41 protein-coding genes and 1 tRNA gene (1 of these 42 cut by a window edge) are annotated in these 57,671 nt (G+C 64.9%); 21 read left to right on the forward strand and 21 right to left on the reverse strand.

Annotated elements, in window-relative coordinates:
- Nucleotides 1-29 precede the first annotated feature (29 nt).
- The 7 genes from HG421_RS21100 (at nt 30) to HG421_RS13630 (ending at nt 7,511) form a co-directional block, all read left to right on the forward strand.
- The gene (locus tag HG421_RS21100; RefSeq protein WP_211161852.1) at nt 30-4,619 is read left to right on the forward strand and encodes an RHS repeat-associated core domain-containing protein; all 4,590 of its coding nucleotides are present in this window, start codon (nt 30-32) and stop codon (nt 4,617-4,619) included.
- Entirely contained in the window at nt 4,619-5,104 is a 486-nt protein-coding gene (locus HG421_RS13605; RefSeq protein WP_169706825.1) for a DUF6714 family protein, read from the forward strand. The genes HG421_RS21100 and HG421_RS13605 overlap by 1 nt, the downstream gene beginning before the upstream one ends.
- Before the next feature lie 394 nt (nt 5,105-5,498).
- Nucleotides 5,499-5,945, forward strand: a complete 447-nt coding sequence (locus tag HG421_RS13610) for a SymE family type I addiction module toxin (protein WP_169706826.1) — start codon at nt 5,499-5,501, stop codon at nt 5,943-5,945.
- 29 nt (nt 5,946-5,974) lie between these two features.
- Nucleotides 5,975-6,265, forward strand: a complete 291-nt coding sequence (locus tag HG421_RS13615) for a DUF1778 domain-containing protein (protein WP_169706827.1) — start codon at nt 5,975-5,977, stop codon at nt 6,263-6,265.
- Nucleotides 6,266-6,288: 23 nt separating this feature from the next.
- On the forward strand, nt 6,289-6,753 hold the full coding sequence (locus HG421_RS13620; protein ID WP_248279380.1) for a GNAT family N-acetyltransferase: 465 nt from the start codon (nt 6,289-6,291) through the stop codon (nt 6,751-6,753).
- 273 nt (nt 6,754-7,026) lie between these two features.
- Nucleotides 7,027-7,212, forward strand: coding sequence for a hypothetical protein (locus HG421_RS13625; protein WP_169706829.1), 186 nt, complete (start codon nt 7,027-7,029; stop codon nt 7,210-7,212).
- Nucleotides 7,209-7,511, forward strand: a complete 303-nt coding sequence (locus HG421_RS13630; RefSeq protein ID WP_169706830.1) for a type II toxin-antitoxin system RelE/ParE family toxin — start codon at nt 7,209-7,211, stop codon at nt 7,509-7,511. Before HG421_RS13625 ends, HG421_RS13630 begins: the two co-directional genes overlap by 4 nt.
- Nucleotides 7,512-7,648: 137 nt before the next feature.
- Here the strand turns inward: HG421_RS13630 and HG421_RS13635 are convergent, their stop codons facing one another.
- The 4 genes from HG421_RS13635 to rimK all read right to left on the reverse strand — a co-directional run bounded on the left by HG421_RS13635 (nt 7,649) and on the right by rimK (nt 11,252).
- Entirely contained in the window at nt 7,649-8,983 is a 1,335-nt protein-coding gene (locus HG421_RS13635) for a sensor histidine kinase (protein ID WP_169706831.1), read from the reverse strand.
- Nucleotides 8,976-9,653: a response regulator transcription factor gene (locus HG421_RS13640; RefSeq protein ID WP_003490678.1), complete on the reverse strand. Its 678-nt coding sequence runs from the start codon at nt 9,651-9,653 to the stop codon at nt 8,976-8,978. The genes HG421_RS13635 and HG421_RS13640 overlap by 8 nt, the downstream gene beginning before the upstream one ends.
- A gap of 26 nt (nt 9,654-9,679) precedes the next feature.
- Entirely contained in the window at nt 9,680-10,156 is a 477-nt protein-coding gene (locus HG421_RS13645) for a hypothetical protein (RefSeq protein WP_169708197.1), read from the reverse strand.
- 178 nt (nt 10,157-10,334) lie between these two features.
- Complete coding sequence (gene rimK, locus HG421_RS13650) at nt 10,335-11,252, reverse strand: 30S ribosomal protein S6--L-glutamate ligase (RefSeq protein WP_169706832.1); 918 nt, start codon at nt 11,250-11,252, stop codon at nt 10,335-10,337.
- 461 nt (nt 11,253-11,713) lie between these two features.
- Here rimK and glgX point away from each other — a divergent pair, with 461 nt between their 5' ends.
- Nucleotides 11,714-13,846 carry a glycogen debranching protein GlgX gene (gene glgX, locus HG421_RS13655; protein ID WP_169706833.1) on the forward strand — a complete coding sequence of 711 codons (2,133 nt, stop codon included), beginning with the start codon at nt 11,714-11,716 and terminating at the stop codon, nt 13,844-13,846.
- 495 nt (nt 13,847-14,341) lie between these two features.
- Here the strand turns inward: glgX and HG421_RS13660 are convergent, their stop codons facing one another.
- From HG421_RS13660 to HG421_RS13680, 5 genes are all read right to left on the reverse strand, one after another.
- Nucleotides 14,342-14,734, reverse strand: a complete 393-nt coding sequence (locus HG421_RS13660) for an H-NS family nucleoid-associated regulatory protein (RefSeq protein ID WP_169706834.1) — start codon at nt 14,732-14,734, stop codon at nt 14,342-14,344.
- An 88-nt stretch (nt 14,735-14,822) separates the two neighbouring features.
- Nucleotides 14,823-15,215, reverse strand: coding sequence for a hypothetical protein (locus HG421_RS13665; protein ID WP_169706835.1), 393 nt, complete (start codon nt 15,213-15,215; stop codon nt 14,823-14,825).
- A gap of 393 nt (nt 15,216-15,608) precedes the next feature.
- Nucleotides 15,609-16,151 carry a hypothetical protein gene (locus tag HG421_RS13670; protein ID WP_169706836.1) on the reverse strand — a complete coding sequence of 181 codons (543 nt, stop codon included), beginning with the start codon at nt 16,149-16,151 and terminating at the stop codon, nt 15,609-15,611.
- A gap of 270 nt (nt 16,152-16,421) precedes the next feature.
- Nucleotides 16,422-16,495, reverse strand: a tRNA-Gly gene (locus tag HG421_RS13675).
- 218 nt (nt 16,496-16,713) lie between these two features.
- Nucleotides 16,714-18,498: an autotransporter outer membrane beta-barrel domain-containing protein gene (locus HG421_RS13680; protein WP_169708198.1), complete on the reverse strand. Its 1,785-nt coding sequence runs from the start codon at nt 18,496-18,498 to the stop codon at nt 16,714-16,716.
- 187 nt (nt 18,499-18,685) lie between these two features.
- Between HG421_RS13680 and thiS the strand changes: the two genes are divergently transcribed.
- From thiS to HG421_RS13700, 4 genes are all read left to right on the forward strand, one after another.
- Nucleotides 18,686-18,886, forward strand: a complete 201-nt coding sequence (gene thiS, locus HG421_RS13685; RefSeq protein ID WP_169706837.1) for a sulfur carrier protein ThiS — start codon at nt 18,686-18,688, stop codon at nt 18,884-18,886.
- A gap of 48 nt (nt 18,887-18,934) precedes the next feature.
- Nucleotides 18,935-19,729 carry a thiazole synthase gene (locus tag HG421_RS13690; protein WP_169706838.1) on the forward strand — a complete coding sequence of 265 codons (795 nt, stop codon included), beginning with the start codon at nt 18,935-18,937 and terminating at the stop codon, nt 19,727-19,729.
- Between the two features lie 172 nt (nt 19,730-19,901).
- Complete coding sequence (gene trmB, locus HG421_RS13695) at nt 19,902-20,687, forward strand: tRNA (guanosine(46)-N7)-methyltransferase TrmB (protein WP_169706839.1); 786 nt, start codon at nt 19,902-19,904, stop codon at nt 20,685-20,687.
- Between the two features lie 65 nt (nt 20,688-20,752).
- Complete coding sequence (locus HG421_RS13700) at nt 20,753-22,615, forward strand: SLC13 family permease (RefSeq protein WP_029220706.1); 1,863 nt, start codon at nt 20,753-20,755, stop codon at nt 22,613-22,615.
- A gap of 119 nt (nt 22,616-22,734) precedes the next feature.
- Here HG421_RS13700 and HG421_RS13705 read toward each other — a convergent pair whose 3' ends face one another.
- Nucleotides 22,735-23,076, reverse strand: coding sequence for a Rieske (2Fe-2S) protein (locus HG421_RS13705; RefSeq protein WP_169706840.1), 342 nt, complete (start codon nt 23,074-23,076; stop codon nt 22,735-22,737).
- A 251-nt stretch (nt 23,077-23,327) separates the two neighbouring features.
- On the opposite strand from HG421_RS13705, the gene HG421_RS13710 reads away from it, so the two are divergent.
- From HG421_RS13710 to HG421_RS13730, 5 genes are all read left to right on the forward strand, one after another.
- Nucleotides 23,328-23,603 (forward strand): hypothetical protein, encoded by a 276-nt coding sequence (locus HG421_RS13710; protein ID WP_169706841.1) that lies wholly within the window; start codon nt 23,328-23,330, stop codon nt 23,601-23,603.
- 224 nt (nt 23,604-23,827) lie between these two features.
- Entirely contained in the window at nt 23,828-24,541 is a 714-nt protein-coding gene (locus HG421_RS13715) for a fumarylacetoacetate hydrolase family protein (RefSeq protein ID WP_169706842.1), read from the forward strand.
- 61 nt (nt 24,542-24,602) lie between these two features.
- A complete protein-coding gene (gene mscL / locus HG421_RS13720) occupies nt 24,603-25,034 on the forward strand; it encodes a large-conductance mechanosensitive channel protein MscL (RefSeq protein ID WP_169706843.1) in 432 nt (143 codons plus the stop codon).
- A 110-nt stretch (nt 25,035-25,144) separates the two neighbouring features.
- Nucleotides 25,145-26,563, forward strand: coding sequence for a M28 family peptidase (locus HG421_RS13725; RefSeq protein WP_169706844.1), 1,419 nt, complete (start codon nt 25,145-25,147; stop codon nt 26,561-26,563).
- Nucleotides 26,564-26,615: 52 nt separating this feature from the next.
- On the forward strand, nt 26,616-27,668 hold the full coding sequence (locus tag HG421_RS13730) for a LacI family DNA-binding transcriptional regulator (protein ID WP_169706845.1): 1,053 nt from the start codon (nt 26,616-26,618) through the stop codon (nt 27,666-27,668).
- A 122-nt stretch (nt 27,669-27,790) separates the two neighbouring features.
- On the opposite strand, the gene HG421_RS13735 is transcribed toward HG421_RS13730, so the two are convergent.
- From HG421_RS13735 to HG421_RS13745, 3 genes are all read right to left on the reverse strand, one after another.
- The gene (locus HG421_RS13735) at nt 27,791-29,425 is read right to left on the reverse strand and encodes a glycoside hydrolase family 6 protein (RefSeq protein WP_429001924.1); all 1,635 of its coding nucleotides are present in this window, start codon (nt 29,423-29,425) and stop codon (nt 27,791-27,793) included.
- A 745-nt stretch (nt 29,426-30,170) separates the two neighbouring features.
- Nucleotides 30,171-33,107 carry a TonB-dependent receptor gene (locus HG421_RS13740; RefSeq protein WP_169706846.1) on the reverse strand — a complete coding sequence of 979 codons (2,937 nt, stop codon included), beginning with the start codon at nt 33,105-33,107 and terminating at the stop codon, nt 30,171-30,173.
- A 142-nt stretch (nt 33,108-33,249) separates the two neighbouring features.
- Nucleotides 33,250-36,720, reverse strand: coding sequence for a glycosyl hydrolase 2 galactose-binding domain-containing protein (locus HG421_RS13745; protein WP_169706847.1), 3,471 nt, complete (start codon nt 36,718-36,720; stop codon nt 33,250-33,252).
- Nucleotides 36,721-36,937: 217 nt separating this feature from the next.
- Between HG421_RS13745 and HG421_RS13750 the strand changes: the two genes are divergently transcribed.
- Together HG421_RS13750 and HG421_RS13755 are read left to right on the forward strand one after the other, a co-directional pair.
- Nucleotides 36,938-38,902, forward strand: coding sequence for a glycoside hydrolase family 97 protein (locus HG421_RS13750; RefSeq protein WP_169706848.1), 1,965 nt, complete (start codon nt 36,938-36,940; stop codon nt 38,900-38,902).
- Nucleotides 38,903-39,408: 506 nt separating this feature from the next.
- Nucleotides 39,409-40,692 (forward strand): neprosin family prolyl endopeptidase, encoded by a 1,284-nt coding sequence (locus tag HG421_RS13755; protein WP_228331654.1) that lies wholly within the window; start codon nt 39,409-39,411, stop codon nt 40,690-40,692.
- Nucleotides 40,693-40,757: 65 nt separating this feature from the next.
- Here HG421_RS13755 and HG421_RS13760 read toward each other — a convergent pair whose 3' ends face one another.
- From HG421_RS13760 to cysD, 8 genes are all read right to left on the reverse strand, one after another.
- A complete protein-coding gene (locus tag HG421_RS13760; protein WP_425533326.1) occupies nt 40,758-42,248 on the reverse strand; it encodes a carboxylesterase/lipase family protein in 1,491 nt (496 codons plus the stop codon).
- Between the two features lie 20 nt (nt 42,249-42,268).
- A complete protein-coding gene (locus HG421_RS13765; protein ID WP_169706850.1) occupies nt 42,269-43,168 on the reverse strand; it encodes a TrmH family RNA methyltransferase in 900 nt (299 codons plus the stop codon).
- Nucleotides 43,165-44,658: an alanine/glycine:cation symporter family protein gene (locus HG421_RS13770; RefSeq protein WP_169706851.1), complete on the reverse strand. Its 1,494-nt coding sequence runs from the start codon at nt 44,656-44,658 to the stop codon at nt 43,165-43,167. The genes HG421_RS13765 and HG421_RS13770 overlap by 4 nt, the downstream gene beginning before the upstream one ends.
- A gap of 373 nt (nt 44,659-45,031) precedes the next feature.
- Entirely contained in the window at nt 45,032-47,707 is a 2,676-nt protein-coding gene (locus tag HG421_RS13775; RefSeq protein WP_169706852.1) for a M1 family metallopeptidase, read from the reverse strand.
- A gap of 243 nt (nt 47,708-47,950) precedes the next feature.
- Nucleotides 47,951-51,076, reverse strand: a complete 3,126-nt coding sequence (locus HG421_RS13780; RefSeq protein WP_169706853.1) for an efflux RND transporter permease subunit — start codon at nt 51,074-51,076, stop codon at nt 47,951-47,953.
- Nucleotides 51,073-52,140 (reverse strand): efflux RND transporter periplasmic adaptor subunit, encoded by a 1,068-nt coding sequence (locus HG421_RS13785; protein ID WP_169706854.1) that lies wholly within the window; start codon nt 52,138-52,140, stop codon nt 51,073-51,075. Before HG421_RS13785 ends, HG421_RS13780 begins: the two co-directional genes overlap by 4 nt.
- Nucleotides 52,141-52,397: 257 nt before the next feature.
- Nucleotides 52,398-54,404: a sulfate adenylyltransferase subunit CysN gene (cysN, locus tag HG421_RS13790; RefSeq protein WP_248279381.1), complete on the reverse strand. Its 2,007-nt coding sequence runs from the start codon at nt 54,402-54,404 to the stop codon at nt 52,398-52,400.
- The gene (gene cysD / locus HG421_RS13795) at nt 54,404-55,312 is read right to left on the reverse strand and encodes a sulfate adenylyltransferase subunit CysD (protein WP_169706856.1); all 909 of its coding nucleotides are present in this window, start codon (nt 55,310-55,312) and stop codon (nt 54,404-54,406) included. The genes cysN and cysD overlap by 1 nt, the downstream gene beginning before the upstream one ends.
- Nucleotides 55,313-55,490: 178 nt before the next feature.
- On the opposite strand from cysD, the gene HG421_RS13800 reads away from it, so the two are divergent.
- A complete protein-coding gene (locus tag HG421_RS13800; RefSeq protein ID WP_169706857.1) occupies nt 55,491-57,338 on the forward strand; it encodes an assimilatory sulfite reductase (NADPH) flavoprotein subunit in 1,848 nt (615 codons plus the stop codon).
- Nucleotides 57,339-57,452: 114 nt separating this feature from the next.
- Nucleotides 57,453-57,671, forward strand: partial view of an assimilatory sulfite reductase (NADPH) hemoprotein subunit gene (gene cysI / locus HG421_RS13805; protein WP_169706858.1) — the 5' end (the start) only. The gene runs 1,500 nt beyond the window's last position; 219 of the gene's 1,719 nt are visible here — the first part of the coding sequence; its start codon is at nt 57,453-57,455; its stop codon lies off the right edge, out of view.

Raw genomic sequence — 57,671 nt, forward strand, 5'->3', positions numbered from 1 at the left:
TGCAAACATTCTTCAAGGAGTTGGACACGATGCAGGATATGCAGATGCGCGTCCCGGGACACTGGCGCAAGTGGTTCGGTATGGTGTTGGCTACTGTGGTGACGTGTGTTTCTGTTGTCCCCACGATACCTAGCGCCTATGCGTACGACTCAGGCGTTTGCAATGCAGGCACCAACTTGTGCGATCAAGGACAGGCCTATCTCAATGCCATCAAGGAAGGAAACGAAGCAATTTGCATTGGCGAAGGAACCTTAGCCGCTGTAAACACACATGCCAGCTTGGTTCTCGACCTAACCTATGATCAGCGCTACCAAGCGGTCGTTCAGTGCTATAGAGCGTCTGATAACTACACCGGCGAATCTCGCTTAGCCGAGAGCTTTTACGCAGTAAAATGCAGCGCCAGACCAGTATTCATCCCTGCCGCCGGAAGTACCGGCAACGTCTGCCAAGAAGGCTGCGAATACACGGTCAGCAATGACGGCGTCCAACCGGTCGCCACGCCAAACGGAGCGGTCTGCTCGTCGCCACCACCGCTAGATCCTGCGAAGAATAATGGCTGCTGCGACGGGAGCACCGGGCCGACCACCGCCGGCAATCCGGCCAATGTGTTCACCGGAACCAAGCTCGAAACGGCGGTCGATTATCGTGCGCCCGCAGGACATCTGGAGTTTGTCCGTTATTACAGCAGCGCCGTCGGCCTGCGCCCTACCAGCGTATTGGGCAGCACTTGGCGCCATAGCTACACCCGGACCATCAGCTTCACCGATGCGACGACGCTGATCTTGACGCGCCCCAACGGTAACTTCTATACCTTCAAGAAGGCCGCCAATGGCGTCTGGACACCAGACTGGGATGTGCGGGAAAGACTGTCCGAAGTGCAAGACAATGGGGAGCTGACCGGATGGCAGGTGACTGCCGTCGACGATAGCAAAGAGCAGTTCGATCTGGACGGCAAGTTGACCAGCATCAGTTACGCCGATGGCGAGAAACTCACCTTGGCTTACTCGGGCGGCCAACTGCAATCCGTGACGGATAACCGTGGCCGCGGCCTGGCACTTGCCTACCAGGCGGGCAGGATCGCGCAAGTCGGACTTCCCGATGGAATGGTGCTGGCCTACGGCTACGACACCCAGGCGCGACTGAGGTTGGCAACCTTGCAGACAGCGGCCGGGGTGGTGGTGTCAACCTTAGCCGGGTATGACTATGACAATGCGCGCTTTCCGGACGTACTGACCACCCACCGCGACGAACAGGGCCAGGTGCATGCCTCTTGGACCTACGATGCGCAGCAACGCGTCGTCCGCAGCGTACATGGCGATCCGACCGGCAAGATCGACGAGGCCACCATTACCTATGCGGGGACCACTTCCACCGTCACCAATGCCCTGGGCAATACGGTGACGCGTACAGGCATCTCCAAACTCGGCCAGGCCAAGGTCACTGCCGTCCAGGGGCTATGCCCCGAGTGCACGGTCAGCGCATTCCGATCGCGCAGCTACGACGGCAACGGCTACCCCGACCAGGAAGTCGATTTTGCCGGCGTCACCACGGACTGGACGTACAACTACCGCGGCCTGTTGACCAGCAAGATCGAAGCGGCCAACACCAGCAACGGCCAGAAGCGCACGCTGCAGACGGACTGGCATCCTAGCTTACGTGTCCCCACCGATCGGCGCACCTACGATGCCAACGATGCCCTGGCGGCAAGGACGAGCTGGACCTACAACACCAGGGGCCAGGCACTGACCGTGTCGCGGGTCGATCCAAGCGGAGGTCCCACGCGCGTCACCACGCAGCGCTACTGCGAAGATGGCGATGTCGCCGCCGGCAGCTGCCCCTTGCCCGGCCTGCTGCTGGCCAGCGATGGCGCACGCACGGATATCGCCGACAGCATCAGCTACACCTACTACCCTGCCGACGACAACGCTTGCACGGCATCACTGAGCACTTGCCGCCACCGCAAGGGTGATCGTTGGAAAGTCACCAACGCCCTAGGCCGCATCACCGAATACCTCGCCTACGACGGCGCCGGCCGTCCGCTGTCCATCAAGGACGCCAATGGCATCGTCACCGACTACACCTACCACCCGCGCGGTTGGCTGACCGCCACCAAGGTGCGTGGGGCCGATGCGTCCAGCGAGGCCGATGACCGCATCACCCGCATCGACTACTGGCCCACCGGCCTGGTCAGGCAGGTCACCCAGCCCGATGGCGCGTTCACTGCCTTCACCTACGACGCCGCACATCGGCTGACCGACATTACCGATAACGCGGGCAACACCGTCCACTACACGCTGGACAACGCCGGCAATCGCGTCAAGGAAGACACCAAGGATGCCTACGGCACCTTGAAGCGCACGCTCTCGCGCGTCTACAACCAGCTCGGCCAACTCAAGACCCAGGCCACTGCGGCCAGCGACCCCACCGACTTCGCGTACGACGCCAACGGCAACACCACCACCGTGACCGATGCGCTGGCAACCGCAACGCAAAGCGAGTACGACCCGCTCAATCGCCTGTCCCGCACGTTGCAGGATGTGGCCGGCATCAAGGCCGACACCACATTCGACTACGACGCGCTGGACAACCTCACCAAGGTCACCGACCCCAAGGGCCTGGACACCCGCTACGAGTACAACGGCTTCGGCGATCTGGTGAAGCTCACCAGCCCGGACACTGGCGTCACCAGCTATACCTACGACAGCGCCGGCAACCGCGCCACCCAGACCGATGCGCGCGGCAACACCACCGCCTACAGCTACGACGCGCTCAATCGCCTGACCAAGGTCACCTACCCCACCACCAGCCTCAACGTCACCTATACCTACGACGCGACGCAGGCGGCGTGCACCAGCGGCGAGACGTTTTCCATCGGCCGCCTGACCAAGATGCAGGACGGCGGCGCCATCACTCAGTACTGCTACAACCGCTTCGGCGATCTGGTGCGCAAGGTGCAGACCACCAACGCGCAGGCGCTGGTGTTGCGCTACGAGTACACCGTCGGCGGCCAACTGCAGCGCATGACCTATCCGGACGGCGCAGTAGTCGATTACGTGCGCAATGCGCAAGGCCAGACCACGCAGGTTGGCGTGACGCCAGCCGGCGGTAGCCGCCAGGTGCTGCTGGGCAATGCCACCTACTACCCGTTCGGCCCCGCTGCCGGCTGGACCTACGGCAATGGCCGCACCCTCGCCCGCCAGTACGATCTGGACTACCGCCCGCAGGCAATCCAGGACACCCGCCCGGGCGGGCTGGAAGTGGGCTTCGGCTTCGGCTTCGACCCGGCCGGCAACCTCACCGCACTGACGCCTGCCGGCAATCCCACGCCGGAGATCGGCCTGGGCTACGACGCCCTGGGCCGCCTGACCGGCCTCAAGGACGGCAGCACCGGCACGCTGATCGACGGCTACAGCTACGATGCCACCGGCAACCGACTCAGCGCCAAGGTCGGCGCGGCAACGCAGAGTTACACCTACCCAACCGACAGCCACCGCCTGAGCGCAGTGGCCGGCGTGGCACGTACCTACGATGCCACCGGCAACACCACCGCCATCGGCGGCACCGCGCGCCAATACACCTACGACACCACTGGCCGCATGACCCAGGCCCGCCGCGCCGGCGCGGTGACCATGAACTACCGCTACAACGGCCGCGGCGAACAGGTCCGCCGCTTCCTCGGCACCACAAACACCTACACGCTATACGACGAAGCCGGCCACTGGCTGGGCGACTACGACACCAGCGGCGCACCCAAGCAGCAGGCGATCTGGCTGGACGATCTCCCGGTCGGCCTGCTGGCCAACACCAACAAACTGCACTACATCGAACCGGACCACCTGGGCAGCCCGCGCGTGGTGATCGACCCCATCCGCGATGTAGCGGTGTGGACATGGAGCTTGAAAGGCGAAGCCTTCGGCAACACCGCGCCGAATCAGGATCCTGATGGGGATGGCGCGGCGTTGGTTTTGGATATGCGCTTCCCAGGGCAGCGGTTCGATGCGGCGAGTGGGTTGAATCAGAACTACTTTCGCGACCATGAAACCGTAAGTGGAAGATACGTAGAGAGTGATTCGTTAGGACTTGCTGCAGGAATTAGCACATACTCTTATGTCCTTTCAAATCCATTAATGGATTCAGATTCGCTCGGACAGCAGTCGAGTGCTATGCGGGGTATTCGCGCCCCCATTGGCGGTTCCACAAACGCTGGACTTGCAGACGACGGCAGCTCTTCGTCAGCTGGAAACGCTCAAGCTGCTGCAACAGTTGCTATGGCTGCTATTGGCATAGCCAACGTCATGAGTTCGATGCCTGGCGGCGCAGTTTTGGGCTTACCGATAACCGCCGCAAAACTTTGCCAAGACCCTGATGACGAAGAGTGCCTGAAACTTCGGGCTGAGGTCCAAAAGAAGAAAGCCGTGGTTTCGACATTAGGAAAATGCAGGCCTGGCATGTCGCGAGGTGCACTGGGCATACGGCGTGAAGCCTGGTTAAATCTTGCCATCTCCAGAGCAAAGCGTGACGAGAAATGCTACTCAGGCGGCGACGAAGGCCACCAAGAAGCACACGCCGCGGCATGGCAAAATGCTGGCGTTTGCAGCAACTTGATGGGAGGATTCTGATGAGACGCGATGAAATAATTGATTTTATAAAAAAATCTTTTGCCAACCGCTCAAAACCTTCACAAGTAATATTTTTAAGTCATTCTTCCACGCATGAATACATTGAGGCAGCACAGTTTGAAAAATTGATTTGGGAGGAGGTCGACAGCGACTTAATGGAAAAGGCCTCTGACGCAATCTATGGCTTGAGTGCGGAGGCATTTGTTTACTTCCTACCTGGATTTCTTAGCACAGGACTCCGACATGATCGAGTGGACTACCTGATTTATGATGCGCTTATAAGCATGCTCGATAGAGGAATGGGCGAAACTGGGTGGAACGATTTTTTCAGACAAAGATGGCTTCTTCTAAATCAACAAGAGCTCCTAGCTTTTTCCGAATGGCTTTTATGGTTATCCGATAAAAGCTCAGACTACTTTTTTGAGGGAAACCTGGACAGGTCATTCGATACAGTAAATTTACTCCTGCGACGACTCGGCAATTGATGCACGTGCTAAACGAACCGTCGAAGCATCTAATTTTCGCCCCAATTGACCTGCATTTTATGCAGTTGACATTCTGATCAACCAGTAGCAACCTCTACCACCAAGGAGCGTAGAAACTCCTCTAGTAGCGGCACCCACCTCCGTCAAACTGGTGGGTTTTTTGTGCCTGCCTGCAGGCGCAAGCCGACGCGATGCCTGCGTCGGGAGGGCGGCTAATACAACACTCCTCCGGGAGGAATACGCCCGCCGACTACTAGCGGTTTCTAACCTCCCGACATCCCGTCGCCGGCCGGCGACGGTGCCTGTTCTTCGAAGGAGGCGTTGTCATGACAGATGCATCGATATTGCAGGTTGGTGGGCGTCGTCGCCCCGTGGTGCTGGCGGAGGTGAGGCGATGAGCCGGGCGCAGTCTCCAACCGCCAAGCGGCCCAAATCAAATACCAAGCGCACCGCTTCCGCCAAGCGAGCAGCCACGCCGGTAAAGGACACGCAGCCCATGCGGCTGGTGCCGTCACCCACCTTCGACGTGGAAAACCTGGATTTCGACCACCGGCCCGCCCGACGCCCAGACGACATTCCGCCAAGGCCGCCTCGTAAGTCCCGCACGCCCACCCGTTGCACGGTGGGCTATGCGTTCTACGATGCAGAACCCGGCCGGCCATACAGCCAGCGGATTCCCAGCGTGCGCCTGCGCGGGCTGTGGCTGGAGCAGCTGGGGTTTACGGTTGGCTGCAAGTTGCAGATCACCGCGCGCGCTGGCGAGTTGGTGGTGAAAGTAGTGCCAGTTCACTCGCCAGGAACTGGCACCATGGTAATGACATCGACATTACGGAAGCGCTAGACTACACCGAACCGCAGGAGGCCAACGCGATGTCCACGCCCAACACGACGCCCGGCAAGCGCGAAACCTTGAATATCCGCATCAAGCCAGAAGAACGCAGCCTGATTGACCGGGCCGCCAAGGCACGCGGGAAGAACCGTACCGATTTCATGCTGGACGCGGCACGCCTGGCTGCCGAGGAAGCCTTGCTGGACCAGACCCTCATCGCGGCCAGCCCGGATGCCTACGCGGCCTTTTTGGCGCGGCTGGACATGCCCCCACAGCCGAATGCGCGCCTACGCAAGACGATGCAGACGCCCGCGCCGTGGGAGAAGGGGTGACGGTATCGGCGCCGGAGCCGCTGATGGCCCATCACCGGCTCGAACCCTTCGCATCGGGCGTGGAAAGCCTGGACCACTGGCTCAAGCGCCGCGCCCTGAAAAACCAGGCAACCGGCGCGTCCCGGACCTTCGTTGCCTGCGCTTACGACCGGGTGGTGGCCTATTACGCGCTGGCGTCGAGTGCGGTCGCCGTTGATGCCACGCCTGGCCGCTTCCACCGCAATATGCCGGACCCGATTCCCGTCGTGGTGCTTGGCAGGCTTGCTGTCGACCGATCCCTGCACGGCAGAGGGTTTGGCCGCGCCCTGGTGCGGGATGCCGGCAAGCGCATCCTGCATGCGGCCGACACCATCGGCATTCGTGGGCTACTGGTGCATGCGCTCTCGGCAGACGCCAAAATGTTCTACGAGCGCGTCGGCTTTGAGCCGTCCCCGCTGGATCCCATGTTGCTGGTCGTCACGCTGGAAGACCTGAAAGCCAGTTTGTGAGGTTGTCGAAGCGACCATAGAGAATGAAAAAGGGGCGCGGAAGGTAGCGCGCTTTATGGCTGAAAAACTGCTATCGATCACGGGGAGAGATTGCCGGCAAAGCCCTCGTGCCCGGGGTGCTCCCACGCAAGCGCGGGTTGGTTCGCGATGGAACCGCCGGAACTCTTGGTATGAACTGCGGTAGGTCAGCGTACGGCGCTTTTCTTTGGCTGTTCTGGCTCTGCCGGATCCTCAGGACTAGAATCGAACCGACCCTTTCGTAAGGTAGAGGCCATGTCCGCCCTTTTTAAACAGCAGGCCCACCAGTTGGTTGATGCATTGCCGGAAGACGCGCGCTGGGAAGATCTGATCTACCAGGCTGCACTGCACCGAGCTGTCGAAAAGGGGATCGCAGAGGCTGACGATGCTCAGTTGATTGCTGCGGAGGATGTGCTCCGGCAGCTTGAATTGTCTGCGTGAAGGTCTACTGGACGCCAGGTGCCCAAGCCAGGTTGCTGGAAATCCAGGCTTACCTTAAGGGGCATGCGCCACTGGTAGCGAGGACGGTTCCAATTGGTCTGGCGCGACGTGCTTTGGAGCTGGGTCATTCGCCCGCGATGGGTAGGCTGCTGGCGCGCTACGCGCCGGCCGAGGTGCGGGAGTTATTGGAACGCCCTTACCGCCTGATTTACCGAGTAACGGCGACTCAGGTGGACATTTTGACGGTGTTGCACTATCGCCAGCTGATGCCATCGGATCTGACCGACCTGCAACGTTGAGTGCCTGTGGATTGGTCTGAAACTGCCGGACACTGCGTTGTGAGTCGCGTAGGGACAGGCATCATCTATCCGGAAGCGGACACTACCGGCAAAGCCCTCGCGCCCGGGGGCGCTCCCAGGCAAGCGTGGGTGGTTGGTCAGCGATGAAAAGCTAATGTTGCGATGACACCGCGCTCCTGGCCTGGGCGAACACTGACCCGCCAGCCATACAGATCGCATAGCCGGCTGACGATCGACAGGCCGATGCCACCGCCTTGCGAGTGGCCTGCGTGGGTGCCGCGGTAGCCGCGCTGGAACAGCTTGGCGGCGTCTTCCTCGCTCAGGCCTGGGCCGGAGTCGATGACTTCTACCGCGTCGCCAAGCACGCGAACGCGCACCTGGCCGTCCTGGGTGTACTTGACCGCGTTGCCGATCAGGTTGCCGAGTGCGACCGACAAGGCGGATTCGGGCGCGTCGATGACCAGGTCGCGGCCGCCCTCCAGCAGCAGCTCCAGCGGTTTGCCGCCGAGCTGGGCGCGGTGCGAGTCGATCAACTGTTCGGCCACCTTGGCCACGTTGCTGCTGCCCTGCCCGCGTTCGTTGCGCGAGAGCAACAGCAGCGAGCCGATCAGGTCGCTGCACTGCTGTTCTGCACGTTGAATGCGCTGCAACCGTTGCAGCACCTTCTCATCCAGATTGGGCTTGGTTAGCAACAGCTCGGTGGCGCCGCGGATCACCGCCAAGGGGGTGCGCAGTTCGTGGCTGACGTCGGCGTTGAACTCGCGGTCGCGCTGTACCACTTCGGTGAGCCGGGCGGAGTAATCGTCCAGCGCTTCGGCCAGCTGGCCAACCTCGTCATCCGGGAAATGCGCGGCCAAGGGCTTGGGCTCGCTGGTACCGCCGCGGTAGGCGCGCAGGCGCGCAGCCAGGTCCGACACCGGGCGCATCACCTTGGAGGCGGACCACCAGCCGATCAGCAGCGAGAAGCCGCTAAACACCAACACCGACAACATCAAGGTGCGCTTGAGCTGGATCTCGCCCTTGAGCGTCTGGGTCATGTCGTAGGCGAGGAAGAACCACTCGCTGGGCGTCTTGCGCACCGCCAGCTTGTACGAATACGCATTGCCGCTTTCGTCCACGCCGGAGATGGTGTGGATGCCGTCCGGGAACTGGTACCACTCCGGCTGTTCGAGGCGCAGTGCTTCAAACTTGTCGCGCTTGACCACACGCCCGCGCATCTGCTGCACCGGCAGATCGGGATTGCGCAGCGGATCGGAATAGAACCGCTGCGCGAATGCATCGATATTGCGATTCATCACATCTTCGACCAACTGGTTTTCCACGCGCGAGCGGGCCCAGTTGGTGGCGAAGGCGAACAATGTCGTCAGGCAGAAGCCCAGCAACACGAACGAGAGGATGATGCGGCTACGCAGGCGCCGCCGGTAGCGGCCACGCCTGCGGGCGGGGCGCGATCCGCCAGCACTCTCAGGCATCGGGCGAGGCGATGCGGTAGCCGATGCCGTGACGGGTCTGGATCATCGGCACATCGAAGGGCTTGTCCACCACCGCGCGCAGGCCGTGGATATGCACGCGCAGCGAGTCAGAATCCGGCAGTTCTTCGCCCCAGACGCGGGTTTCCAGCTCCTGGCGCGTCACCACGGCGGGCGAGGCCTCCATCAGCGCCTGCAGGATCTTCAGCGCGGTGGGGTTGAGCTGCAACAACTTGCCGCGGCGGCGCACTTCCAGCGTGTCCAGGTTGTATTCCAGGTCCCCGGTTTCCAGCACGCGGGTGTGCACGCCCTTGCCGCGACGCGACAGAGCGTTGAGGCGTACTTCCACTTCCTGCAAGGCGAACGGCTTGATCAAATAGTCGTCGGCGCCGGAGTCGAACCCGGCCAGCTTGTTGTCCAGCGAGTCGCGCGCGGTCAGCATCAGTACCGGGGTTTGCTTGCGCGCTTCGTTGCGCAACTTGCGGCAGACTTCGATGCCGTCCATCCCAGGCAGGTTGAGGTCGAGCACGATGGCGTCGAACTCGTGCACCACCGCCAGGTGCAGGCCGGTCACGCCATCGGCTGCGAAATCTACCGTGTGGCCGCGGTCTTCGAGGTAGTCGCCCAGATTGGCGGCGATGTCGCTGTTGTCTTCAATTACTAGAATTCGCACTGGAACCTCGTTCTTTAAGCTGTTTTTTAGCGCTGGCGCCGAGAAATTTCGTCTTGACTCACGGTGGTCTGACGGCGCCGCTGGGCGGCCGTCATGCACTGTTTCGTACTCATCTGCGACCCAGTTGCACGCTCGCGCCGACAAATCAGGCGGCTATCTTCGCTTGCCCTGGTCAAAATTCTGGTGACGAGCTCCTGGTCGTTGCGCACCGCCGCCAGCTGCTCTGGCTGCAGTGCCTGGGCGTTCGGCTGCGCTTCGAAGATTGCTTCGAGCCGATCGAGCGCCGCACTCACCTTAGCGCGCTCATCCTGACTGATCTCGGAGTACTTCTCCCCTGCAGCAAGATCGGTACGTACCTGCGCCGCCTGCGGCTTGAACGGCTTGTCCACATTGAGCACGACCGCCAACGCGTGCTCGCTGAAAAGACACGCCGCGAGCAGCAGTCCACCAACACTCCACAGCCTTGCCATGCGACGCCTCCTTGTGCCTGAGCGATTTAACATTTGGCGAATGTAGACGCGAACTTCGATAGCGGCAAGCCGTCCATAAAAAGGCCCAAGTGCGACAACGCACTTGGGCCAAAAGTTCATCCCGATCACCGTCACTGCCGAGAGCGGAGCTACGGTCGGCAGAGGCTAGCGAGCCAGAGATTATTTTTTCGTTAATTTTTTGCTAAAGCATTCAGCCATCCGATCGGCGGGCGGCCTGCTCCAGATGCTGGATGATGTGGGAGGCCACATCGACGCCACAGACCCCTTCAACGCCTTCCAGGCCCGGGGTGGAATTCACCTCCAGCACCAACGGCCCGCGCTTGGAGCGGATGAGGTCGACGCCGGCCACCGCCAGACCGAGCGCACGTGCCGAGCGCACCGCGACCTCCTGCTCCTGTTCGGTCGCCTGGGCCACCGCGGCGCTGCCCCCCAGATGCAGATTGGAACGGAAATCGCCCTCGGCGGCCTGCCGGCGCATGGCCGCCACGACCTGATCACCGACCACGAAGCAGCGCAGGTCGGCGCCCTCGGCTTCGCCGATGAACTCCTGCACGATGAAGTTGGCGTACAGCCCGCGCAGCGCTTCGACCACACCGCGCGAGGCGCTGGCCTTCTCGGTCAGGATCACTCCGGCCCCCTGCGCCCCTTCGTTCAATTTCACCACATGCGGCGGCGGGCCGAGCATGGAAAGCAGGTCCTGGGTGTCGTCGGGGTTGTCGCCGAACACGGTGACCGGCATGTCGATGCCCTGTGCGGCCAGCAACTGGTGCGCACGCAACTTGTCGCGCGAGCGCAGGATGGCGTCGGAGGGATTGGGCGTGTAGGTGCCCATGAATTCGAGTTGGCGCAGCACCGCGGTGGCATAGCGGGTCACCGATGCGCCGATGCGTGGAATCACCGCATCGAAACCGGTGATCGGCTTTCCCTTGTAGTGCAGGCTGAAACCGTCGGCGGCGATGCGCATGTAGCAGCGCAGCGGGTCGAGAATACGTACCGTGTGTCCGCGCTTGCGCCCGGCCTCGATCAGTCTGCGTGTCGAATACAGCTTGCTGTTGCGGGAAAGGATGGCGATTTTCATCGCGGCAGGGACACGGCGCGGCCTGGACATGGTCGGAGTCTGATGACGGAGTGAGCCAAGTCCGTAGGTCTGCCGGTCGTCAGGGCGTGAGGGCTGCCAGACCCTGTACGCAACGATCGAACCGGTGTGCGACGGCCCCGAGGACGAAGATGCGATGCCGCATCGACACGTGTTGCCACAGCCGCACACGCGACGCAGCCTCAACACCAGCGATGCTAGCAGGGCGCCCGCGCGGCGCTCAAGACACAGCGGATGCTTCGGGTATGGCAGCGGCGAGAGCAGATCCGCGTGCCTCGGCCGGGCAACGCAGCGTTGGCGCGCCCTGTGCCGGCATGGCGCCACCGCAAGCGAGCGCCACTGCCGGCGCGACCCGGCGCCGCGGCATTACTCCCTCACGCCGCACCGGGATTGCCGTAACGCGTTTTGCACAGATGAAACCGCGATGCTTGAGCTTCCTTCATGCCGGCATGCCGGCGCACCCGAGACTCTCCATGCGACGTCCAGCAAGCGCGGCCTATGCCAACCCCTCCCGCATCCGTCAGGGACGCCCGTTTCCCCGCGGTGCCGTCTTCGATGGCAAGGGCACCAATTTCGCCCTGTTTTCCGCGCATGCCACGCGCGTGGAGTTGTGCCTGTTCGACGAACAGGGCAACGAGACCCGCATCGATCTTCCCGAATACACCAACGAGATCTGGCATGGCTACCTGCCCGACGCCAAGCCGGGGCAGCGGTATGGCTATCGCGTGCATGGCCCCTACGCGCCGACCGAAGGCCACCGCTTCAATCACAACAAGTTGTTGCTGGACCCCTATGCACGCGAGCTGGAAGGCGATCTGATCTGGGCCGACGAGTTGTACGGCTATACCGTCGGCCATCCGGACGGCGACTTGAGCTTCGATGAGCGCGACAGCGCGCCCTTCATGCCCAAATGCGTGGTGGTCGAGGACACCTACGATTGGGGCGACGATGTGCGCCTGCTCAAGCCCTGGAACGAAACCGTCGTCTACGAAACCCATGTGCGTGGATACACCATGCGCAACCCGCAGGTCCCCGAGGCAGTGCGCGGCACCTTTGCCGGCCTCGCGCAGCCGCAGGTATTGCAATACATCAAGGACCTGGGAATCACCGCAGTCGAACTGCTGCCGGTGCACGCCTATCTGGACGACCAGCATCTGCTCGACAAGGGGCTGCGCAATTACTGGGGTTACAACACGATCGGCTTCTTTGCGCTGAAGTCGCGCTATCTCTCCAGCGGCCATCGCGACGAGTTCCGCGACATGGTCAAGGCCATGCACAAGCAAGGGCTGGAAGTGATCCTGGACGTGGTTTACAACCACACCGCCGAAGGCAGCGAATTGGGGCCGACCCTCTCGTTCAAGGGCATCGACAACGCCAGCTACTACCGTCTGGCCGAGGACAAGCGCTATTACATCAACGACACCGGCACCGGTAATACGCTCAACCTGAGCAACTCGCGGGTGATCCAGTTCGTCAACGACTCGCTGCGCTACTGGGCCGGCGAAATGCATGTAGATGGTTTCCGCTTCGACCTGGCGACCATCCTCGGACGCGAGCCCAGCGGTTTCGACCAGCGCGGTGGCTTTCTCGATGCCTGCAACCAGGATCCGTTGCTCTCGGAAGTCAAACTGATTGCCGAGCCGTGGGATTGTGGCCCGGGTGGCTACCAGGTCGGCCACTTCCCGCCGGGCTGGTCGGAGTGGAACGACAAGTTCCGCGACAACGCGCGCGAGTTCTGGAAGGGCGAGGACGGCAAACTGGCCGAATTCGCCACGCGCTTCACCGGCTCTGCGGATCTGTTCGACCGCCGCGGACGTCGTCCGTGGGCGTCGGTCAACTTCATCACCGCACATGATGGCTTCACCCTGCGCGATCTGGTGAGCTACAACGAGAAGCACAACATCGACAACGGCGAAGACAATCGCGACGGTTCGTCCAACGATGGGTCGTGCAACTACGGCGAAGAAGGCGAGACCGACAACGCCGACATCCTGCAGATCCGCGAGCGGCAGATGAAGAACCTGCTGGCCACGCTGCTGTTGTCGCAAGGCACGCCGATGCTGCTGAGCGGCGACGAGCGTGCGCAGACCCAGGGGGGCAACAACAACACGTATTGCCAGGACAACGAGATCACCTGGCTCGATTGGGAAAACGACCCCACCGACGGCCGCCTGACCGACTTCGTCAAGGCACTGACTGCGCTGCGCAGGCGTTACCCGATCCTGTCGCGCGGCCGCTTCCTCAATGGGCAATACAACGAGGAAGCGGGCGTGCGCGACCTCACCTGGCTCAACCCGGGTGGCAGCGAGATGGAGGATGCGCATTGGACCGATGCAGGCGCGCGCTCGGTGGGGCTGTTGCTGGAAGGCAAGGCGCAGACCTCGGGCGTGAAGGAGTTGGCCAACGATGACACCTTGCTGATCGTCATCAATGCCTACCACGAGGGTGTGAGCTTCACCCTGCCCTCCACCGACGAACCAGTGCACTGGAAGCTGGTGTTGTCCACTGACGAAGCCCTGGAAGTGGACATGATGCCGGCCGGCGCCAGTGAGTTCCTGGCACCGCCGCGCAGCGTGTCTGTCTTCGAGTGCAAGAGCGATCAATAGCGGTTTGGCTGCCCTGCCCCATCACCGCCCGCCTCGATGGCGGGCGGTGTCTTTTTAGAACCCGCGATCGCGCTATTGATGCAAAGGAGTGACGAGGAATGGCCATGCGGGATGCAGCGATCCGCATGCTGAAACACAGGCGATAGCATGCGTATGACGGCTTGGAGAGACAAGATTCGTGTGATCCCTGGGCGGGCGGCGAGCGAGGCCGGTTTGGTCTGAGCGAACTCCAATCGTTCGCGGCGGCCACGGTCAAACGCTGGTCAAACAAATGGGCCGTTCGGCGTGATGCCAATCCGCCAGCTAAAACTCACGCAAGGCAACTCGATCAGGGTAGAACTCTTCGATCGACTGCCTGGCGATGACGCAGGCTGTGGTCACCGTCGTACACTCTTTAAAGTAATCGCCCGACGCTCGCACCCGCTGCCCAAGCAATGCCTATCTCAACACCCTCAGTTATGACTGCACCTTCTGCGAAAACCTGAAGCTGCACCCTCACCCCGGATAAAGCGGGAAACGCTTGTCCGGATGCTTGGACTTCCATTCCTTGTAGGAGCTGGTGCCTTCCCAGGCCTTGAATGCGCGCGGCGTGCGGCCACGCCCGGACCAGGTCTCGCCGGAATGGGGAAGCCAGTACTTGGCCACCACCTCGCCGGTGGACGACAGCGGCCCCTTGGTCTTGCCGGTCATGGCAAGCGAGGCGATCTGGGACTTCTGCTTCGCGTTGAACCGGCTACCGAACTGGGTGAGAACCTCGACGATCTGGTCGAACGCTTCCAGGGTCTGGGCGTATTTGAGCTGCGCTTCTTCCTGCTCAAGCTTGCGCAGCTCTTCCAGCAGTTGGGCTTTGGCGGCGGCAGAGGGTGACGCTGGCGGAACCTGGCGCATTGACGAAACTGAGGTTGGGCGGGTCGACGAGTATTGCCGTTACGCCGCCCAGCGTAAAGCGCCCGGCCAGATCCGGGTCTGCTGGCGCTCAGCGATGGCGCAGCAGGGCGTGTTCGCGGGCCATGGTCAGCACCGGACCGATGCGCCCGGCCTGGATCAGTTCGCTGCAGTGCTTGCCCACGAACTCCACCCGGGGGGCGGTGAACCACTGCAGCACCCGGTCCAGCTGACCGGCGTTGATCGACCAGGCATGGCACACCGCCTCGCCCAGCTCCTCCACTCCGATCAACCCGATCTGGCGGATCTGCTCGGCATCCAGCTTGAACATTTCCAGCACCCTGCCGGCATCGTCCGGGGTGCCACAGACGCGGGCCTGCTCCGCCGGCACGGCGCGATGGGCGAACGAGGCGGCCTGCGCCGACTCGGCGCGACGCATCCCCTTGATCAGCGCACCAACCAGCTGTGAGTGACTCGTCTTCATGATGCCCGCCCGGTGATGCAGGAACTATGGCGCTCATCCAGGCCACGCTCAATCAGGAGGTTCCTGACTGTCGGGAAGGAAATGAGGAAGCTTCGTTACGTATTTTTCGCGACACACGCCGACTGCAATCGACGTCATTGGCAATCTGCAATCGTGCATGCGGGCCTACGCGCATTCCGGGTTCAGGAAACACTGCGCGGGCTCAGACGCGCGTGTCGAACGCAGCCTGTCGCGACGCGCAGCGGATTGCCGGATTACCGACCCTAAACTTGGCTGCAACTACGATCTCCGCAGCCCTGTCCTGCGCTCTTGCGCGAACTCCACCGATCGACAGACCCATGCCGCAGATCCGCACATCCGGAGCCGCAGCAGCGCGCGCAGCTAGAGCCTCCATCAGCGCGCCAACGACTGCTCCGCCTCTTTCAATGTGCGCTCATAGGACGCACGTTCGGCCGCACTGAGGAAGCCCTGCTGGCGCACGAGTCTGGGAACTTCAGTGCCCACCGTCGCAAGATGCGCAGTCAGCTTCTTCGCCTTCGCCGGTGCAATCGCGCCGCTCTTGCGGGCATCCGCAATGGCGCCCTGAAGGGTCTCCACGCGCTCGGCAAAATACAGTTGCTGCGCCCGATTGACGCGCCAATGATCGTCGGCAAGCCCGGCCTCCAGGCCGCTGCCGCGCACCGACGCAATGAACGCCTGATCGGTACTCAGGTCTCCAGCCAGGGCATGCGCGCGTTTGCCGTCCAGCAACGAGGGGTCCACCTCGACCGCGCACCCTGTCACGCGCGTCAGTTCCTGCAAGCGCTCGTCGAGCCGCTGCGCCGGCAGCGAGAACGCAAAGGGTCCGGGCTGGCACGCAGCAAGGACGGGGCCGGCGAACATGACCGCACCCAAGGCAACAACGATCGACGGCAGACGATTGCGAGCAACAGCCATGACAGTCTCCGGAACACACGGACATCCGTGCGCTGCAAACGCTAGAGCGGCAAGCCCGAACGGCAACGGAATCAGTGCTGCAGAGTCGCGTGTTTCGGCAACCAGGTCCTGCGAGGACACCCACGCGCCGATGAGACGTTGCGATCAGCACCTGCACATCAAGCATCGCTCAGGCACACAACTTCAGTGCATACGCGGCGCGCAAAGCAATACAGGACGGCGCAGAAAAGGATGTATCCAGCCGATCGATCACCAAAGCCATTGCGGCATTGGAGCGGGCGATGGGAATCGAACCCACGTCAGTAGCTTGGGAAGCTACAGCTCTACCATTGAGCTACGCCCGCGCGGCGTGGGGAGAGTTTAGGCGGGTGCGGGCATCGTGCGCAATGTGCGCGTGACAGCGCGTGCGCCTGCCGGGCCCACCTCGCCACCGTCGGCACCAGGCCAGGACAGCCCTTGCCGTGTGCAGCCAGGCGCAAACACTTCCGGAATCCACCTACGACGAGGGCCGGTTGCCCGGCCCTCGTGCGTGATGGGTGCTGCGTGCTCTGCAGCGCGTGGATCAGAAGCTGCCGCTGAAGTTCACGAACAAGGTGGCATCGCGGGCGCTGCGCTGGGCCGTTGTGGTGCTCAGGCCCATGTTGCTCTGCAGGCCCCACAGGCCGGTACGTGCGCCCAGCACCACGGTGGCGTAGTTGCGGTCGAAGTTCTGGCCGGGAACGGTGTACATGCCCACTTCCGGCATCGACTGCAGCCAGGCGCTGGCTTCGCCGCCGTCCTTGAACTCGTGGTCGTAGGTCGCCTGCAGGTACGGCTTGACCATGGCGCCGTCCAGACGCACCTGGAAGCCGACGCGGCCAACCAGCGAATCGATGTCCTGATTGGCGTAGCCCAGCGCAGTGGCGCTGTCGTTGCTTTCGGTGTAGCCGTCGAGCTTGATCTTCTGCCAGGTCAGGCCGGCCACCGGGCCGTACTTGACGTTGCCTTCGCCCAGCGAATACCCGGCGTTGAGCGCGGCGGTGAGGTTGCTGCCGTCGGGGGAGCCGCTGTGCACGCGGGTGGCCGGCCCGAGCTGCACTTCGCGGTCCACGTCGTAGCTCAGCCAGCTGTAGCTGACCTGGGCGTTGACCCACACCGGGCCGGTGTACCAGCCGAAGAAGCCGCCCAGGGTGGTGTCGTCCTGCTTGAAGCTGCCATTGCGGTTGCCGAAGTCGGCATCCATGCGACCGAAACCGGCAAAGCCACCGAACACCATGTCGCCTGCGGTCCAATCCACACCGAACAGGCCGGCCGGCGCCATGCCGTCGTACAGGTCGGCGTGGTCGTAGCGCTGCATGTCGCCGCGCACGCTGCCCCACCAGCGCAGGCCGTCGGCGTCCGGCTTGCCGTCCAGATGCCAGGCCACCTGGTCGGCGCGCGCGCGGCCGCCGGCCTGCGCGGAATGGGTCAGCACCTGCTGCAGACGCGGCGCCTCCAGCAACGAGATCGCGTACTGGCCCAGGATCTGGTGCACAGCGGTGGTCGGGTGGATGCCGTCGGCAAACACATAGGTGTTCTGCGCATTGGCGGCGACCAGGCTGGTCGGGTTGCAGGCCGGCAGCGGCACAGCCGGGTTGCAGGCGGTGCTGGTGACATTGCTGAAACCGTAGGTGCCGGGGTTGGCGACGATTTCCTGCAGCATGTGGAAGGTATCGACCGGGATAACCCGCAGGCCGGCCGACTGCAGGCCGTTGAACAAGGCGGTGTTGTAGGCGGTGGCCGCACCGGTGCCCTGCGCCATTCCCACAGCGCCACCAGCGCGGAAGCGCGGGGTGATGCCCACGTCCGGAATGGTCGGCACCATCACGTACCGTGCGCCGGCGTTCTGCAAGGTGGCCACGGCACCGACCTGGGCGGTGACTGCGCTGCCGATGATGGCCTGCGCCTGTGCCGGAGCGAGAGACGCGGCGAGCAGGTCGTTGGCGCCACCCCACACGGTGTAGAGCGCATTCGGGTCGGCGCGGCCGCCGTTGGCGGTGAGGTAGGTGGTGATCTGGCTGGTCACCGACGGTGCAGCGCCAAGTGCGCTGACCGAGCTGGCCTGGATGCGCGCGCCGCCGGCAGCGTAGTTGTCGCCGGTCTGGCCGTTGCCGTTGGGCGCGGCATTGGTGCCGAAATGATCGGCCACATACTCGGCCCACACCCAGCCCGGGTTGGTGGTGAACTTGCCGGTGACAGCGCGCGAGGCGGCCGGCAGCAGCGGGTTGTAGTAGCCACTGTCGGTGAGGCTGTCACCGAAGAACACGGTCCGGTCGAAGGCCGACTCGGCCATGGCCGGGGTGGCCGCAAGAGCGATGGCGACCGCCATCAGGGAGCGGATCGGGCGAAGTGTTGAAGCCATGGGAGTGCCTGCTTGAAGTGGATGGGACCGGACCGGCCTGCCTACGTACGCCGGCGAATGGCAATGGTTTCATCCCCGCCGTCCGTGCTCACGCTGCAGTGCCGCATAACGCAAAAACGCGCGCCCGGGCGGCACGCGATGCGACAATGATGACATGAACATTCAACTCAACGGCAGCCTGCGTACGCTGCCCGACAACCTGCCGCTGGCCGCATTGCTGGACCAGGAAGGCCTGGCACAACGCCGCGTGGCGGTGGAGGTCAACGGCGAAATCGTGTCGCGCGGACGGCACGCCGAGCATCTGTTGCGCGAGGGCGATGTGGTGGAGATCGTGCACGCCTTGGGCGGCGGCTGATGCGCCGCGCGGCCGGCGCACCCGCGCCTGATCGGTGATAATTGCCGGATGACGACTCCCGCCCCCACTGATGCGCTGGTCATCGCCGGCAAACGCTACCGTTCGCGCCTGCTGACCGGCACCGGCAAGTTCAAGGATCTGGACGAAACCCGCCTGGCCACCGAGGCCGCTGCCGCCGAGATCGTGACCGTGGCAATCCGCCGCGTGAACATCGGCCAGGACCCCAACGCGCCCAGCCTGCTCGATGTGCTGCCGCCGGATCGCTACACGCTGCTGCCCAACACTGCCGGCTGCTACACCGCCGAAGATGCGGTGCGCACCTGCCGGCTGGCGCGCGAGCTGCTGGATGGCCACACCCTCACCAAGCTGGAAGTGCTGGGTGACGAGCGCACGCTGTACCCGGACGTGGTGCAGACCCTCAAGGCTGCCGAGCAGCTGGTGGCCGATGGTTTCGAGGTGATGGTCTATACCTCCGACGACCCGATCCTGGCCAAGCGCCTGGAAGAGATCGGCTGCGTGGCGGTGATGCCGCTGGCCGCGCCGATCGGCTCGGGTCTGGGCATCCAGAACAAGTACAACCTGCTGGAAATCATCGAAAACGCCAAGGTGCCGATCATCGTCGATGCCGGCGTGGGCACCGCCTCCGATGCGGCGATTGCGATGGAGCTGGGCTGCGACGGCGTGCTGATGAACACCGCCATTGCCGGCGCGCGCGATCCGATCCTGATGGCCAGCGCGATGCGCAAGGCGATCGAAGCTGGCCGCGAGGCGTTCCTGGCCGGGCGGATTCCGCGCAAGCGCTATGCCTCGGCATCGAGCCCGGTGGATGGCGTGATTGGATGAGTGGGTGGTCTGCGTTGACACTGCAGCCGAGGCGCAATGATTGGCATTGCGGCGTGCTAGATATCACCGCTGCCAGATCGCGCGTTGCTGCGAGCGCCCCCTCACGCCGTACCCTCACCCCAACCCCTCTCCCGGCGGGAGAGGGGCTTTCGTTTCGCCGATGACTTAATTCATGACTGATCCTTTCACCAGCGACGGCGCCAAGATGCCGCCCAAACCCTTCACCATCGAAGAGGGGCGCCGCCAGGTGCGCAGCTTCGTGTTGCGCCAGGGCCGTTTCACGCCGGCGCAGCAGCGTGCGTTCGATGAGCTGTGGCCGCGGTTCGGGCTGGACTACACCGGCGCGCCGCGCGATCTGGATGCCGCATTCGGGCGCGACGCGCCCAAGGTGCTGGAGATCGGTTTCGGCAATGGCGCCGCCTTGCGCTTTGCCGCCCAGCACGATCCCAGCCGCGACTACATCGGCATCGAGGTGCATGCGCCCGGGGTGGGACGCCTGCTCAACGCGCTGGACGAAGACGGCAGCACGCATGTGCGCCTGTATCACCACGACGCAGTGGAAGTGCTGGAACATGAGATTGCCGATGGTGCGCTGGATGAAGTGCGCATCTACTTTCCCGATCCGTGGCACAAGAAGCGCCACAACAAGCGCCGCCTGATCCAGCCGGCGTTTGCGCAGGTGCTGGTGCGCAAGCTGCGCGATGGCGGCCGCCTGCATGCCGCCACCGACTGGGCCGACTACGCCGAACAGATGTGGGACGTGCTCGACGCCACTCCGGGCCTGGTCAACCGCGCCGGCCCGCGCGGCCACGTCGAACGCCCCGCCTGGCGCCCGCAGACCCACTTCGAAACCCGCGGCCAGAAGCTTGGGCACGGCGTGTGGGATCTGCTCTACGACCGGGAATCGGGAATCGGGAATCGGGAATCGCAAGGGCAACTGCCCGCGTCGCCCGGATAACCCACAGCGTCAGCAATTTTCGCTCTGCCAATTCCCCATTCCCGACTCCCCATTCCCGGCCCCCAATGGACACCGCGCTGACGCTGACCAACGACATGAAGCTCGTCCTCGGGCTGGTCGGTTTCACGATGGCGATGTTTTTGTTCGAGCGCATCCGTGCCGATGTGGTGGCGTTGATCGTGCTGGTGGTGCTGGGCGTGACCGGGCTGGTGGCGCCGGAGGAACTGTTCGGTGGGTTTTCCGGTAATGCGGTGATGAGCATTATCGCCACCACCATCCTCGGCGCAGGGCTGGAGCGCACCGGCGCGTTGAACCGGTTGGCCAGCTGGCTGTTGCGGCGGTCGCACGGCAGCGAGCAACGCCTGATGATGATGACGCTGGCGATCTCCGGCTTGAACTCCTCGTTCATGCAAAACCCGTCGGTGATGGCCTTGTACCTGCCGGTGGCCTCGCGGCTGGCCGCGCGCACCGGGCTCACCCTGCAGCGCATGTTGTTGCCGATCGCCGCGGCCATCGTGATGGGCGGTGCGCTCACCATGGTGGGCAATTCGCCGTTGATCCTGCTCAACGACCTGCTGGTGTCGGCCAACAACAACCTGCCCTCGGGCATGGCCAGCATCGAGCCGTTGACGATGTTCGCGCCGCTGCCGATCGGCGTGGCCTTGCTGATCGCCGCACTGCTGTATTTCCGCTTCTACGGCGACCGCAAGCTGATCGAAGAAGAGCGCCTGATCAACGAAGGGGTCACCCCCTCGCGCACCGAAAGCTATTTCGCCAAGACCTATGGCATCGATGGCGATGTGTTCGAGCTCACCGTGACCGCCGAAAGCCCGCTGGTCGGCATGACCCTGGGCGAAGCCGAAGCCATTCACGACGCCCCGCTGCTGTTGGCGCTGAAAACCGGCAACGACACCCGGCTTGCGCCGCCGGCGGACATGCGCATCTGGGTCGGCAGCGTGCTGGGTGCAATGGGCCAGCGGCAGGAGGTCGCCGACTTTGCGCAGAACCATTTCCTGCGCATGTCCTCGCGGCTGCGCAACCTGGGCGACCTGTTCAACCCCAGCCTTGCAGGCATTTCCGAAGCGGTGATCCCGCCCAACTCGCGGTTGATCGGCAAGAGCGCCGGCGAGCTGCGGTTGCGCAAGCAGGCCGGCATCAGCCTGCTGGCGATCAACCGCGACAAGCAGGTGATCCGCGAGGACGTGCGCAGCGTGCCCTTGCGCGCCGGCGACATGCTGGTGTTCCACAGCATCTGGCAGGATCTGGCCCAGGCAGCGGAAAGCCGCGATTTCGTGCCGGTCACCGACTTCCCGAAAGGCGAGCAGCGCCCGCACAAGTTCAAGATCGCCATGGCGATCTTCGCCTTCACCATCCTGATTGCGTTGACATCGCGCCTGCCGGTGGCGCTGACCCTGATGACCGGCGTGGCCTGCATGCTGGTCAGCGGCGTGCTGCGCATGGACGAGGCCTATGCCTCGATCAACTGGAAGACCATCTTCATGATGGCCGGGCTGATTCCGCTGGGCTGGGCAATGGACAGCAGCGGCACCGCGGCCTGGGTCGCCGGCCACACCATCGACCGCCTGCCCGAAGGCGTGCCGGTGTGGGCGCTGGAAATCAGCCTGGCATTGCTGACCACGGCATTTTCCCTGGTGATCAGCCACGTCGGCGCGACCATCGTGATGGTGCCGATTGCGGTCAACCTGGCATTGGCGGCCAACGGCAATCCCACGGCGTTTGCATTGATCGTGGCGTTGTCGGCTTCCAACAACCTGATGACCGCCTCCAACCCGGTGATCTCGATGGTGGCCGGCCCGGCCAACTATCAACCGCGCGAACTGTGGCGCGTGGGCGCGCCGCTGTCGCTGATCTACATCGTGGTGATGGTGTCGGTGATCAACCTGATGTTCTGGTGGGCCGCACGCTGAGCGCAGGCGCGGTGAGGCCTGCGGTTGCGCGGCGTCTCGATCGAGCCATCGGGGTCCACGCGAAATGGACGGCAGCGGCTGCGCGCTGCACTGCTGCACTGCCGCGCTGTCGACCGCCGTTACCCCAGCACCACCTGTTCGCCATCGATGCGCACCGGCACCGCCACCAGCGACTGGCCGCGACATGGGCCACTGATGCACGCGCCGGCGCTCAGTTCGAAGGCAGCGCCATGCGCGGCGCAGACCAGATGCCCCTCCTTGGTCTTGAGGAACTGCCCCGGCGCCCAGTCCAGCCGCCTGCCGGCATGCGGGCAGACATTCAACCAGGCGCGTACCTGCGCACCCTCGCGGTATAGCACCAGCGATTCGCAGGCCTCCTGCCAGGTCGTTTCCACCTCCAGGAATCCGGCATCGGGAATCTGCGCCAGGCTGGCAAGCGTGGTGGATGAGGACGAGGACATGGGCCACGGCGGAGTCGGGAACGGGCCGCCGATTGTGGCATGCGCGCCCTGCCATGCCTGCGCGATACGGCTGGCGTTTCTGTGCCACCGCAGGGTGTGGCCATGGAAATAGACGCCTACGGCAGCCTTGGGTTAACACACGCGGCGTGATGCGCTTAACAAAACGCGCCAAGAATTAACGAACTTTTCACTCAATGACATGAAACCGCAACGATACTGCGCGCTTGTTTCCTGCCCGGCAGCCCACCGCCATGCCTGCACGCATCTTCCAATTCGGCAATCTCCATCACCTGTTTGCGCCACGCAAGCCGCGCCATCCGTTGGTGCGCGTTGCAGCGGGCCTCGCAGGCCTGGCCATCCTGGCGGTGCTGATCTTCTTCAGCGTGTTCGTCGGCGCAGCGATGATCCTGGGCGGCATCGCCTGGAAGCTGTTGAGCAAGTCGAACCGCCGTGCGTCGCCGCAGACGCGGGTGGTCGAGGCCGAGTACCGCGTGGTGCGCAAGCCCGCGCTGCCGCTGTCGCACTGAGCACCGCACTGCCGCTGCACCCTGGCGGCGCGTTTGGCCGGGCTCCACACCTGCACAGCACCCATCGGCATTTGGTCGCACATGCCGATCTGCGTTTGGGCGCCTGCCTGACCGCGCGGCGGCGCCAAGCCGGCCGATGAGCCCTGCGGCGTTTGAGCAGTGAAGGTTCCGTCGTACACGGCGTAGCAGCTAGACTCACGCGTCCCCTGTTCGAGGATGCGTGCATGACCCACGATGTGATTCCCGCCACCGACGTTCCGCGCATTCCGGTGGTTGGCGGCGGTATGTTTCCGGTGCACCGCATCTATTGTGTCGGCCGCAACTTCGCCGACCATGCGCGCGAAATGGGCGCCAGCGCGCCGGCGTCCAAGGCCGACCGCGGGCAGCCGACCTTCTTCATGAAGCCTGCCGACGCCATCGTGGTCGGTCATGGCGACCGCATCCCCTACCCGCCCGGAACCAACGAGCTGCATCACGAAGTGGAGCTGGTGGTGGCGTTGGGCAGCGATGCGCCAGCCGGTGCGTTGCCGGTAGAGCAGGCCGAAGGCCTGATCTATGGCTACGGCGTCGGCCTGGACCTGACCCGTCGCGACCTGCAGGCCGCCGCCAAGGCCAAGGGGCTGCCGTGGGATATCGCAAAGGGGTTCGATCATTCCGCCCCGATCAGCGAGCTGGTGCACGCCGGCGAAGTGGGCGCGCTGGAGGCGTTGAACCTGTCGCTGGAAGTCAACGGACAGGTGCGTCAGCAATCGTTGCTGGATCAGATGATCTGGAACGTGCCGGAAATCCTGCACGAGCTGTCCAAGCTCTATGCCTTGCGTGCGGGCGATCTGATCTTCATGGGCACGCCGGCCGGCGTCGGGCCGTTGCTGCCGGGCGACCAGTTCAGCGCGCGCCTGGAAAACGTGGCCGAACGCCACGGCATCATCGCCGGCTGACATTGGCCGGGCTACGCTCGGCACAGCGGCAGTGGGTCCGCAACCGCATCTGGAGAGCACTATGGGAATGATCAGCGAGTTCAAGCAATTCGCCATGCGCGGCAACGTCATCGATCTTGCGGTCGGTGTGGTCATCGGCGCGGCATTCGGCAAGATCGTCACCGCGCTGGTCGAAAAGATCATCATGCCGCCCATCGGCTGGGCCATCGGCAACGTGGATTTTTCGCGGCTGGCGTGGGTGCTCAAGCCGGCTGGCGTCGATGCCACCGGCAAGGAAGTTCCGGCCGTGGCGATCGGCTATGGCGACTTCATCAACACCGTGGTGCAGTTTTTGATCATCGCCTTTGCGATCTTTCTGGTGGTCAAATTGATCAACCGCGTGACCCATCGCAAGCCGGATGCCCCCAAGGGCCCCAGCGAAGAAGTGCTGTTGCTGCGCGAGATCCGCGACTCGCTCAAGAACGACACGCTCAAGCCGCCGACCACGCCCTGACCGGGCCCATCCGTTGCGCGCTCGGCGCAGAAGGATGACCTTTCGCACGCAGACGGGGGACCTTGCGCTGATAAGCTCGGGGTCCCCCTTGTCGTTTGGAGCCGCCCTGCATGCGTCGCCTCGCTGTTGCCATTTCCGCCCTGCTCGCCTGCGCGTCCGCCTGTGCTGCACAGACCACCATCCCCGACAGCGCGCTGCGCACCGCCGCGCAGCTGCGCGAGCAGGCGCTGGCCGATGGCACCGGTTTTGCGGTGGTGGAATCGCTGACCACCGAAGTGGGCCCGCGCATTGCCGGCGGGGACGCCGATCCGCGTGCGGTGGCCTGGGCAAAGGCCAAGTTCCAGTCACTGGGCTTCGACAAGGTGTGGACCGAGCCGGTGACCTTTCCCAAGTGGGAACGCCGCAGCGAGCGCGCCGCCGTGCTCGGCGCACATGCGCAACCGCTGACGATCACCGCACTGGGCGGCAGCCCGGGCGGCAGCGTCGAAGGCGAGGTGGTGCGCTTCGAGAACCTGGCCGCATTGCAGGCCGCACCTGCCGGATCGCTGGCCGGCAAGATCGCCTTCGTCGACTACCAGATGGTCAAGGCGCGCGACGGCAAGGATTACGGCAACGGCGGCGCGGTGCGCAGCAAGGGGCCGTCCGAAGCGATCCGCAAGGGCGCGATCGGATTCGTGATGCGCTCGGCCGGCACCGATTCGCATCGTGTGCCGCATACCGGCATCACCCGGTTCGATGAAGGGCTTACCCCGGTGCCCGCAGCGGCCTTGTCGGTGCCCGATGCCAACCAGCTGGCCCGCCTTGCCGCCCTGGGTGCCACGCGCATCCGTCTGGCACTGGACTGCGGCTGGGACGGCACGGCCACCTCGTACAACGTGATCGGCGAGATCACCGGGCGCAGCAAGCCCAAGGAAGTGGTGGTGATCGGCGGGCACCTGGACTCGTGGGATCTGGGCACCGGCGCGATCGACGACGGCGCCGGTGTGGCGATCACCATGGCCGCCGGCCACCTGATCGGGCAACTCAAGCAGGCACCCAAGCGCAGCATCCGCGTGGTGGCCTTCGCCAACGAAGAACAGGGCTTGTACGGCGGCAAGGCGTATGCCGCCGCGCACGGCGCCGATGCCAAGGACATGGCGCTGCATCAGATCGGCGCGGAGAGCGACTTCGGCGCCGGGCGCATCTACGCGTTCAACACCGGCGCGGCTGCGCCAGAGGACTCGCGGGCAGCGACCAGGCAGATCGCCGACGTGCTTGCGCCGCTGGGCATCGCGTATGAGCCGAGCAAGGGCGGCCCCGGCCCGGATGTCGGGCCGATGTCCGCCAAGGGTGGCGCCTGGGGATGGCTGGCGCAGGATGGCACCGACTACTTCGACCTGCACCACACCGCCGACGACACGCTGGACAAGATCGACCCGAAGGCGCTGGCGCAAAACGTGGCCGCCTACACCGTGTTTGCGTATCTGGCGGCCGAAGCCGATGGCGATTTCGGCAGCCGCGCGAAGGGCGTGCAACCGCCAAGCGAGTAATCTGGGAGCGCAGCACTGCGTTCGCGTTTCTACTCCAGGACGAGCACACACGATGGTGGCCAAACGGCAACGCAGTGCGAACAATGCGGCGACCTTGCTGGACGTCGCCAAACACGCCGGTGTGTCGCCGATGACCGCATCGCGCGTCATCAACCGGCACCCGCATGTCGGCCAGGACATGCGGGTGCGGGTGGAAGCATCGGTGCAGGCCTTGGGCTACCGGCCCAATCTGGCCGGCCGCTCGCTGCGTACCAGCGGCCTGCTGCGGATCGGCGTGCTGTACAGCAACCCCAGCGCCGCCTATCTCAATCAATTCATGCTGGGGCTGCTCGAGCAGAGCAGCCTCAATGGCAGCCAGGTGCTGGTGGAGAAATGCGGCGCCATCCGCAGCCAGCGCGCCGCCACCGAACGTTTGCTGGCGGCCGGGGTGGACGGCGTCATCCTGCCGCCGCCGTTATGCGACTCGCGCCAGACCATTGCCGAGCTGGATGCGCGCGGCATTCCTGTCGTGGCCGTGGCCAGCGGCGCGCCGATGGCGCAAATCAGTTCGGTGCGCATCGACGATTACCAGGCCGCACGCGCCATCGTCGATCACCTGATCGAACTCGGTCATCGCCGGATTGCGCTGATCAAGGGCGATCCGAAGCACACCCCAAGCGCGCTGCGCGCCAACGGCTATGCCGACAGCCTGCAGGCCGCCGGGCTGGCGCTTGTCGACGACCTGATCGCCGATGGACTGTTCACCTATCACTCCGGCCTGCTGGCCGCACGCAGCCTGCTCGCCCAGCCGCAGCCGCCGACCGCCATCTTTTGCAGCAACGACGACATGGCCGCTGCCGCGGTGGCCGTTGCCCACGGTCTCGGCCTGCGGGTGCCGGAGGATGTGTCGGTGGCTGGGTTCGACGACACCCCGGTGGCGACCACCATCTGGCCTGAACTCACCACCGTGCATCAGCCGGTCACTGCGATGGGCCGTGCGGCGGTGTCGCTGCTTGCCGATGCCATTCGACAACGGCGCAAGGGCGATGCGGCCGCCGGCGTGCATCAGGTGATGAAGTACACCGTGGTCAAGCGCGGTTCGACGGCGGGGCCGTCTGCTGGGTAATGGCGATTCCGGGGGCTGGTATGGTCTAGCGCATCAACGACACGGTGACGACCAGGCCGACACGTAGCTAGCCCAGCCGCCACCGCCGCAGGGCACCACCGTACTGGTGCCCTGCGCGCTCATCACTTGCCTGGCCGCGCGCGCACGACTGCCGATGGTGCACGCGTTCCTGCCACGCCGTTTGCGCTCACCACGTAGTCGTAGCTGGCTCCATTGGTGACCGACTGATCGAGGTAGGACGCAGAGGCCACATTGGCGTCGACGGTCACGAAGGCCCCCGCGCTGCCGGCACGCCGCTGCACGGTGTAGCTGGTTGCCCCTGGCACCGGCGACCAGCTGAGGCGGACCCGAGCATCGCCGCCCATGGCGGTGAGCCCACGGGTGGCGCCCGGTGCCACGCGTGGCGTCGTCGACGCGACGGCTGCGGCACTGGCCGTTGCGATCGCCGGATACGCATTGTTCACCAGCTCGACGAACTGGTTGTGGAACCAGGCACCGGATATGGGCGCATCCGGGAACGCTCCGGTCAACACGCCGTCGGCCGTGGTGTAGGTGGGATCGCACATGCGATCGAAGCCCTTGCCCTCATTGTTCGGAATGAGGGTGCTGGAGCCATCGGACTCGCCCGGCGGCTTGACCCAGGCATAGGCATCCAGATGGGGGCCCGGCGCCGCGGTCGGCAATTCGCCGATCCCCGCGCCCTTCTGATTGCACCAGTTGCCGCGATGGAACCGGCGATCGACACGACCGGAGTTTACATAGGTGTTGATATCGCTGCCGGACGCACCGGCCGGGCGATTGGGTCCGCCCCAGCCATTGCGGCCCGTATCGACAATAAACCCGATGGTGCTCGGCCAGCCTGCGCTGACAAAGCCGCTATACAGCGCCTGGGTAAAGTCGGTTTCGTCGAAATACGGATTCCATTCGTAGTATTTCGACGACTTGATCGGCTGCCCGTTGATGCTCAGCTCGGGATTGGGAAGATTCGGCTCGTTCAACGGGGTGGTATTGGCGGTATTGGTGACAAACCCGTCCACGCTCGCCAACCCGGAATTGGTGCCCTGCACGACCCGGGTATACAGCGAAATCGATGGGCCGCGATTGCTGTCCCAACCCAACCAGCCGGAGTGACCGATATCCAGATAATTGTAGGTATTGGGGATGGCATGCAGCTTATTGAGGGCGTACTTGATGCCCTCTTCGTAAATGCCGGTGGAACTGGCCAGGGCGCAGCGCATGTCGTTCAAATTGGTGACCAGGTTCGGCAGGCTGTCCGGCTCGATCACATTGACGATGCGAATATCCTTGTACTTCGGATCGGCGAAGATCCCGGCAATCACGTCGATATACTCTTTCTTGTAGCGCTCCAGCGCTGCCGGCGTCAGCGGCAACTCGCCGTTGGACGCCAAGGCATGGCAATCGCGGCCCGGCAGATCGTAGATGACGAAACTGGCGGTGATCGGCGTATTGGCCGTTTTCTGGGCCAATGCAGCATCCAGGTGGCCGCGCAGCCCCAGCCGCCCTGCGTTCTGCGAACCGCCGCCGATCGCGGCGATACGATCCAGCCAGACCGCGGTGGGATAGGTCTTGACCACGCCCATCTTGGCCTTCAACGGCACGCCTTTGACCTTTGCAATCGATGCATCGACCTTCCTGGCGTAATCCGGATTTACATAACCGGTGGCGCCCACGAAGGGATTATCGACATGGACCTGCGCGCAGACCGTCGCGACCAATAGCGGATTCACTGCCAACAGCGATAGCGCCATCGTGCGCTTGAAGTGACGGCCGATGCCTTTGCTGGATTTCATGAGATTCACCTTGAGGATTGGATGGTGTTTATCGACACGCATTGCAGCACTGCCTTTTTGGCCTGCGGTGTTCCTTTTTTCAGAGCGCCCATCAGAGATGTCCGGAGCCACTCGATGACGCTCCGTCAGCGTCCCGCCGAAGAGTCGTTGCGCGGCAATAATTCAGCGACACCCAGACAGAAACCAGGCCGTTGGCCTGCCTGCATTCCGGGACGATTCGCCTAAGACCTCAGATTCCTTGGAAGCCAACACGGTCGCGTCGAGATAATCGTTGCGACGGTTGCCTCTGCGATGTTCGGAGTATCTCCAGGGAGCGAATGAGCGAGCAGCATGGGATGCTGTGCCTGCGAACGGGGTGGTGTGTTCGCCATGCGGAAACTACGCCGCATATCAGCTATAAGCAATCGTCAAATATTGCGTTTGGGCACAGATCCAGCGACTGTCCATGGCGACATTTCAACTGCAGGCATTACGCCGCAAATCGATGTGCCACCGCGCACAAAAAAACGGCCACATCGCTTCCCGACGATGCGGCCGAATGGGAGGGCGCCCGACGTGACGTCGGACGTATTGCAGCGCCGGACAACACCGGCGACGGGAAGAACGCGCAATGACCGCTTGGAGAGGGACGACAGAAGACCATGTGCGACACGACGCGGGAGTGCGCCGTGTCGCACATCGGCACATCGGATCAGAAGCGCAAACGCAGACCAGCGTAGTAACGACGCTCGAAGATGTTCTGGTCGTAGTAATGGTTGGTCCACTGCGCGTAACGGCGCTCGCTTTCACCGGTGAGGTTGGTGGCCTGCGCGTACAGCGTCAAATGGTCATTGACGTCATAGCTGAAGGAGGCATCCAGATAGCCGACATCGTCGTTCCAGATCGCCAGCTCGTCACCCCAGGCACCGCTGTTGATCTGACTGAAACGCTTGCTGCGCCAGTTGTAGGCCACACGCGCCTGCAGCTTGTCCTTCTGGTACCACAGCACCGCATTGGCCTGGTGCTTGGAGTTGTCGCCGATCGGAAGCGTATTGCCCTCGATATCGGTGTTGTCGGTATCGGCGTCGGAGAAGGTGTAGTTGATGTTGGTACCGAAGCCGCTCAACCAGCCCGGCAGGAAGTCGAACGCCTGCTGATAGCCGATTTCAAAGCCCTTGATCTTGCCGCCACCGCCGTTGACGATGCGCTCCACCGGGCCACCAAGCCGTACCACACCGTCGGCATCGGGCTGCGGCTCGATATTGGTCACGGTGGTGGGGAACGACTTCACGTCGATCAGGAACGCGCCCACGCTGACCAGCGACGCATCGGAGAAATACCATTCCCATGAGGCGTTGTAGTTGGTGGCGCGATAGGGATCCAGATCCGGATTGCCTGAGCGACCATTGAGGAACAACACCGCATCCGACGGCAACGCCGGATTGCGTGGCGGTGTCCCGTTGACCGCATAGAAGCTCACCAGGCCGCGGCCGAGATCGGGCAGGTCCTGACGGGCCACCGCCTTGTTGTAGGCAAAGCGCAGCTTCTGCGCGTCGGTCAGGTCCAGCGACAGATTGGCGGTGGGCAGCACGTCGGTGTACTGACGGTTCAAGCGATTGGTGCCGATGGCCGGGCTCACGCCGTTCCATTCCACATTGCCGATGAACACATTGCCGCTGCTCAGATACTGATCGATCGCCAGCTTGGTCTGCACGATGCGCGCACCGATATTGGCCGTCCACGGCAGCGCGCTGCCGGTGCCGCCTTCCAGGTTCGCCAGGAAGTATGCCGCGGTGCTCTTTTCTGTGACCTTGTACGAGTCTGCCGCCTGCTGGTAGGCCACGTTGCCCGGGTACAGGCTGTTGAGATAGGCCACCGGGTCTTTCATGACCTGCGGATTGATCGCCGGCAAGCCCTGGCTGCCCAGGCCGGTGACCCTGAGCGGATCGAAGTCGTTGAAGTAGGCCCAGTAGCCGGGGATGGAATTGAACGGCAACAGCCGCGCCTCGGAGACGCCGCTGCAGGTATCCACGATCAGCGGATCCTTGAAGTAGTACAGCGAACGGTTCGGGTCGGCGCAGGTGGTCGAGACCGGCGACAGGTAGCGATAGGTATCGAGCTTGACCTCGCGCTCACCGTAACGGATACCGAACTGGAAGCCGCGCACCACGCCTTCATCGAACTCGAAGGTGCCGTCGGCGCGGAATGCGTCCATGGTCGCTTCGATCTTGTTGCCCTGCGCCCAGGTGGACATCAGCTGCCAGTTGTCCGGGTTGGAGACATCGGTGCCCAGGTTGACCGCCGGGTAGGTGCCGCGGAAATCCACTGAGGCGTCCACCGTGGGCAGGCCATTGGCGTTGGCCCATTGGGTGACGCCGCCGGCCCGCGTGATCTGATCGCCGCGTGTCACCACCGCATCGGCACGCGCCTCGTCGTAGGTGCGTTGCGCATCGCCGTGTACCCAACGGAACGACGCACGGAACGGGCCGCCATCATCGAAACGCAATTCCAGATTGGTGTTGAGCGAATCCGAATCGGCGACACCGGCCATCGAATGCGCCTGGAAGCGGTTATAGCGGAACTGGCCGTATTCGAGCACGCCGTTGGAATCGACCACCGATCCCGGTTGCAACTGATTGGTTGCCCAACCGGTATGCAGCTGCGCGGCCACCGAGGTGTCGTGATCTTCGAGCTTGGTGTAGGCCGCGTCGGCCAGCACCGTCCAGGAATCGTTGATATTGAACTGGAACGAGCCGTTGACGCCGGTGCGCTGGCGGTCGGTGCTGCGGTTGTCCAACTCGGTGGCGACCCAGTTGTAGAAGTAATCGCGCGGCAGGTTGGACGGATCGGTATTGCTGCCGATGCGGCCGTCGCCGTTGAAATCGAAGCCCACATTCTGCTCGGTGGATTTCTGCGCGCCGTTGGAATATACGCTGGGATGCTTGTTTTCCAGGGTGGCATCGGAATACGACACCGCCAGCAAGGCACCCCAGCGCTCGGTGCGGAAGCTGGCCAGGCCCGAATACAACTCGTTGAGTTCCTGCACGCGATCGCCGTAGGAACCCTCGGCCTGGCCACTGAAGGTCCAGCCTTCGGGCAGGTCGAACGGGCGTCGGGTTTTCAGCGAGACCGTGCCGCTGATGCCGCCATCCAGGTCGGCGGCGGTGGGCGACTTGATCACGTCCACACCGCTGAACAGCGTCGGCGGGATGTCGACGAAGTCCGGCTGCGCGCGGCCGATGTTCGGTTGGCCGAACTGGTCGCCACCACCGGCGCTCAGATACAGCTCGCCGTTCATGGTGGTCTGCACCTGCGGCATGCCGCGAATGTTGAGCTGCGAGCCCTCGCCGGCCGATCGCCGGATCTGCACGCCCGGCACGCGCTGCAGCGAGTCGGTGATGGTGACGTCGGGCAACTTGCCGATGTCTTCGGCCGAGATCGAATCGATGATCTGCGCAGCAGTGCGCTTGTTCTCGATGGCCTCGGCCTGCGCGCCGCGCACGCCCTTGACCATGACCTTGTCCAGTTCGGTGACGCCGGCGCTGCTGCCGGCGTCCTGCGCGGCGGCCTGCGTGGCCACCAGGGTGAGTGCCGCCGCGAGCGCGGCGACCAGCGGCGTGTGACGGGTACTGCGATGTAGCTTGTTCATGGTCCCCTCCCAGGGATGACGACACTGCACGACCGTTTCGAATGGCAATGCCGGGGGGCATTGCGGTGTTGGCTGACGCGCGCCATCGCGCGTCACTGCAGAACGCCATGCAATGGCATGGCGTGGCAACTTGCTGGCGCGATTACGGGGACCCGCTGACCGCGCCGCTCGATGGTTCGACATTCCAGCCGCGCACTTGCAGCGTGGCATTGCGCAAGGTATCCGCCGATGGCCCGCGGATCTCGATCTCGCGCTGTTCGCCCGGCACCAGGCTCAGATAGTTGTCGCTGTAGTACGCCGGCAGGATGCGCTGGCCTTGCGCATCCACCAGGGTCAATTTGGTATTGAGTGCGACCTGCTGCGATGGATTGCGCACGGTGGCGTGCACCACCGGTTCGGCGCCATCCTGCAACCGCGTGGCAAGTTGCACCGGCACCGCGGCCAGCGCGTTGAGGCCGCGCATGGCAGAGGCATCTCCGGCCACCCAGTAGAAATTGCGCGAACGCACCACCGCATCGCGGTCGAGCAATTGCAGCCGCACGAATCCCAAGCCGTTGGTGTCCTTGAGCAACGGTGCCAGCTGCAGCACCGGCGCCGAGACCGCAACAGGCGCCGCCTCCACGGCCTGCTCGCGTTGCTGCAGCAGGGCGCCATTGCTGCCATAGACCTCTGCGCGCACGCGCAGGCCACGCACCGGCGTGCTGGCGTTGTTGACCACCACCACCTCGTGGCCCGGCAGGTTCATCTGCACATGCAATGTCTCTGCCGCGTTGCGCACGCCGTAATACGCCGCATGGGTGTCGTAATCGTGGCTGTAGATCTGCCACATGTTGCTGGGCCATGCCGGATGGCTCATCCACAACAGCCGCCCACTGTTCCTGGTCCACAGCTGCGCATTGAAGCCTTCGAAGATGGCGCGGTGGGTGTCGTAGTTGAGCAGCTGCGCCTTGCGTTCGAAATCGTCCAGGCTGGTCGGCGCACCCAGCTTGTCGGTAAGCGAGCGCATGAAGCTGGCGGTGTCGCCGTTCCCGGACTGGTGCCAGTCGTGATACGCCCAGGCGTCGCTGATGGGCCACTGGTCCTGCGCCACCGGGACCGAGGCCTTGAACGACTCCAGGGTGGAGAACGATGGCGTGCCCACCTCCACTGAAAAGCCCTGTGCCAGCGCATTGAAGTAGGCCACCGGCTCCCGGTAGTTGTACGGACCGCTGCCCTGCAGGTTGACCTGATTGGAGCTGCCGGTATACCAGCGCGTGCCATCGAGCTCGGCAACCAGCTTGTCCAGGCCTTCGTTGAGGATGGGTGCGGGAACGCCTTCGTTGCGTCCGAACCACAGCACGATGGAGGGATGATTGCGGAAGCGCTTGATCACGTCGGCGGCGTTGTCCAGGAACAGCGCCGCATCGGCAGGCTCCATGTTGTAGTTCTGGGTGGATTGCCAGAAGTCGTTGAACACCAGCATGCCGTATTCGTCGGCCAGCTCAAAGAAACTGGCCTCGGTGTTCTGCCCCACCCAGTTGCGCACCACGTTGAAGTGCGCGTCGCGTTGCAGGCGGAAATACGGCTCCAACCGTTCGCGCGAGACGCGCTTGCGCCAATCGTCCATGCCCCAGTTGCCACCCTTGACGGCAATGCGCACGCCATTGATGCGGATGGCCAGGTAAGGCGCCAACGCGTCATCGTTCAAGGATGTCACCGCCGGCGAGGCCTGCGCACCCGGGTAGAACGACTGCGCATCGCCGCCGGGCACCGGGCGAATCGCGCTATGACGTGCATCGACGATGCGTTCGCCACGCAGCCGGGCCTTGTTGAAATCCACCAGCACGCGGCGCAGTGCACCGTCCTGGTCGAACAACGACAATTCATAGCCGACTTCACGAATGCCGAAGCGTAACTGCTGCGTGTCCGAGCGAACACCGGCCACATCCACGCCCACCTGCAAGGTATACAGCGCCGGTTCGCCATAGCCGTTGGGCCACCACAGGCGGGGATTGGCGATGGCCAGTTCCGGCGTATCGGCCGCGGTGAGCGTGAGCGTGGTACCACCGGCCGGCACATCGACCTGGCGCTGGATGCGCACATCGCCCATGGTCAGCTGCACGGTGCCCCGCACTGCCGTGGCGCTGTCGTTGCGCAGCGGCACATTGATTTCAAGGTCGGCACGCCGGTGATCCGGGGCCAGCCGGGTCGTGACCACCTGGGTGTCGCCAAGCACCACCGGCCCGGTGGCGTGCAGCTGCACGTCCTGCCACAAGCCGGCATTGCGATCGCGTACCGCCGGAATCCAGTCCCAGCCTTCGCTGGCGATGAAGGTTGGCCCATCCAGCGCCTGCACGCCGCCGTTTTCGCCCACGCCTGCGGTCATCGATTGCTCGTGCGCAATGCCCGGATGCGGCGGCGGAGAAACGCGTACCGCAATCACATTGCGGCCGGCCTTGAGCTGCTTGCTGACATCGAAGCGCCCACGTGCGAAGGCACCGCGCGTGCGCCCCACCTGCGTGCCATTGACCCAGACCTCACCGGCATAGTTGATGCCGTTGAACAGCAGTTCCAGCCGCTTTCCCTGCGCTGCCGCCGGCAGATCGAAACTGCTGCGATACCACCAGTCCTGCCGGCTCAGCGATTCGGGAATGGCCATGTTGTTGAGACCAATATCCGGATCCGGATACACGCCGCGATCGACCAGTGTGGTGAGCACCGTGCCCGGCACGGTGGCCACGCGCCAGGCCGCAGCAGCGCCTGCGTCATCGCCGCGCGACAGGCTGGCGCCGGTGGCCTGCGCCAGATCCGCTGCGGCAGCCAGCTGCCACGCCCCCACCCGCCACGCCGCTGCATCCAGGGGCTGCAGCGCGGGCGTCTGCGGTATCGGCTTGGCCACTGGTGCAGAAAAGGCCGCCGCACTGCGTGGCAGCGTGGCCGGCGCCTGCGGTGCCACCTGGCCGGCCATCTGCTTGACCTGCACCTGCCAGGCCGGCGAGGCATCTTCGAAACGCTGCAAGGTCGCGTCAGGCGCGCTGGACGCAAGTTGCGCGACAGCTGCAGCATCCAGGGCGCCCGCATGCGCGAGGAAACCGGCAATCTCGCCACCGAAGTGCTGCGTATATGCGGCAGGCTGTTCGCGTGGGCCGAACATCAGCACCGGCGCGACCGCACTCCGGCGTAGCGCGCCACTGGCCACCCGACGGCCGTTGGCGTACAGCGTCAACTGCCCGCCTTGCGCCACCGCCGCGACCTGTGTCCAGCTACCGGCACGCAGTGCCTGCTTGCTGCGCAGCACGGTGTCGGCGCCCTGCACGAAGCCGAGCCTGCCGTTGTCGATGGTGAAATAGCGGCCTGCGGCTTGCGGCTCGCCGAGACCGGCGATCAATGCCGGGCCTGCAGTCGCACGCGAGGGGCGCACCCAGCCGGACACGCTCCAGTCTGCGTCGGCGGCCAACAACGGTGCATCGGCGGCAAGCTTCTTCGCCAACCCCATTCCGCCCGCCAGCACGCGGACATCGTACGGGCCGGACGAAGGCACATCGGCAGGCGCAGCCTCCACTGCAGCCCACGCCATGCAACCGCACAACACCCACAGCGCTCCACGGCGGAACGCCTTACGAACCATCAGCATTAGAGGCCTCTCCCAAGCTCTACTGCCAAGCAACGGTGGACACCACCAACATGCAATCGGCAACACGTCCATAGACATGTTGGGCATTGCGTTCGGTCGTGCCGCCCGTGGCTGCCGCCCCTGTTTCAGCGGCCATGGTGCGAGGTAACGTTACCCCAAGGCGATATCGACGACAACCGTTCTGCGTTAGGGTGGTCGCTCCCAGGAGGAGGGAACCATGCGAAACCTGATTCAGTCCGCACTACCCGTGGCGTGTGCCTTGCTGTGTTTTGCCGCTGTACCCGCGTCGGCGCAGCGCCTGAGCGTGCAGTCGCCCGATGCACGTACCCAGGTGGAATTCACCCTGGGCGAGGGCGGCGTGCCGAGCTACCGCGTGCTGTACCGCAACACGATCGTGCTCGACGATGCGCCACTTGGACTGGATCTTGGCAAGGCCGGCACGCTCGGTCGCGGCATGACCGTGCAAGGCAGTACGACCGACACGCACGACAGCCGCTTTGCATTGCCGGTCGGCAAGACCCGCCAGGCGCGCGACCATTACCGCGCGTTGCGCGTGCAGCTCTCCGACCCGCAACAGCGACGCCTGGATATCGAACTGCGCGCCTACGACGAGGGCGTGGCACTGCGCTACGTATTGCCCGATGCTGGCGATGTGCGCATTCGCGATGAGCTCACCAGCTTCGCCTTTCCGCGTGATTACGCATGCTGGACATTGAACCTCGGTCGTTTCGGCACCAGCCACGAGGGCGAGTACGACGCCATCGCGGCGTCGAAGTTGCGCCCGCACAATCTGCTCGAGCTGCCACTGGTCTGCCAGACCGATGCCAAGGGCACCACCCTGGCGATCGGCGAGGCGAACCTGCGCGATTACGCCGGCCTGTATCTCACCGGACGCGCCGACGGCGGGCTGGGTGTATCGGCAAAACTGTCGCCGCGCCTGGACGACCCCAAGCTGGCGGTCAGCATCGACGCGAAGGGCCGCGATTTCGCCACGCCCTGGCGCGTGATCATGCTGGGCGACACCCCGGCGAGCCTGATCGAATCCAACCTGATTTCCGCATTGAATCCGCCGCCGGCGTTCGATGCGCGCTGGGTGCAACCAGGCAAGTCGGCCTGGGACTGGTGGTCGGGCAGCCTGGCCAGCGGGGTGGAGCACCCGGGCATGAACACCGCCACCATCCAGCGCTATATCGACCATGCGCAGCAGTTGAAGCTGCAATACATGCTGATCGACGACGGCTGGTACTACGGCAGCACCGGCGACGGCCAGTACAACGCCGGTGCCGATATCCGCCGCCCGGTGGCGGACCTGGATCTGCCAGGCCTGGTGGCGTATGCGCGCAAACGCGGCGTGGGGCTATGGCTGTGGGCACACTGGCGCGCGCTCGATGCGCACATGGACGACGCACTGGCGTGGTACCAGCAGCTTGGCATCAAGGGCATCAAGGTCGACTTCATGGACCGCGACGACCAGCAGATGGTGGACTTCTACCATCGCCTGTTGAGCAAGGCGGCCGAGCACAAACTGCTGGTGGACCTGCATGGCGCCTATCACCCGACCGGGCTGACCCGCACCTATCCCAATTACCTGACCCAGGAAGGCGTCCTGGGCGCCGAGTACAACAAGTGGACCACCCGCATCACCGCGACCCACAACCTCACGCTGCCGTTCACGCGCATGCTGCTCGGGCCGATGGATTACACGCCGGGCGGTTTCCGCAACGTGCGCCCGGCCGACTTCAAGATGCAGCACATCGCCCCGCAGGTGATGACCACGCGCGCGCAGCAGCTGGCGATGTATGTGGTGTACGAAAGCCCGTTCGCGGTGGTGGCCGACAGCCCGGAGCAGTATGAGAACGTGCCGGCGGCGCAGTTCCTGCGCGATGTGCCGGCAAGTTGGGACCAGACGCTTGCGCTGGACGGTGCGATCGGCGAGCACATCGTGCTGGCGCGGCGCAGCGGCAAGAACTGGTATCTGGGTGCGATGACCAACGAACAGGCACGCACCCTGGAAGTCCCGCTGGCGTTCCTCGGCAAGGGCAACTGGACGGCCACCATCTACGCCGATGGCCAGGCGCCGACGGAGGTGCGTATCGACACCCGCAAGCTCACACGTAACGACAGCTTGCACCTGCAATTGGCTGCCAACGGTGGAGCTGCGATCAGGCTGCAAAAGAAGTAAGAGCAGACATACTCAAATTGAAGTGACCGTGCACACCTTTGCGCATCGGCAAAGCGCCGTACGCAAGGGTGTGCATGACCATCGACACGGCATCCGCGTAGTGCATTGCGCTTGCTCTGTGCCTGATGTCACGCAATACGTATCTGCCAATCCATTTTTTTCCTAGGCAGCTAGGATGCGCAGGCCTTCAACGCAGGCATGCGCCACCGAACGAACTTCGGGACGCGGCTGCGGACTGAAGGCACTGCCGCGCATGGTGCGCCGCATGCAGGCAGTTTCGTTCCGGCGCCAGGGGAAAACATATGACCTTCCGTTCTCATCGGCCGATATCGATCAGCCGCGCTATTGCTGCGCTTTGCGTGTGTGCACTGGCTCCCACCGCTGGCGCCGCCACGCTGCTACCGCCATCGATCTCGGCAAGCAGTGACCGCAGCATCGACGCACTGATGCCCCCCTTGCTGCGGACACCCGCCACCGTAAGTGTCGCGTCTGCCCAACGCGATGCGATGCGCACGTCGTTGTCGGCATCGCGTGCATTTCCGCAAGTCACGCGCGACTTCAAGGATTTTCTGGATGCTCAGGCGCAGCTCAGTTACGCCACCCGTGGCGCTGCGGCCAAGGTCAGCGACCCCACCGCCTTCGCCGAAATGCAGCGTTATCTGTTCAACCGTTACAACGGTTTGACCGTGCTGCGCAGCGTGCAACAGGACGGCAAGGTGTTCGATTGCATTCCAAGTGCACAGCAGCCCGCCTTGCGCGATGGCAGCACGCCGGCGGCGCCGCCCACTCTCTCAAGCAACACGGGTACAGCGACGCCGATCGATCCGCCGCAACGCTGCGATACCGGCAGCGTACCGCTCGAACGCATCGGCCTGGCCGAGATGAGCAAGCATGCGAACCTGCGCAGCTTTCTGCGCGGCACCACACCGCGCGCGATCGCACCCAGGCAGGCTGACGCCATGCCGGCGGCGCAGGAGGCAGCACCGATAACGCATTACTACTCCAGCGTCTTTCTGGATACCGCCGGCACATCGGTCACAGGCGCAGGAGCCGACATCAATCTGTGGGCGCCCGCATTACGCTCCCTCAACGAGATACAAACCATCAGTCAGATATGGATCGTTGGTGAGAGCACAAGCAAGCAAACGCAAACACTCGAAGTGGGCTGGCAGATCCAGCCAGGCGCAGGTTGGGGCAACAAGCCCATCGTTTTCATTTATTCCACTCAGGACGCTTACATCAAGACAGGTTGCCACAATCTGGATTGCAGCGATTTCGTGCAGACCAGCACGCGAAATGTCCTGGGCGCTCAGCCGGCCGCCGGGTTCAGCATTGCAGGCGGCAAGCAGACCATGCTGGGCGTGGAATTCCAGAGGAATACCGACGGCAACTGGTGGCTTCGCCTGGACGGCGAATGGATCGGCTACTACAAGGCATCATTGTATTCGGGCGATCTCGCCAACGGACGCGTTGCGTACGTGAGCGCAGGCGGCGAAGTCTCGACCAACAGTGGTGTAGCCAGCACACGCATGGGGAGCGGCCAGTTCGCAGCAGCGGGCTATCGCCAGGCCGCATTCCAGGCCAACCACTTCTACCGCGATGCGGCGATGGTCACCCATCCCGTGCAGCGCCTGTCGTCGCTGAGCGTGGAGCATCCGTCCTGCTACACGCTGGCGATGGCCGGTTACACCTATCCGTATGCACTGGGCGCTGGCGTTACCCGCACCACCTTGTCGCCGGAAATGCAGAACGGCGGCTTCTACTTCGGCGGGCCGGGCTGCGCACGCTGAGTGAGTTGAGATGAGTCGATCGCGCGTGCCGTTTCGGTGCGCGCGATTTCAGCAGGCACGATCGCTTACGGCAAATCCACGCCTGCGCACACGGCCGGGCGGGCATCCTTGATCTGCTGCACACCCCGCGCATCGAACTGCAGCGCGGCATGTTTCGGTGCAAAGGCAGGCCACGCGGGCAGGCCTTTGGCATTGGGATTGCCACGCTGCACGAATGCCGCCCAATACCGTTGCAGGCTCACCGGTGGCTGGCCGATCGGCAGGTTCTTGAACAGGAACGGCAGCTCGGCGCTATGGGTCACCTGCCCCCCCGGCGCGGCGGTGTCGAACACGTAATGCCATACCGGCACACCGAGCGCGGCCTGGCGCTGGGCCACAGTCACCGCCGGGCAACGGAAGGTGAGGTCGGTGGACAGCTGCATGGCCGCATTGCCCTGCCGCGCCGCGCGCTGTTCGGCGTTTGCGCGTTGCCTCTGCAGCACAGCATCGGCACGATCGGGATAGTCACGGCGCAGGCGCGCCTGCGCGCCCTGCTCGCCGCCATAGGTGAGCTCCTGCACCACGTAACCGATCAGCAGCGGCACCTTGGCTTGCGCACCGCTTGCCAACAGCTCGGCCGGCGCGCGCGGCAGCACGCGTCCATCGACCACCGCCTGCAGCCAGATATAGCCATCATCGTCCAGCGCCGGCACATCCACACCCTGCCCGGCCTCGAGCAGCTGGTCGACCGGCAACGCACGCAACTGCGCCAGGCGCGTGGCCGGATCGTCGATGCCGGCGCGCTTGGCGATGCTCACGCCCACTGCGCGGTTGTCGTCCAGGCTGCGCGCCGGCAAGCCAAACCCGGCGGTGCCGCTCTGTTCGATCGCGGCCGAAAACAGGCCGCGCGCCAACGGGCTGAGCATCAGCAGGCCCACGTCCTGGCCGCCCGCCGATTGCCCGGCAATGGTGACCCGCGCAGGGTCGCCGCCAAACTGCGCAATGTTGTCGCGCACCCAGCGCAAGGCCGCAATCTGATCGAGCAGGGCGTAATTGCCGGCCGCCTCGTTCTCGCCATCGCGCAGCTCCGGCAGCGACAGAAAACCCAGCGCGCCCAGCCGGTATTGCAGCGTCACCACCAGCATGTTCTGCGCAACCAGGTTGGTGGGCAGATGCCCGTCCGCACCACCGGCCACATTGGCGCCGCCATGGATCCAGACGAACACCGGCAACGGCTTGGCCGGATGCAGCTGCGGGGTCTGCACTTCCACATACAGGCAGTCTTCGCTGCCGCGGCTGGCCATGGCGTTGTTCCAGCCCAGCGCGGGCTGCACGCACGGCGTGGCTGCCTGGGTGGCATCACGCACCTGCGTCCATGCGGCGGCCGGTTGCGGTGGCCGCCAGCGCAGCGGCCCAAGCGGCGGTGCGGCAAACGGAATCTTGCGGAACACTGCGCTGCCATCGTCCTGCCACTGACCACGCACCGGCCCGTGGTCGGTCTGCACCTCTGGCGGCTCGACCGGCGACAGGGCAGCAGCATTGCCGGCCATGGCCAAGGCGCAACTTGCGGCAAACATCCAGATACCTGTGCGCATCGTTATGCTCCTGGCAGCGCGCGTGCGCGCCACGCGGCTTGGAAGACAGCGGTAGCGGAAGCCACGTTGAGACTTTCCACCAGGCCGCTGCCGTGGATGGACAACTGCAGATCGCAGTCGCGCGCGAACTGGCGGTCCATGCCCTCGCTTTCCGCGCCCATCACGTACACCAGGCGTTGCGGCAGGCTGGCAGCGAAGACGTCCTGGCCGCCATCGACGAGCGTGGCCGCCACCGCAAACCCGGCGTGCCGCAACTGCGCCAGCGCCTGCGCGGTCTGCGGCAACTGCACCAGCGGCACCGCTTCGGCACCGCCTTCGGCGACACGGGCCGCCGCGCCGGACAACCCCAGCGTGGAGCCGGCCGGCAGCAGCAGGCCGGCCACACCGAAGTGCGCCGAGGAGCGCAGGATCGCGCCAAAGTTGTGCGGATTGCCCACACCATCCAGCCACAGCGCCAGCACCGGGCCCGGCGGCAGCGCGGCCAGCCATTCCTGCAGCGGCTGCGGCGGCACGCGCAGCACATCGGCCACCACGCCTTCGTGGTGCGCACTGGCAGCGAGCTTGCTCAGGTCGGCCTCTTCCACCACGCGGTAGCCGATGCGCTGGGCCACGCACCAGGCCAGCACCGCCTTGAACTGCGGGATGCGCGCTTCGGTCAGGTAGAGCTTGCGCAGCGCCTGCGGACGCGCCTTGAACACCGCCTGCACCGCATTGATGCCGTACAGGCGCAGCTCGCGCGCGGTGTTGGCGTTGGCAGCGGCCGGTGCGGCGGCGGGACGTGCCGCGGGCGCAGCCGGCGCCGGGGCGCGTGGTGCCGCACGACCCCACGGGTTGAGCGGCGTAGCGCCGCTACCGGTGTTGCCGCGTGGCGGTCGTGCGCCACGTCCATCGTGCTGTGTCATCGTTGTGTCCAGAAATCCGCGTTCTTGATGCCAAGCCGGGCCGGATCGAAGACCGGATCCAGCCCCTGGCGTTTTTGTCGTTCGTAGTCCTTCAGGGCCAGCATCGCCGGCTTGTGCAGGATCAGGATGGCGATGATGTTGAGCCAGGCCATGACGCCGACGCCGATGTCGCCAAGCGCCCAGGCCAGCTGCGCATTATGGAACGCGCCGAAGATCACCATGCCCAGGATGCCCAGGCGCAGCAACAGCACGGTAAGCGGGCGGCGGCGGTTGCCATTGACGTAGTTGAGGTTGGTTTCGGCCATGTAGTAATAGGCCATGATGGTGGTGAAGGCGAAGAAGAACAGCGCCACCGCCACAAAGCCCGCGCCCCAGCCCGGCAGCACCGATTCCACCGCCGCCTGCGCATACCCGGGGCCTTCTTCCACCCCGCTCAGGCCGGCATACAGGCCAGGCTTGGCGCCGTCGGGCGCGTACACGTTGTACTTGCCGGTGGTGAGGATCAGGAACGCGGTGGCGGTGCACACCATCATGGTGTCGAAGTAGATCGCAAACGCCTGCACATACCCCTGCTTGGCCGGATGCGAGACCTCTGCCGCGGCCGCGGCATGCGGCCCGGTGCCCTGCCCGGCTTCGTTGGCGTAGATGCCGCGCTTGACGCCCCATTCCACCGCCAGCCCCAGCAGGGCGCCGAACGCGGCATGGCTGCCGAAGGCACTGCTGAAGATGGTGGCGAACATGTCCGGCACACGCTCGGCATTGAGCACCATGATGACCAGCGCCATCAGGATGTAGCCCATCGCCATGAACGGCACCACGATTTCGGCGAAGTTGGCGATGCGCTTGACGCCACCGAAAATGATCACCCCAAGCATGCACGCCACCACGATGCCGATGCCCAGCTTGGCCGCATCGCGCATCGGCAGGCCCATCCACTGCCCGTCCATCGCACCGCACAGGCTGGTGCCGCGGCAGGCGTTGATGGCGCTGTCGGCAATCGCATTGGCCTGCACGCCCGGCATCAGAAACCCGGTGGCGATGATGGTGGCCACCGCGAAGCTGAGCGCGTACCACTTCAGACCCATTGCCTTTTCGATGTAGTACGCCGGGCCGCCGCGATAGCGGCCGTCGGCATCCTTGGTCTTGTAGATCTGCGCCAGCGTCGATTCCACGTACGAGGTGGACGCGCCAAGGAACCCCATCACCCACATCCAGAAGATCGCGCCCGGCCCGCCGAAGGCAATGGCGGTGGCGACGCCGGCGATGTTGCCGATGCCGATACGCCCGGCCATCGACATTGCCAGTGCCTGGAACGAGGACACCCCGGCATCGGACTTCTGCCCGCCCACGGTGAGACGGATCATTTCCACGAACCCGCGTACCTGCATGAAACCGGTGCGGATGGTGAAGTACACGCCCGCCCCCAGGCACATGAAGATCAGCGCCTTGCTCCAGACGATGCCGTTGATGCCATTGATGAGTGCTTCCACGCAATCTCCCCGAGTGCTGGATCGTGAACCCCAGCGACGTGGGGAGTGGGTCGATTCTGGCCGAAAGCGCCGCGCGATGCGACGTCTATGCCTGGTGCCTTGTGCGTGGCGGGTGATGCGCGCTCAGCACGCCATGCCGTGTCGGCTGCGCATGTGCATGTGCATGCCGTGCGCACCATATGGGGCATGGGGACATGCATGCCGCGCCCCTGCGCGACGACGCCCCTGGCATGCGGCCGCCTGGCCAAGCCCGGATCCATGCCGCGAGCGAGCATGGGGTGCATGCGAACGCTGCACCAACACCGGCATGTGCGCGTGGCACATGCCGGTTCGTGCACCAAGCGCGCCCCGTGCGGTCGCGCTGCGTGCCGCCTCAGCGCTTGGCCGTCTGCGCCTGTTGGAGCGCGGCGCACAGGCGAATGCTCTCGCCGGTCTGGGCCAGACCGCGATCGGCACCGCTGAGGCTGGCCAGACGCGGCTTGAAGAACGCCTCCAGGCGGTCGGCCTCTTCGCTGCTGCAGCCACCGCTCGCGCCCAGTGCCGGCAAGCCGCCACCATCGAACGAACCGCTGCGCTGCACGATGCGGTCGAAGTTGGCGGTGAACCACGGCCACATCGATGCATGCGACGCGTGCTCGGCGTGGCCGCGACGCAGCAGGCTCTTCATCTCGCCGACCTTGATTGCATCGGTGAGCGCAAAATCCCGCACCTGCTTGAGCAATGCCGGATCCTGCACCGCACCCAGCCCGTCGATCATCGCGTTGCGCTGCGCCGGGTCGGCATGCGTGCGCAAGGCCGCGATCAAGGCATCCACCGCGGCCGCGCCACGTTCCTGCACGGTCACCGCCAGTGCGCTACCGAGCAGGTCGGGATTGGCTGCGGAGAAGTCCAGCGCGCCGTTGCCGCCGGCCAGCACGGCATCGCCCTGGGCGAGCAAGGCCTTGCGCACCTCGGGATTGCGCAGGCGCAGGCCGAACAGGCTGGCCAGGGAGCTCCGCAGCGCGACATCGTCGACCGACTCGCCGCTGCGCCGCGTATAACCCAACTGGCGCAGGCGCGGCAGGTAGGCCTGCTCGGCCACCTTGCGCAAAGCGCCGCGTTGCGCGTCGGTGCTGGCCTGGTACTGCCAGATCCACACGAAGCGGTCCACCAGCGCGGTGGACACATCGGCCGACGGCGACGGCGCCAGTTGCTTGAGTGCTGCCAGCACCGCATCGCTGTCGGCATCGCCATGGCGGTAGGCCGCGTCGATCGCATCGGCATAGGCGAGCTTTTCGCTGTCGTCGAGCTGGCCGATCTGCTTGCCCAGTGCGGCCAGCTGCTTCTTCGGCAGGCTGAAACGGTAATAGCCGGCACCACGCGCGTTCGGGAAGACCCAGGTGTTGTTGCCGGCACCTTCCAGCACGATGCTGCCGCTGGCGCTGTCCAGCAGCTGGCAGGCAGTACCGACCTGATTCTTGCCCTTGCCGTATTTCACGCACACCGGCACGCCCCACTGCTGCGCGGTCGACCCGGTCGAGCCCAGCGGCAGATACCGCTGCTGCTGCAGGTTGACCACGGTCTTGCCACCGGCGCGGGCCACCTGGGTCTGCAGGTACGGCACGCCCGGCTGGTCGAGGAAACTGCGGAAGGCTGCCTTGAACGCATCGTCCTTGCCGGCCGCGTCGGCGATCGCATCGACCAGGTCGTCGGCAGTGGCATTGGCGAACCTGTGCTTGGCGATATAGGCCCGCATGCCCTCGCGGAACACCTCCTCGCCGACGAAGGCTTCGAACATCGCCAGCACCGCTGCACCCTTCTGGTAGGTGATGCCGTCGAAGGCGGTCTCGATATCGCCATTGCCGGTGATCGGCTGGCGGATCTTGCGTGCGCTGACCAGGCTGTCGTTGTTCATCGCATACTGCGCGCCGCCGATACGATCCAGGTTGGCGTGATACTCCGGATGCAGCTGCATGGTGATCTTCTGCTGCATCCAGGTGGCGAAGGCCTCGTTGAGCCACAGGTCGTCCCACCACGCCATGGTCACGGTGTCGCCGGTCCATTGGTGCGCCAGCTCATGCGCGTTGGTGTTGAAGGAGCGCTGCACGTTCACTGCCGGCGAGTCCTTGTCCAGCAACAGCAGCCAGTCGCGGAAGGTGACAAAGCCCGGGTTCTCCATCGCACCGGCGCTGAAATCCGGAGCGGCCACCAGATCGAGCTTGTCGAAGGGATAGCCGAATGCGTAGTAATCCTCCAGCGCGGCGATGATCGCCGGGGTCTGGTCCAGTGCGGGGGTGATGCGCGGACCCTGCCCCTTGGCGGCAATGCCGCGCAACGGCGTGGCGTTGGGGCGCTGCGGCGTGGCCGGCATGGCGGGCACATCCACCACATCCCACGGACCGGCCGCGTACGCCACCAGGTAGGTAGGCAACGGCACGGTGGGCGCGAAGGTCACTGTCTTCCACCCCTTGCCGGCCGGCTTGGTCGAGGTGGCGATGGTATTGGCCAGCGCCTGGTCGTCCTTGGGCACGGTCAGGCTGATGTCGAAGGGCGTCTTGAATGCAGGCTCGTCAAACCCGGGAAATGCGTAGCGCGCGCTGATCGGTTCCATCTGCGTCATCGCATAGGCATTGCCCTGGTACTTCACCTGATACAGGCCCTGCAGCTGCTGATTGAGCGGCGCGCTGTAGGCGATGTCCACGGTGATGGTCTGTGGCTTGAGCGTGCGACCGAAATCCAGACGCACCACACCGGCCTGCGCATCGGCCTGTACATAGCGCGCGGTCAGCGCCTTGCCCTTGCCGGGCTTGACCGTGGCCTTGCTGACCTTCAGCTCCTTGCCGTGCAACCACACGTGGTCGGAGGCCTGCTTGAGCTGCACGCGAATGATGGTGCGGCCACTGAACTGCGCCTGGTCCGGATCGATCTTCAGCGCCAAACTGTAGCGCTCGGGCACCGCCCACGCCGGCAGGCGTCCATTGGGCAACGGCTCACCGGAGGATTGCGCCAGCGCCGTGCCGCAGCACAACGCAAGAAGGGAAGGAGCAAGCAGGCAGGCAAGACGGCGCATCGGCATTTCCGGTCAGGGTAACCGCCGAAGTCGATCACAGGCGGCAGTGACTGTCATGTGTCCTTCGTCATTGCGCGGCCCAGCCAGCGCTCTGGCACGGGCATTCAGACCAGAGGCGAGGGTTTCACGCAGCGATCTCGACCGACGGCGCCATCGCATAACCGCAGTCAACGCTCTAGGGCATACCGCGCGGCCACCTTGCAGATATTTCAATCACCCGACTCGTACGCCGGCTGGCAGGCGCTAGGCGTGCCCACCCACCGACGGGGTTTTCGCCTCCAGCGCGTCCAATTGGCGTGCCAGCGCCTCCGGCGACTTGGTGTACGGGGCGATCAGGCTGTAGAACGCCGGCACCACGTACAGCGACAGCAGCGTGGACAGCGAGACGCCGAAGATCACCACCACGCCGATGGTCGCGCGGCTGGCCGAGCCGGGCCCGCCGGCCACCACCAGCGGGATCGCGCCGACCACGGTGGCGATGGAGGTCATCAGGATCGGGCGCAGGCGCACCGATGCCGATTCCACGATCGCCGCGTGCACGCTGCGGCCTTCGTCGCGCAGCTGATTGGCGAATTCCACGATCAGGATGCCGTTCTTGGCCGCCAGGCCCACCAGCATCACGATGCCGATCTGGCTGAACAGATTGAGCGTACCGCCGGTGAGCCACAGGCCGACCAGTGCGCCCAGCACCGCCAACGGCACGGTCAGCATGATCACCAGCGGGTGGGCAAAGCTCTCGAACTGCGCCGCCAGCACCAGGTACACCACCAACAGGGCCATGCCGAAGGTCAGCAGCACCGCGCTGCCGGATTGCTGGTATTCGCGCGATTCGCCCTTCCAGTCCACCTGGGCGTAGTCGGGCAGCTCTTCGCGCGCGGTCTGCTGCGCCCAGGCGATCGCTTCGCCCAGCGGGTAGCCCGGGGCCAGGCCGGCAGTAATGGTGATCGCGCGCAGGCGATTGAAGCGGTTCAAGGTGCCGGCTTCGGCCACTTCGCTCAAGCTCACCAGGTTGGACAGCGGAATCAGCTCTCCCCGGCTGGAGCGCACGCGGATGGCGGTGAGGTCTTCCGGCGACATGCGACCCTCGCGCCCGGCCTGCAGCATCACGTCGTATTCCTCGCCGTTGTCGACGAAGGTGGTGACGCGGCGCGAGCCCATCATGGCCTCCAGCGCGCCACCGATCGCGGTGACCGGCACGCCCAGGTCGGCCGCACGCAGGCGGTCGATGTTGACGCGCATCTGCGGGCGGGTTTCCTTGTAATCAGAGTCCGGGCCGACCAGGCCGGGATTGGATTCCATGCGCTGCAGAATGCGATCGCGCCATTGCGCGATTTCCGCATAATCCGGCCCGCCCAGCACAAGCTGGAACGGCTGGCCGCGGCTCCGCACCAGGCCGCCGCTGACCTGCGTGCGCGCACGCACGCCACTGAGCACATTGAGTTTTTGTTGCAGTTCGTCGGCCACTTCGGTGGTCGGGCGGGTGCGCTTTTCCCAGTCCTGCAGAAATACGCTGACGCGGCCGGTATGCATTTCCTCGCTGCTGCCGAAGCCGCCGGGCACGCGCGGGTTGGCGCGCACGATGGGTTTGTCCGGGCCGACGTACGGACGCAGGATGTCTTCGACCTGATGCATCTGGCCCACGGTGTAATCGAAACCGGCGCCCTCGGGGCCGTCGATCATGATCTGGAAATTGCCGCGGTCTTCGGCCGGCGCCAGCTCGGAGGGAATGCGGCCCATCAGCCATGCGCTTGCGCCCAGCGCCAGCAGCATCAGCAACGCAAACACCCAGGTGCGTTGCACGTGGCGCTCCAGCGAGCGGCCGTACGCAGCGGACACCGCCTGCATGCGCCCATCGAACCATTGGTGGAAGCGATTGGGCTTGGCCAGCCCGTGCGCGCGCAGCAACTTGGACGACATCATCGGCGTCAGCGTCAGCGCCACGAAGGCCGAGATCGCCACCGCCGCCGCCAGCGCCACTGCCAACTCGCGGAACAGCCGCCCGGTGTTGCCTTCCAGAAAGCCCACCGGCAGGAACACCGCCACCAGCACCGCCGTGGTCGCAATCACCGCGAACGCGACCTGTGCGGTGCCGCGCTTGGCGGCCACCAGCGGCGGCTCGCCCAGGTCGATGCGGCGCTGGATGTTTTCCACCACCACGATGGCATCGTCCACCACCAGGCCGATACACAGCACCAGCGCCAGCAAGGTGAGCAGGTTGATCGAGAAATCGAAGGCATACAGCGCGATGAATGCGGCAATCAGGCACACCGGCACCGTCACCGCCGGAATCAGCGCCGCACGTGCGCTGCCCAGGAACACCCAGATCACCACCAGCACCAGCACCACCGCCTCGACCAGCGTGTGATAGACGCGTTCCACCGCCGCGTCGATGAAGGTGGTGGTGTCGAAGGCGACGAAGATATTGGTGCCCTGCGGCAGCGATTTCTGCACTTCTTCGGCTTGCGCGCGTGCCTCGCGCGCCACGTCCAGCGCATTGGCGGTGGAATTGCGCACGATGCCCAGGCCGACGTTGGGCACGCCATTGCTCTGGAAATACGCGCGCCGCTCGGCCGAGGTGAGTTCCACCTTGGCCACATCGCCCAGCCGTACCACGTAACCGCCCTCGCCCTTGTTCAACGGCAACTTGGCGAAGTCTTCGGGCTTGAGGTAACTGCGCTCCACCCGCAGGGTGAAGTCGCGCTGCGCCGATTCGATGCTGCCGGCCGGCAATTCCACGTTCTCGTTCTGCAGCGCGGCTTCCACATCGGCAACCGTGAGCGCGCGTGCGGCCAGTTGGTCGCGGTCCAGCCAGATGCGCATGGCGTAGCGCTGGCGGCCGCCGATGCGCACCTGCGCCACGCCATCCAGGCTGGAAAAGCGGTCGACGACATAGCGCTCGGCATAGTCGGACAGCTGCAGCGTGTCCATCGTGCTGGAGCTCATGTTGAGCCACAGGATGGGGTCCGCGTCGGCCTCGACCTTGGAAATCTCCGGCGGGCGCGCCTGGTCGGGCATGCGATCGGAGACGCGGCTGACCGCATCGCGCACATCGTTGGCAGCCGCTTCCACATCGCGCGATTGCGCGAATTCGATGCTGATGTCCGAAGAACCATTGCGGCTGCGCGCCTCGATGGTGGCGATGCCCTCGATGCCGGCCAGCGCGTCTTCCAGCACCTGGGTGATGCGGCTTTCCACCACGGCGGCCGAGGCGCCGGTGTATTCCACATCCACCGAGACGATGGGCGGGTCGATCGCCGGCAGTTCGCGCAAGGTGAGCCGGGTGAACGACATCACCCCCAGCACGATCAGCAACAGGCTCATGACCACCGCCATCACCGGGCGGGTAATGGACAGGTCGGAGAGTTTCATCGTGCGGCCTGCGGGGCGGCCCGCGCCGGTGCCGGCTGGTCGGCGACCTTCAGGCCGGGCCGCAGCTTGCCGGTGCCATCCACCACGATGCGCTCACCGGCCTTGAGGCCTTCGAGAATTTCCACCTTGCCATCGCGGCGCTCGCCCAGACGCACGTCGGCGCGCTCCACGCTGCTGTCGGGCTTGACCCGGAACACGTACGATTCGCGCCCCACCTGCACCACCGCGATTTCCGGGATCACCACCGCCTGCCGCGCCGGCTGGAACAGCCGCACATCCAGCAGCATGCCCGGACGCAGCCGGCGATCGTCGTTGGGGAAATTCGCGCGCACCGTGACCGAACGCGTGGTCTCGTCGATCCGCGAATCGATCGCCGCCACCTCGCCTTCGAAACGCGCCCCCGGATACGCCGCCGCAGTGCCGTTGACGGTATTGCCAAGCTGCACCAGGCCGAATTGCGATTCCGGCACCTGGAAATCCACGTACATGCGCGCCACATCGTCCAGCGTGGCGATCACGGTGCTGGAGGTGATCAACGAGCCCGGGCTGATCTGGCGGATGCCCAGCACGCCGGAAAATGGCGCGCGCACCTCGCGGTCGATGATTTCCGCACGCATCTGCTGCACGCGCGCCTGCGCGGCATCGCGCAACGCGCGCTGGGTATCGACCGTGGACTTGGCCACCAGCTGCTGGCCCACCAGGCTCAACTGGCGCCGGTACAGCTGGTCGGTTTCCTCGAAGGTGGCCTGTGCGGCGGTCAGCGCGGCCTGCTGCGAATTGCCGCGCAGGCGCAGCAGCAGCTGCCCGGCCTTGACCTCATCGCCACTGTCGAAATAGACCTGCTCGACCACATCGCTGACCGCAGCGGTCAGCGCCACCGACTCGCGCGCACGCACGGTGGCGATGGACTGCACGGTGGAGTTCCAGGGTTGCACCGCCACCGGCTGCACCACCACCGGGATGGGCTTGGCCACCGCCGGCGCACTCGCCTGGCGGGAACAACCGGACAGCCATACGGCCAACAGAAGCGCAACGCAGACGCGCGCGCTGGGCAGAACAAGCATCAGAACATCCTGGCGGGGTACGGCGAAAGTTTACCGGCCTCGCCGGCATGAATTGCCGGAAAGGGCGCGCTTTGCACCATGACCAACGACCCTTGCCGCCGGCGTCACGATGCGCTGTCGAGCGTGACGCAGAACGCACCGACTGCAGCGCCAAGCGGGCCCAAGCGGGCATCACGAACCAGGCGCACCGGGGTGCCCATGGATCGCGTGCCGCCCGTCCTGCCTGCCACCTGCCCGCTGTGCCGCCTGCGTCGCGCTCAGCGCTCCAGCCCGAGATACCCCAGCACCTGGCGCGCCAGCGCCTCTACATTCTCACCGTCGGCGTGAAGATGGACTTCCGGCGTTTCCGGCGGCTCGTACGGCGAGTCGATGCCGGTGAAGTTGGGAATCTGCCCGGCGCGGGCCTTGCGGTACAGCCCCTTCACATCGCGCGCCTCGGCCACCGCCAGCGGCACATCGACGAACACCTCGACGAACTCGCCCGCCTCGAAGCGTTCGCGCGCCAGTTGGCGCTCGGCACGGAACGGCGAGATGAAGCTGACCAGCACGATCAGCCCGGCGTCGGCCATCAGCCGCGCCACCTCGGCCACGCGGCGGATGTTTTCCACGCGATCTTCGTCGGTGAAGCCCAGATCGCGGTTGAGCCCGTGGCGCACGTTGTCGCCGTCCAGGATGAAGGTGTGATAGCCCAGCGCGTGCAGGCGTTTGTCGACCAGATTGGCCACGGTGGACTTGCCGGCACCGGACAGGCCGGTGAACCACAGCACGCGCGGCGCCTGGCCCTTGATGCGCGCCCGTGCACTGCGGTCCACATCCAGATGCTGCCAGTGCACGTTGCCGGCACGGCGCAGCGCGAATTCCAGCGTGCCGGCGGCCACGGTGGCATGGGTCTGCCGGTCGATCAGGATGAAGCCGCCCAGCACGCGGTTGCGCGCATACGGCGCGAACGCAACGGGCTCGTCCAGCGACAGATTGCAGTAGCCCACCTCGTTGAGCTCCAGCCGCTTGGCGGCCAGGCGCTCCTGGGTATTCACATCGACCTTGTGCTTGACCTCGCTGATGCTCGCGGTGACCGTGCGCGCGCCGATCTTCAGCCAGTACGGGCGCCCCGGCAGCAGCGCGGCATCGTCCATCCACAGCAAATGCGCGGCGAACTGGTCGGCCACTTCGGGCGGGTCGTCGATGCCGGCGATGATGTCGCCGCGGCTGATATCGATCTCGTCGGACAAGGTCAGCGTCACCGCCTGACCGGCACGCGCCCCATCCACTGCGCCATTGGCATCGAGCACGCTGGCTACCTGCGAGCGCCGCCCGGATGGCACCACCACCACCGCATCGCCGACCCGTACCTGCCCGGCCGCGATGGTGCCGGCGTAGCCGCGAAACTGCGAATTGGGCCGGTTGACCCATTGCACCGGCAGGCGCAGGCCGCCGGCGTCCTCCGGCGACGCCAGTTGCACGCTCTCCAGATGCTGCAGCAGATGCGGCCCCTGGTACCACGGCATGCGGGTGGACGGGGCGGACAGGTTTTCGCCGGCCAGCGCCGACAACGGAATGCATTGCACATCGGCGATGCCCAGCTGCGCGGCCAGCGCGCGATAGCCCTCGGCGATGTCGGCGAACACCTGCGCGTCGTAGTCCACCAGATCCATCTTGTTGACCGCCAGCACCACGTGGCCGATGCCCAGCAGCGACACGATGTAGCTGTGCCGGCGGGTCTGGGTCAGCAGCCCCTTGCGTGCATCCACCAGCACCACCGCCACATCGGCGGTGGACGCACCGGTGGCCATGTTGCGGGTGTACTGCTCGTGGCCGGGGCAATCGGCGACGATGAACTTGCGCCGGTCGGTATCGAAATAGCGGTAGGCCACATCGATGGTGATGCCCTGCTCGCGCTCGGCCGCCAGCCCGTCCATCAGCAAGGCGTAATCGATGCCCTCGCCCTGGGTGCCATGGCGGCGGCTATCGCTTTCCAGCGCCGCCAACTGATCGTCGAACAAGCGCTTGCTGTCGTACAGCAACCGCCCGATCAGCGTGCTCTTGCCATCGTCCACGCTGCCGCAGGTGATGAAGCGCAGCAGCGGCTTGGATTCGTGCTGTTGGAGGTAGGCAGCGATGCTGCCGCTTTGTCGGGACCCGGGACCCGGGACCCGGGACCCGGAAAAATCAACAGCCAAAGCGATACCGCTGTCAGCATCGCGCTTTTCCCCGGTCCCCGGTCCCCGGTCCCCGGTCCCGGCCTGCTCCCACGCCTCACTGCCCATCAGAAATACCCCTCCAGCTTCTTCTGTTCCATCGAGGCGCCCGGTGCGTGGTCGATCATGCGGCCCTGGCGCTCGGAGCTGGTGCTGACCAGCATTTCGGCGATCACCGCTTCCAGCGTGTCGGCGGTGGAATCGATCGCGCCGGTGAGCGGGTAGCAGCCCAGCGTGCGGAAGCGGACCGAGCGCAGCTGCGGGGTTTCGCCAGGGTGCAGCGGCAGGCGCGCGTCGTCGACCATGATCCAGGCGCCGTCGCGCTCCACCACCGGGCGCGGTGCAGCGAAATACAGCGGCACCACCGGGATGTTCTCGCGGTAGATGTACAGCCAGATATCCAGCTCGGTCCAGTTGGACAGCGGGAACACCCGCACGCTCTCGCCGGGGCTGATGCGTGCGTTGTACAGATTCCACAGCTCCGGGCGCTGGTTCTTCGGGTCCCAGCGATGGCGCGCATTGCGGAACGAGAACACCCGCTCCTTGGCGCGCGATTTCTCTTCGTCGCGGCGCGCTCCGCCGATCGCCGCATCGAAGCGGCCCTGCTCCAGCGCCTGCTTGAGCCCCTGGGTCTTCATGATGTCGGTGTGCACCGCGGCACCGTGGCTGATCGGGCCGATGTCCTGGGCGATGCCGTCGGGGTTGATGTGCACGCGCAGGTCCACGCCCGTCTCGGCCGCGCGGCGGTCGCGGAAGGCGATCATCTCGCCAAACTTCCAGCGCGTGTCCACGTGCAGCAGCGGAATCGGCGGCGGCGACGGCGCGAATGCCTTGAGCAGCAGATGCAGCAGCACCGAACTGTCCTTGCCGACCGAATACAGCATCACCGGCGCGAGGAATTCGGCGGCGACTTCGCGCAGGATGTGGATGCTTTCGGCTTCGAGCCGGTCGAGATGGGACAGCGGCAGCAGGGTCATCGGGATGTCGTCGGCATCGGTGGCAGGCCATCCGATGGTAGGGCAAGGCGCTGCAGTGTGTGCCGTGCTGATGCCGGCCCGAAATAAGCGGCCGGCATAACGCGATAACGGCTGCTCCTTTCTGGGGACTGCAACGCTTCCCTAACATCGTCGGTCTGATCCAAGCCCCCGGACCCGAATGACTGCCGCCAGCTCCGCGCTACCGCCCAGCCCCTTGCCCGACGAGCGCAAGGCGCTGCTGGAACGGTTGGTCGACGGCCTGGATGCCGCGTCGCTGTGGTGGCTGTCCGGCTACACCGCCGGGCTGGCCCAGGGCCAGCCGCCGCGCGCGTTGGCGGTGCTGCCGGGCGGGCAGCCGCAGGCACTGGCCCAAGACAGCCAGCGCCTGACCGTGCTGTACGGCAGCCAGACCGGCAACGCCCGCCGGCAGGCCGAACAACTGGCCGCCGACGCCGAGGCGGCGGGCCTGCAGGTGCGGCTGCTGCGCGCCGATGCCTACCCTACCCGCGAGCTGGCCAGCGAACGCCTGCTGTACGTGGTGATCAGCACCCAGGGCGAAGGCGACCCGCCAGACGATGCGATCGGCCTGGTGGAGTTTCTCGCCGGCCGCCGCGCGCCCAAGCTGCCCGAGCTCAAGTACGCGGTGCTGGGCCTGGGCGACTCCAGCTATGCGGACTTCTGCGGCATTGCGCGGCGCATCGATGAACGCCTGGCCGAGCTGGGGGCCAGCCGCGTGCAGCCGCGGGGCGAAGCCGACCTGGACATCGACAGCGTGGCCACCCCCTGGCGCACGCAGGCGCTCAAGCACGCACGCGAGCAGCTCAAGAGCGGCCCGCACTCGGCCACGATCACGCCACTGCGCAGCAGCCCCGCCGCGCCGGCCTGGTCGCACCAGCATCCGTTCGGCGCCGAACTGCTGGCCAACCAGGTCATCAGCGGGCGCGACTTCAAGGGCCCGGGCTTCCGCGTCTATGCGCAACCGGGCAAGCGCGTGCGGCACCTGGAATTCTCGCTGGACGGCAGCGGCCTGAGCTACGAGCCGGGCGATGCACTGGGCATCGTCCATCGCAACCCGCCGGCCCTGGTGGAACCGCTGCTGCAGGCCGTGCGCCTGGATGGCGATGCCGCCGTCACAGTTGGCGAGGACACCTTGCCCCTGCGCGACTGGCTGAGCAGCCGGCGCGAACTGACCAAGCTGTCGCGGCCATTTCTTGCCGCACATGCCGAGCGCGCCGGTGCCCACGAGCTGCAGGCGCTGCTCGCCCAGACCCAGACCGCCGGCCTGGCGGCGCTGCTCGCCGATCACCAGGTGATCGACGTGCTGCGCCGCTGGCCGGCGGACTGGGACCATGCCAGCCTGCTGGCCAGCCTGCGCCCGCTCACCCCACGGCTGTACTCGATCGCCTCCAGCCGCAAGCGCGTGGGCGAGGAGGTGCATCTGGCCGTGGACGAGCTCACCTACCAGGCCCACGGGCATGCGCACCTGGGCTCGGCCAGCGGCTTTCTCGCTGCACTGGCCGAAGGCGACACCGCACCGGTCTACATCGAGCCGAACGAACGCTTCCGCGTGCCGGCCGATACCGACCGCGACATCCTGATGATCGGCCCCGGCACCGGCGTGGCGCCGTTCCGCGGCTTCGTGCAGGAACGCGCCGAAACCGGCGCCAGCGGCCGCAACTGGCTGTTCTTCGGCGCCCAGCACTTCAACACCGATTTCCTGTACCAGGCCGAATGGCAGCAGGCCCTGCACCGCGGCGAGCTGCATGCGCTGGACCTGGCGTTCTCGCGCGACCACAGCGAAAAGGTCTATGTGCAACACCGCCTGCGCGAGCGCGGTGCCGACGTCTATGCCTGGCTGCAAGGCGGTGCGCATGTGTACGTGTGCGGCGCCATCGGCATGGGCAAGGACGTGCACGCGGCACTGCTGGACATCGTCGCCACCCATGGCGCCCTGGATGCGGAAGCCGCGGCGGCCTATCTCACCCAGCTGCAGGTGGAGGGGCGGTATGCGCGTGATGTCTACTGAGGCCGGGAATCGGGAATCGGGATTGGGGAATCGGAACAGCCTTCAACTGAAACATCTCGATAGATCACACCGCTTTTGCGACTCCCCATTCCCGACTCCCGATTCCCGATTCCCATGAGCCACTCCGTCGAAGACATCAAATCCGAAAGCCGTCGCCTGCGGGGGTCGCTGGAACAGAGCCTGGCCGATGCGGTGACCGGGGCGCTGCGCGAGGACGATCAGACGCTGATCAAGTACCACGGCAGCTACCAGCAGGACGACCGCGATATTCGCGACGAGCGGCGCCGGCAAAAGTTGGAGCCGGCGTATCAGTTCATGATCCGCACGCGCACG

The organism is Xanthomonas campestris pv. badrii (assembly GCF_012848175.1).
In the GTDB taxonomy this organism is placed as follows: domain Bacteria; phylum Pseudomonadota; class Gammaproteobacteria; order Xanthomonadales; family Xanthomonadaceae; genus Xanthomonas; species Xanthomonas campestris_C.

Excerpts from the sequence above, each read along its gene's own strand:
- HG421_RS13615 (WP_169706827.1), top strand. The coding sequence starts at position 5,975 with ATGTCCACGCCCAACACGACGCCCGGCAAGCGCGAAACCTTGAATATC.
- HG421_RS13755 (WP_228331654.1), top strand. The coding sequence starts at position 39,409 with ATGCGCACGTCGTTGTCGGCATCGCGTGCATTTCCGCAAGTCACGCGC.
- cysD (WP_169706856.1), bottom strand. The coding sequence starts at position 55,312 with ATGACCCTGCTGCCGCTGTCCCATCTCGACCGGCTCGAAGCCGAAAGC.
- HG421_RS13605 (WP_169706825.1), top strand. The coding sequence starts at position 4,619 with ATGAGACGCGATGAAATAATTGATTTTATAAAAAAATCTTTTGCCAAC.
- HG421_RS13705 (WP_169706840.1), bottom strand. The coding sequence starts at position 23,076 with ATGTCCTCGTCCTCATCCACCACGCTTGCCAGCCTGGCGCAGATTCCC.
- HG421_RS13660 (WP_169706834.1), bottom strand. The coding sequence starts at position 14,734 with ATGCGCCAGGTTCCGCCAGCGTCACCCTCTGCCGCCGCCAAAGCCCAA.
- HG421_RS13765 (WP_169706850.1), bottom strand. The coding sequence starts at position 43,168 with ATGACACAGCACGATGGACGTGGCGCACGACCGCCACGCGGCAACACC.
- HG421_RS13625 (WP_169706829.1), top strand. The coding sequence starts at position 7,027 with ATGTCCGCCCTTTTTAAACAGCAGGCCCACCAGTTGGTTGATGCATTG.
- HG421_RS13635 (WP_169706831.1), bottom strand. The coding sequence starts at position 8,983 with ATGCCTGAGAGTGCTGGCGGATCGCGCCCCGCCCGCAGGCGTGGCCGC.
- HG421_RS21100 (WP_211161852.1), top strand. The coding sequence starts at position 30 with ATGCAGGATATGCAGATGCGCGTCCCGGGACACTGGCGCAAGTGGTTC.
- cysN (WP_248279381.1), bottom strand. The coding sequence starts at position 54,404 with ATGGGCAGTGAGGCGTGGGAGCAGGCCGGGACCGGGGACCGGGGACCG.
- mscL (WP_169706843.1), top strand. The coding sequence starts at position 24,603 with ATGGGAATGATCAGCGAGTTCAAGCAATTCGCCATGCGCGGCAACGTC.
- HG421_RS13780 (WP_169706853.1), bottom strand. The coding sequence starts at position 51,076 with ATGAAACTCTCCGACCTGTCCATTACCCGCCCGGTGATGGCGGTGGTC.
- HG421_RS13665 (WP_169706835.1), bottom strand. The coding sequence starts at position 15,215 with ATGAAGACGAGTCACTCACAGCTGGTTGGTGCGCTGATCAAGGGGATG.
- HG421_RS13775 (WP_169706852.1), bottom strand. The coding sequence starts at position 47,707 with ATGCGCCGTCTTGCCTGCCTGCTTGCTCCTTCCCTTCTTGCGTTGTGC.
- HG421_RS13785 (WP_169706854.1), bottom strand. The coding sequence starts at position 52,140 with ATGCTTGTTCTGCCCAGCGCGCGCGTCTGCGTTGCGCTTCTGTTGGCC.
- HG421_RS13610 (WP_169706826.1), top strand. The coding sequence starts at position 5,499 with ATGAGCCGGGCGCAGTCTCCAACCGCCAAGCGGCCCAAATCAAATACC.
- HG421_RS13730 (WP_169706845.1), top strand. The coding sequence starts at position 26,616 with ATGGTGGCCAAACGGCAACGCAGTGCGAACAATGCGGCGACCTTGCTG.
- HG421_RS13725 (WP_169706844.1), top strand. The coding sequence starts at position 25,145 with ATGCGTCGCCTCGCTGTTGCCATTTCCGCCCTGCTCGCCTGCGCGTCC.
- HG421_RS13620 (WP_248279380.1), top strand. The coding sequence starts at position 6,289 with ATGGCCCATCACCGGCTCGAACCCTTCGCATCGGGCGTGGAAAGCCTG.
- glgX (WP_169706833.1), top strand. The coding sequence starts at position 11,714 with ATGCGACGTCCAGCAAGCGCGGCCTATGCCAACCCCTCCCGCATCCGT.
- HG421_RS13745 (WP_169706847.1), bottom strand. The coding sequence starts at position 36,720 with ATGCTGATGGTTCGTAAGGCGTTCCGCCGTGGAGCGCTGTGGGTGTTG.
- HG421_RS13760 (WP_425533326.1), bottom strand. The coding sequence starts at position 42,248 with ATGTTTGCCGCAAGTTGCGCCTTGGCCATGGCCGGCAATGCTGCTGCC.
- HG421_RS13740 (WP_169706846.1), bottom strand. The coding sequence starts at position 33,107 with ATGAACAAGCTACATCGCAGTACCCGTCACACGCCGCTGGTCGCCGCG.
- HG421_RS13670 (WP_169706836.1), bottom strand. The coding sequence starts at position 16,151 with ATGGCTGTTGCTCGCAATCGTCTGCCGTCGATCGTTGTTGCCTTGGGT.
- HG421_RS13800 (WP_169706857.1), top strand. The coding sequence starts at position 55,491 with ATGACTGCCGCCAGCTCCGCGCTACCGCCCAGCCCCTTGCCCGACGAG.
- HG421_RS13715 (WP_169706842.1), top strand. The coding sequence starts at position 23,828 with ATGACCCACGATGTGATTCCCGCCACCGACGTTCCGCGCATTCCGGTG.
- HG421_RS13750 (WP_169706848.1), top strand. The coding sequence starts at position 36,938 with ATGCGAAACCTGATTCAGTCCGCACTACCCGTGGCGTGTGCCTTGCTG.
- HG421_RS13690 (WP_169706838.1), top strand. The coding sequence starts at position 18,935 with ATGACGACTCCCGCCCCCACTGATGCGCTGGTCATCGCCGGCAAACGC.
- HG421_RS13680 (WP_169708198.1), bottom strand. The coding sequence starts at position 18,498 with ATGGCGGTCGCCATCGCTCTTGCGGCCACCCCGGCCATGGCCGAGTCG.
- rimK (WP_169706832.1), bottom strand. The coding sequence starts at position 11,252 with ATGTCCAGGCCGCGCCGTGTCCCTGCCGCGATGAAAATCGCCATCCTT.
- trmB (WP_169706839.1), top strand. The coding sequence starts at position 19,902 with ATGACTGATCCTTTCACCAGCGACGGCGCCAAGATGCCGCCCAAACCC.
- HG421_RS13700 (WP_029220706.1), top strand. The coding sequence starts at position 20,753 with ATGGACACCGCGCTGACGCTGACCAACGACATGAAGCTCGTCCTCGGG.
- thiS (WP_169706837.1), top strand. The coding sequence starts at position 18,686 with ATGAACATTCAACTCAACGGCAGCCTGCGTACGCTGCCCGACAACCTG.
- HG421_RS13710 (WP_169706841.1), top strand. The coding sequence starts at position 23,328 with ATGCCTGCACGCATCTTCCAATTCGGCAATCTCCATCACCTGTTTGCG.
- HG421_RS13645 (WP_169708197.1), bottom strand. The coding sequence starts at position 10,156 with ATGTTAAATCGCTCAGGCACAAGGAGGCGTCGCATGGCAAGGCTGTGG.